At 73.2% G+C, this 56,990-nt stretch carries 53 protein-coding genes and 7 tRNA genes (2 of these 60 cut by a window edge); 42 read left to right on the top strand and 18 right to left on the bottom strand.

Annotated elements, in window-relative coordinates:
* Together V2S66_RS13340 and V2S66_RS13335 are read left to right on the top strand one after the other, a co-directional pair.
* Positions 1-437 carry the 3' portion of a phosphotransferase family protein gene (locus V2S66_RS13340; RefSeq protein WP_413966386.1) on the top strand. It extends 523 nt beyond the left edge of the window, so 437 of the gene's 960 nt are visible here — the last part of the coding sequence; the start codon falls outside the window, past its left edge; the stop codon is at positions 435-437.
* A gap of 39 nt (positions 438-476) precedes the next feature.
* The gene (locus V2S66_RS13335; protein WP_330795051.1) at positions 477-815 is read left to right on the top strand and encodes a TFIIB-type zinc ribbon-containing protein; all 339 of its coding nucleotides are present in this window, start codon (positions 477-479) and stop codon (positions 813-815) included.
* 43 nt (positions 816-858) lie between these two features.
* Here V2S66_RS13335 and V2S66_RS13330 read toward each other — a convergent pair.
* The 5 genes from V2S66_RS13330 to V2S66_RS13310 form a co-directional block, all read right to left on the bottom strand.
* Positions 859-930: transfer RNA gene (locus V2S66_RS13330), tRNA-Val, on the bottom strand.
* 24 nt (positions 931-954) lie between these two features.
* Positions 955-1,026: transfer RNA gene (locus V2S66_RS13325), tRNA-Val, on the bottom strand.
* A gap of 60 nt (positions 1,027-1,086) precedes the next feature.
* Positions 1,087-1,158: transfer RNA gene (locus tag V2S66_RS13320), tRNA-Val, on the bottom strand.
* Between the two features lies 1 nt (position 1,159).
* Positions 1,160-1,233 (bottom strand) — tRNA-Cys (locus V2S66_RS13315).
* Between the two features lie 35 nt (positions 1,234-1,268).
* Positions 1,269-1,341 (bottom strand) — tRNA-Gly (locus tag V2S66_RS13310).
* Positions 1,342-1,531: 190 nt separating this feature from the next.
* Here V2S66_RS13310 and V2S66_RS13305 point away from each other — a divergent pair.
* From V2S66_RS13305 to V2S66_RS13295, 3 genes are all read left to right on the top strand, one after another.
* Complete coding sequence (locus V2S66_RS13305; RefSeq protein ID WP_330794883.1) at positions 1,532-2,674, top strand: chorismate-binding protein; 1,143 nt, start codon at positions 1,532-1,534, stop codon at positions 2,672-2,674.
* Positions 2,671-3,492: an aminotransferase class IV gene (locus V2S66_RS13300; protein ID WP_330794882.1), complete on the top strand. Its 822-nt coding sequence runs from the start codon at positions 2,671-2,673 to the stop codon at positions 3,490-3,492. Before V2S66_RS13305 ends, V2S66_RS13300 begins: the two co-directional genes overlap by 4 nt.
* 133 nt (positions 3,493-3,625) lie before the next feature.
* Positions 3,626-4,450 (top strand): GNAT family N-acetyltransferase, encoded by an 825-nt coding sequence (locus V2S66_RS13295; RefSeq protein WP_330794881.1) that lies wholly within the window; start codon positions 3,626-3,628, stop codon positions 4,448-4,450.
* Between the two features lie 10 nt (positions 4,451-4,460).
* Here V2S66_RS13295 and V2S66_RS13290 read toward each other — a convergent pair whose 3' ends face one another.
* On the bottom strand, positions 4,461-4,979 hold the full coding sequence (locus V2S66_RS13290) for a DsbA family protein (RefSeq protein ID WP_330794879.1): 519 nt from the start codon (positions 4,977-4,979) through the stop codon (positions 4,461-4,463).
* A 242-nt stretch (positions 4,980-5,221) separates the two neighbouring features.
* Here V2S66_RS13290 and V2S66_RS13285 point away from each other — a divergent pair, with 242 nt between their 5' ends.
* Both V2S66_RS13285 and V2S66_RS13280 read left to right on the top strand, forming a co-directional pair.
* Entirely contained in the window at positions 5,222-5,689 is a 468-nt protein-coding gene (locus V2S66_RS13285) for a hypothetical protein (RefSeq protein ID WP_330794878.1), read from the top strand.
* A 261-nt stretch (positions 5,690-5,950) separates the two neighbouring features.
* On the top strand, positions 5,951-6,151 hold the full coding sequence (locus V2S66_RS13280) for a hypothetical protein (protein WP_330794877.1): 201 nt from the start codon (positions 5,951-5,953) through the stop codon (positions 6,149-6,151).
* A gap of 16 nt (positions 6,152-6,167) precedes the next feature.
* Here V2S66_RS13280 and V2S66_RS13275 read toward each other — a convergent pair whose 3' ends face one another.
* Together V2S66_RS13275 and V2S66_RS13270 are read right to left on the bottom strand one after the other, a co-directional pair.
* Positions 6,168-6,728 (bottom strand): CGNR zinc finger domain-containing protein, encoded by a 561-nt coding sequence (locus V2S66_RS13275; RefSeq protein ID WP_330794876.1) that lies wholly within the window; start codon positions 6,726-6,728, stop codon positions 6,168-6,170.
* A gap of 200 nt (positions 6,729-6,928) precedes the next feature.
* On the bottom strand, positions 6,929-7,342 hold the full coding sequence (locus V2S66_RS13270) for an SsgA family sporulation/cell division regulator (protein ID WP_003959770.1): 414 nt from the start codon (positions 7,340-7,342) through the stop codon (positions 6,929-6,931).
* Positions 7,343-7,671: 329 nt separating this feature from the next.
* On the opposite strand from V2S66_RS13270, the gene V2S66_RS13265 reads away from it, so the two are divergent.
* The 4 genes from V2S66_RS13265 to thrS all read left to right on the top strand — a co-directional run bounded on the left by V2S66_RS13265 (position 7,672) and on the right by thrS (position 10,620).
* Positions 7,672-7,743, top strand: a tRNA-Val gene (locus V2S66_RS13265).
* A gap of 76 nt (positions 7,744-7,819) precedes the next feature.
* The gene (locus V2S66_RS13260; protein ID WP_330794875.1) at positions 7,820-8,314 is read left to right on the top strand and encodes an SRPBCC family protein; all 495 of its coding nucleotides are present in this window, start codon (positions 7,820-7,822) and stop codon (positions 8,312-8,314) included.
* A 66-nt stretch (positions 8,315-8,380) separates the two neighbouring features.
* Positions 8,381-8,452, top strand: a tRNA-Val gene (locus V2S66_RS13255).
* Between the two features lie 185 nt (positions 8,453-8,637).
* Positions 8,638-10,620: a threonine--tRNA ligase gene (gene thrS, locus V2S66_RS13250; RefSeq protein WP_330794874.1), complete on the top strand. Its 1,983-nt coding sequence runs from the start codon at positions 8,638-8,640 to the stop codon at positions 10,618-10,620.
* An 18-nt stretch (positions 10,621-10,638) separates the two neighbouring features.
* On the opposite strand, the gene V2S66_RS13245 is transcribed toward thrS, so the two are convergent.
* Entirely contained in the window at positions 10,639-11,322 is a 684-nt protein-coding gene (locus V2S66_RS13245; RefSeq protein ID WP_330794873.1) for a potassium channel family protein, read from the bottom strand.
* A 66-nt stretch (positions 11,323-11,388) separates the two neighbouring features.
* Between V2S66_RS13245 and V2S66_RS13240 the strand changes: the two genes are divergently transcribed.
* The gene (locus V2S66_RS13240) at positions 11,389-11,946 is read left to right on the top strand and encodes an HIT family protein (protein WP_330794872.1); all 558 of its coding nucleotides are present in this window, start codon (positions 11,389-11,391) and stop codon (positions 11,944-11,946) included.
* A gap of 21 nt (positions 11,947-11,967) precedes the next feature.
* On the opposite strand, the gene V2S66_RS13235 is transcribed toward V2S66_RS13240, so the two are convergent.
* Positions 11,968-13,617 (bottom strand): hypothetical protein, encoded by a 1,650-nt coding sequence (locus V2S66_RS13235; RefSeq protein WP_330794871.1) that lies wholly within the window; start codon positions 13,615-13,617, stop codon positions 11,968-11,970.
* Positions 13,618-13,828: 211 nt separating this feature from the next.
* Positions 13,829-16,048 (bottom strand): elongation factor G-like protein EF-G2, encoded by a 2,220-nt coding sequence (locus V2S66_RS13230; protein ID WP_330794870.1) that lies wholly within the window; start codon positions 16,046-16,048, stop codon positions 13,829-13,831.
* Positions 16,049-16,382: 334 nt separating this feature from the next.
* Between V2S66_RS13230 and pgsA the strand changes: the two genes are divergently transcribed.
* The 15 genes from pgsA (at position 16,383) to V2S66_RS13155 (ending at position 32,197) form a co-directional block, all read left to right on the top strand.
* Positions 16,383-17,054 carry a phosphatidylinositol phosphate synthase gene (pgsA, locus tag V2S66_RS13225; RefSeq protein WP_330794869.1) on the top strand — a complete coding sequence of 224 codons (672 nt, stop codon included), beginning with the start codon at positions 16,383-16,385 and terminating at the stop codon, positions 17,052-17,054.
* Entirely contained in the window at positions 17,051-17,983 is a 933-nt protein-coding gene (locus V2S66_RS13220; RefSeq protein ID WP_330794867.1) for a phosphatidylinositol mannoside acyltransferase, read from the top strand. The genes pgsA and V2S66_RS13220 overlap by 4 nt, the downstream gene beginning before the upstream one ends.
* Positions 17,980-19,155: a glycosyltransferase family 4 protein gene (locus V2S66_RS13215; RefSeq protein WP_330794866.1), complete on the top strand. Its 1,176-nt coding sequence runs from the start codon at positions 17,980-17,982 to the stop codon at positions 19,153-19,155. Before V2S66_RS13220 ends, V2S66_RS13215 begins: the two co-directional genes overlap by 4 nt.
* 26 nt (positions 19,156-19,181) lie before the next feature.
* On the top strand, positions 19,182-19,736 hold the full coding sequence (locus V2S66_RS13210) for a LemA family protein (RefSeq protein WP_330794865.1): 555 nt from the start codon (positions 19,182-19,184) through the stop codon (positions 19,734-19,736).
* A 555-nt stretch (positions 19,737-20,291) separates the two neighbouring features.
* Positions 20,292-21,203, top strand: a complete 912-nt coding sequence (gene pdxS / locus V2S66_RS13205) for a pyridoxal 5'-phosphate synthase lyase subunit PdxS (RefSeq protein ID WP_330794864.1) — start codon at positions 20,292-20,294, stop codon at positions 21,201-21,203.
* 17 nt (positions 21,204-21,220) lie between these two features.
* A complete protein-coding gene (gene pdxT / locus V2S66_RS13200) occupies positions 21,221-21,814 on the top strand; it encodes a pyridoxal 5'-phosphate synthase glutaminase subunit PdxT (RefSeq protein WP_330794863.1) in 594 nt (197 codons plus the stop codon).
* 67 nt (positions 21,815-21,881) lie between these two features.
* Positions 21,882-22,634 carry a YebC/PmpR family DNA-binding transcriptional regulator gene (locus V2S66_RS13195; protein WP_330794861.1) on the top strand — a complete coding sequence of 251 codons (753 nt, stop codon included), beginning with the start codon at positions 21,882-21,884 and terminating at the stop codon, positions 22,632-22,634.
* A gap of 140 nt (positions 22,635-22,774) precedes the next feature.
* Positions 22,775-23,374, top strand: a complete 600-nt coding sequence (ruvC, locus tag V2S66_RS13190; RefSeq protein WP_330794860.1) for a crossover junction endodeoxyribonuclease RuvC — start codon at positions 22,775-22,777, stop codon at positions 23,372-23,374.
* Positions 23,371-23,982: a Holliday junction branch migration protein RuvA gene (gene ruvA, locus V2S66_RS13185; protein WP_330794859.1), complete on the top strand. Its 612-nt coding sequence runs from the start codon at positions 23,371-23,373 to the stop codon at positions 23,980-23,982. The genes ruvC and ruvA overlap by 4 nt, the downstream gene beginning before the upstream one ends.
* A gap of 100 nt (positions 23,983-24,082) precedes the next feature.
* Entirely contained in the window at positions 24,083-25,186 is a 1,104-nt protein-coding gene (gene ruvB / locus V2S66_RS13180) for a Holliday junction branch migration DNA helicase RuvB (protein ID WP_330794858.1), read from the top strand.
* Positions 25,187-25,352: 166 nt separating this feature from the next.
* Positions 25,353-25,847, top strand: coding sequence for a preprotein translocase subunit YajC (gene yajC / locus V2S66_RS13175; RefSeq protein WP_330794857.1), 495 nt, complete (start codon positions 25,353-25,355; stop codon positions 25,845-25,847).
* A gap of 78 nt (positions 25,848-25,925) precedes the next feature.
* On the top strand, positions 25,926-27,698 hold the full coding sequence (secD, locus tag V2S66_RS13170; RefSeq protein ID WP_330794856.1) for a protein translocase subunit SecD: 1,773 nt from the start codon (positions 25,926-25,928) through the stop codon (positions 27,696-27,698).
* The gene (secF, locus tag V2S66_RS13165) at positions 27,698-28,870 is read left to right on the top strand and encodes a protein translocase subunit SecF (protein WP_330794855.1); all 1,173 of its coding nucleotides are present in this window, start codon (positions 27,698-27,700) and stop codon (positions 28,868-28,870) included. Before secD ends, secF begins: the two co-directional genes overlap by 1 nt.
* Positions 28,871-28,998: 128 nt before the next feature.
* The gene (locus V2S66_RS13160) at positions 28,999-29,559 is read left to right on the top strand and encodes an adenine phosphoribosyltransferase (RefSeq protein WP_330794854.1); all 561 of its coding nucleotides are present in this window, start codon (positions 28,999-29,001) and stop codon (positions 29,557-29,559) included.
* 160 nt (positions 29,560-29,719) lie between these two features.
* Positions 29,720-32,197: a RelA/SpoT family protein gene (locus tag V2S66_RS13155; RefSeq protein WP_330794853.1), complete on the top strand. Its 2,478-nt coding sequence runs from the start codon at positions 29,720-29,722 to the stop codon at positions 32,195-32,197.
* A gap of 130 nt (positions 32,198-32,327) precedes the next feature.
* On the opposite strand, the gene V2S66_RS13150 is transcribed toward V2S66_RS13155, so the two are convergent.
* Together V2S66_RS13150 and V2S66_RS13145 are read right to left on the bottom strand one after the other, a co-directional pair.
* Positions 32,328-33,557: a DUF349 domain-containing protein gene (locus tag V2S66_RS13150; protein ID WP_330794852.1), complete on the bottom strand. Its 1,230-nt coding sequence runs from the start codon at positions 33,555-33,557 to the stop codon at positions 32,328-32,330.
* Positions 33,558-33,763: 206 nt separating this feature from the next.
* Complete coding sequence (locus tag V2S66_RS13145) at positions 33,764-34,615, bottom strand: peptidylprolyl isomerase (protein ID WP_330794850.1); 852 nt, start codon at positions 34,613-34,615, stop codon at positions 33,764-33,766.
* A gap of 286 nt (positions 34,616-34,901) precedes the next feature.
* Here V2S66_RS13145 and V2S66_RS13140 point away from each other — a divergent pair, with 286 nt between their 5' ends.
* From V2S66_RS13140 to V2S66_RS13130, 3 genes are all read left to right on the top strand, one after another.
* On the top strand, positions 34,902-35,612 hold the full coding sequence (locus V2S66_RS13140; protein WP_330794848.1) for an MBL fold metallo-hydrolase: 711 nt from the start codon (positions 34,902-34,904) through the stop codon (positions 35,610-35,612).
* Positions 35,613-35,623: 11 nt separating this feature from the next.
* Positions 35,624-36,886 carry a histidine--tRNA ligase gene (hisS, locus tag V2S66_RS13135; RefSeq protein ID WP_330794846.1) on the top strand — a complete coding sequence of 421 codons (1,263 nt, stop codon included), beginning with the start codon at positions 35,624-35,626 and terminating at the stop codon, positions 36,884-36,886.
* Positions 36,887-36,987: 101 nt separating this feature from the next.
* Complete coding sequence (locus tag V2S66_RS13130; RefSeq protein WP_330794845.1) at positions 36,988-37,644, top strand: vitamin K epoxide reductase family protein; 657 nt, start codon at positions 36,988-36,990, stop codon at positions 37,642-37,644.
* Here the strand turns inward: V2S66_RS13130 and V2S66_RS13125 are convergent.
* Genes V2S66_RS13125 through V2S66_RS13115 form a run of 3 tightly spaced genes read right to left on the bottom strand, consistent with a single transcriptional unit; the run spans position 37,641 to position 41,198 of the window.
* Positions 37,641-38,438 carry a 3-oxoacyl-ACP reductase gene (locus tag V2S66_RS13125; protein WP_330794844.1) on the bottom strand — a complete coding sequence of 266 codons (798 nt, stop codon included), beginning with the start codon at positions 38,436-38,438 and terminating at the stop codon, positions 37,641-37,643. The two genes, V2S66_RS13130 and V2S66_RS13125, sit on opposite strands and share 4 nt — an antisense overlap.
* A gap of 28 nt (positions 38,439-38,466) precedes the next feature.
* Positions 38,467-39,828: an aldehyde dehydrogenase family protein gene (locus V2S66_RS13120; protein WP_330794842.1), complete on the bottom strand. Its 1,362-nt coding sequence runs from the start codon at positions 39,826-39,828 to the stop codon at positions 38,467-38,469.
* Positions 39,829-39,836: 8 nt separating this feature from the next.
* Entirely contained in the window at positions 39,837-41,198 is a 1,362-nt protein-coding gene (locus tag V2S66_RS13115) for a glutamine synthetase family protein (protein WP_330794841.1), read from the bottom strand.
* A gap of 145 nt (positions 41,199-41,343) precedes the next feature.
* Between V2S66_RS13115 and V2S66_RS13110 the strand changes: the two genes are divergently transcribed.
* Positions 41,344-42,033: a gamma-glutamyl-gamma-aminobutyrate hydrolase family protein gene (locus V2S66_RS13110; protein WP_330795050.1), complete on the top strand. Its 690-nt coding sequence runs from the start codon at positions 41,344-41,346 to the stop codon at positions 42,031-42,033.
* Between the two features lie 10 nt (positions 42,034-42,043).
* Positions 42,044-43,402, top strand: a complete 1,359-nt coding sequence (locus tag V2S66_RS13105; protein WP_330794840.1) for a replication-associated recombination protein A — start codon at positions 42,044-42,046, stop codon at positions 43,400-43,402.
* 40 nt (positions 43,403-43,442) lie between these two features.
* Here the strand turns inward: V2S66_RS13105 and V2S66_RS13100 are convergent, their stop codons facing one another.
* Positions 43,443-44,237: a DUF2470 domain-containing protein gene (locus tag V2S66_RS13100; protein WP_330794839.1), complete on the bottom strand. Its 795-nt coding sequence runs from the start codon at positions 44,235-44,237 to the stop codon at positions 43,443-43,445.
* A 55-nt stretch (positions 44,238-44,292) separates the two neighbouring features.
* Here V2S66_RS13100 and rpsD point away from each other — a divergent pair, with 55 nt between their 5' ends.
* Positions 44,293-44,904, top strand: coding sequence for a 30S ribosomal protein S4 (rpsD, locus tag V2S66_RS13095; protein WP_330794837.1), 612 nt, complete (start codon positions 44,293-44,295; stop codon positions 44,902-44,904).
* 54 nt (positions 44,905-44,958) lie between these two features.
* Here rpsD and V2S66_RS13090 read toward each other — a convergent pair whose 3' ends face one another.
* Entirely contained in the window at positions 44,959-47,133 is a 2,175-nt protein-coding gene (locus V2S66_RS13090; protein WP_330794836.1) for an ATP-binding protein, read from the bottom strand.
* Positions 47,134-47,240: 107 nt separating this feature from the next.
* Here V2S66_RS13090 and V2S66_RS13085 point away from each other — a divergent pair, with 107 nt between their 5' ends.
* The 9 genes from V2S66_RS13085 to aroB form a co-directional block, all read left to right on the top strand.
* The gene (locus tag V2S66_RS13085; protein WP_330794834.1) at positions 47,241-47,678 is read left to right on the top strand and encodes a DUF948 domain-containing protein; all 438 of its coding nucleotides are present in this window, start codon (positions 47,241-47,243) and stop codon (positions 47,676-47,678) included.
* A gap of 5 nt (positions 47,679-47,683) precedes the next feature.
* Complete coding sequence (locus V2S66_RS13080) at positions 47,684-48,034, top strand: DUF6167 family protein (protein WP_330794833.1); 351 nt, start codon at positions 47,684-47,686, stop codon at positions 48,032-48,034.
* Positions 48,034-50,703, top strand: coding sequence for an alanine--tRNA ligase (gene alaS, locus V2S66_RS13075; protein WP_330794831.1), 2,670 nt, complete (start codon positions 48,034-48,036; stop codon positions 50,701-50,703). Before V2S66_RS13080 ends, alaS begins: the two co-directional genes overlap by 1 nt.
* Before the next feature lie 7 nt (positions 50,704-50,710).
* Complete coding sequence (ruvX, locus tag V2S66_RS13070; protein ID WP_330794830.1) at positions 50,711-51,175, top strand: Holliday junction resolvase RuvX; 465 nt, start codon at positions 50,711-50,713, stop codon at positions 51,173-51,175.
* Positions 51,176-51,286: 111 nt separating this feature from the next.
* Positions 51,287-53,248 carry an endolytic transglycosylase MltG gene (mltG, locus tag V2S66_RS13065; protein ID WP_330794828.1) on the top strand — a complete coding sequence of 654 codons (1,962 nt, stop codon included), beginning with the start codon at positions 51,287-51,289 and terminating at the stop codon, positions 53,246-53,248.
* A gap of 12 nt (positions 53,249-53,260) precedes the next feature.
* Positions 53,261-54,118, top strand: a complete 858-nt coding sequence (locus V2S66_RS13060) for a shikimate dehydrogenase (RefSeq protein WP_330794827.1) — start codon at positions 53,261-53,263, stop codon at positions 54,116-54,118.
* Between the two features lie 182 nt (positions 54,119-54,300).
* A complete protein-coding gene (gene aroC, locus V2S66_RS13055) occupies positions 54,301-55,485 on the top strand; it encodes a chorismate synthase (protein ID WP_330794826.1) in 1,185 nt (394 codons plus the stop codon).
* A gap of 5 nt (positions 55,486-55,490) precedes the next feature.
* Positions 55,491-56,042 (top strand): shikimate kinase, encoded by a 552-nt coding sequence (locus V2S66_RS13050; RefSeq protein ID WP_330794825.1) that lies wholly within the window; start codon positions 55,491-55,493, stop codon positions 56,040-56,042.
* Positions 56,039-56,990 carry the 5' portion of a 3-dehydroquinate synthase gene (gene aroB, locus V2S66_RS13045; protein WP_330794822.1) on the top strand. The gene runs 215 nt beyond the window's last position, so the window shows 952 of its 1,167 coding nt (coding positions 1-952); its start codon is at positions 56,039-56,041; the stop codon falls past the right edge of the window. Before V2S66_RS13050 ends, aroB begins: the two co-directional genes overlap by 4 nt.

Genomic DNA, 56,990 nt, shown 5'->3' with positions numbered 1-56,990 from the left:
CCTGGCGGCTGCTGCCCGGCTGGGCCACCGGCGCGGAGCCGTACGAGGGCCGGCGCGCGCTGTGCCACGGCGACTGGCACCTCGGCCAGCTCGTCCGGCACCCCGCGCCCGGCGGGCGCTGGCTGCTGATCGACGTCGACGACCTCGGTGCCGGCGACCCGGCCTGGGACCTCGCCCGGCCCGCGATGTGGTTCGCGGCCGGTCTGCTCGCGCCGCGCACCTGGACCCGGTTCCTCGCCGCCTACCGCGCCGCGGGCGGCACGGCGGTCCCGCCCGAGGGCGACCCGTGGGACCGGCTGGACGTGCCCGCGCGCGCCCTGGCCGTGCAGACCGCCGCGGTGGCGGTGGCGAAGGCGGCCGGGCAGGGCCGTGACCTCGACGAGGCGGAGGCCGGGGTGCTGGCCGCCTGCGCCCGGATCGCCGGACTTTCCCGTTAGGGTGAACGGACTTTCCAGCGTGAGGAGTTGAACAGACGAATGGTCTGCCCCAAGTGCCACGGCCACATGCAGACGTACCAGCGCAACGGCGTCCAGATCGAGCAGTGCGGCAACTGCCGCGGCATCTTCCTCGACTACGGCGAGCTGGAGGCACTGACCCAGCTCGAAGGGCGCTGGAACCAGCCGCCCGCGCAGCCCTATCAGGCCGCGCAGCCGTATCCGGCCGCCCCGCCGCAGGCGTACCCGGCGCCGCCCGGCTACGTCCAGCCCGCCGCGCCCGTCTGGGCCGCGCCGCAGCACGGCGACCATCACGGCGGCCACGGCCACGGGCAGCACCACGGCCACCACGGCTTCGGCCACATGCTCTTCTCGTCGTGACGTGCGAGAGGGCCGGAAGCCGATGGCTTCCGGCCCTCGCCGGTGGACGATACTGGGATTGAACCAGTGACCTCTTCCGTGTCAGGGAAGCGCTCTCCCGCTGAGCTAATCGTCCGCGGTCCCCATGGTGCTGCGTGCGTGCGCGATACTGGGATTGAACCAGTGACCTCTTCCGTGTCAGGGAAGCGCTCTCCCGCTGAGCTAATCGCGCGGGATGTCGTGCGGGGTGGTGCCGTACGGATGCCGCCGTACAAGGGCCGCGAAGGCCCCGTGGACGATACTGGGATTGAACCAGTGACCTCTTCCGTGTCAGGGAAGCGCTCTCCCGCTGAGCTAATCGTCCTTGGAGGTGGAGACGGGATTTGAACCCGTGTAGACGGCTTTGCAGGCCGTTGCCTCGCCTCTCGGCCACTCCACCAACACAGCGGGGGTTCGGGAAGATCCCCCACGTCGAGCGGACGACGAGATTCGAACTCGCGACCCTCACCTTGGCAAGGTGATGCTCTACCAACTGAGCCACGTCCGCCTGTCGGCCCGGGATCAAGGTCCTGAGCGACGAGTTGAACTCTAGCGGATTCCCGGTCCAGCTCAAAAACCGGTTTCCGCAGCGTGCCGGGACAATGACAGCCAGTTGACGGCGCGGACGCCCCCGGGCCCCCGCGGACCGGGCCGCCTAGACTCGGGGCCCGCCCACACCAGTCCCCAGGGGAAGCACCGTGCACGACCTCGCCCCGCTGGCCCGTTTCGGCGGCCTCGTCGCCTCCGACCTGCGGGATGTCACCGACGACCTCGCCGCGCTCGACGGCAGCGGCTTCTGGGCGGTCGCCGCGGACTTCGAGGGCCGTACCGTCTGCGCCCGCTTCGGCGACGTGCGGCGCGCGCCGGACGACGCGGCCGCCAGGGCCCGCCGCTGGCGCGGCCCCGACCCCGCCGCCTGGACCTCCAGCATGGACCGGGCCGGCTACACGGCAGGCGTCCGGGCGGTCCGCGAGCGGATCGCCACCGGCGAGGTCTACCAGGTCAACCTCTGCCGGGTGCTCGGCGCACCGCTCCCCGCGCCCGCCGGGACGGACGCGGCGCCGGACGTCGCACCCGGCCACGCACCCGGCCGCGCGCCGGACGACATCGACGCCCTGGCCGGCAGGCTCGCGCTCGGCAACCCGGCGCCGTACGCAGGAACGATTCGGCTGCCCGCGCACGGCGTGGAGATCGCCACCGCCTCGCCCGAGCTGTTCCTGCGCCGCGACGGCGCGGTCGTGGAGTCGGGGCCGATCAAGGGGACGGCGGCGACCGCCGACGCGATGCTGCCCAAGGACCACGCCGAGAACGTGATGATCGTCGACCTGGTGCGCAACGACCTCGGCCGGGTCTGCGCCACCGGTTCGGTCACCGTGCCCGCGCTGTGCGCGGTCGAGGCGCACCCCGGCCTGGTCCACCTGGTCTCCACCGTCCGCGGCGAACTGCGCCCCGGCGCCGGCTGGCCCGAGCTGTTCGCGGCCGCCTTCCCGCCCGGCTCGGTCACCGGCGCGCCGAAATCGAGCGCGCTGCGGGCCATCGCCGAGCTGGAGACCGCCCCGCGCGGGCCCTACTGCGGCGCCGTCGGCTGGGTCGACGCCGACCGCGGAACGGCCGAACTCGCCGTCGGCATCCGCACGTTCTGGATCGACAGGACCCTCCCTGGCGGCCCCGAGCTGCGCTTCGGCACCGGCGCCGGGATCACCTGGGGCTCCGATCCGGCCGGCGAGTGGGCCGAGACGGAGTTGAAGGCCGAGCGGCTGCTGGCGGTAGCGTCGGACGGGTACGGCACCGCCGGGCGGCACGCCGCCGGCCGGCAGACGAGCGGAGGGACCCTGCGGTGAGCATCTGGGTGGACGGCGGCCTGAAGGACACCAGGGACGCCACCGTGTCCGTCTTCGACCACGGCCTGACCGTCGGCGACGGCGTCTTCGAGACACTGAAGGCCGTCGACGGCACGGCCTTCGCGACCACCCGGCACCTGCGGCGGCTGGCCAGGTCGGCACGCGGCCTCGGCCTGCCCGAGCCCGACCTCGACGAGGTCGCCCACGCCTGCGCGGCCGTGCTGGCCGCCAACCCTGCGCCGCTCGGCCGGCTGCGGATCACCTACACCGGCGGACCCTCGCCGCTCGGTTCCGACCGCGGCGACGCCGGCCCCACCCTCGTCGTCGCCCTCGCGCCCTCCTCCCCGCGCCCCGACAGCACCGCGGCCGTCACCGTCCCCTGGACCCGCAACGAGAAGGGCGCGCTGGCCGGCCTGAAGACCACCTCCTACGGCGAGAACGTCGTCGCGCTCGCCCGCGCCCACCAGCACGGCGCCTCCGAGGCGCTGTTCGCCAACACCCGCGGGCGGCTGTGCGAGGGCACCGGCTCCAACGTCTTCGTCGTCCTCGGCGGCCGGCTGCTCACCCCGCCGCTGGAGTCCGGCTGCCTGGCCGGCATCACCCGCGCCCTGGTCGTCGAGTGGACCGGAGCCCAGGAGGCCGATCTGCCGATGGAGGCGCTGGAGGAGGCCGAGGAGGTCTTCCTGACCTCCTCGCTGCGCGACGTGCAGGCCGTGCACCGCCTCGACGACCGGCGGTTGGCGGACGCTCCGGGCCCGGTCACGGCCAAGGCGATGCGGATCTTCGCCGAGCGCGCGGCGGAGCACCCCAACCCGTAGACCGGCCCGCCCGCCTCGCGCGCCCGCGCCCGGACGTCGGCCGGCACGGTGCCCGGATGCGGCCGGGCGCGGTAGAACGGCAGCGGCGGAACGAGGCCATGCGGCGCGGCGACGACCCCCGGGAGCATCACCCATGACGACGACCCTGCGACCGGCGGGACCCGAGACGCGCGGTGCGGACGGCGCGCGGGCGCGGGCGTACACCGTGTGCGTCAACAGCCGGCCGGTGGGCAGCGTGCGGCTGCGCACCGACCGGCGCCTCGGTCCTGCCGTGGGGCGCATCGACGCCCTCGCCGTCGACGAGGGGGACCGGCGCCGCGGCCGCGGCGCGGTGGCCGCGCTGGCCGGCGAGGAGGTGCTCCGCTCCTGGGGCTGCACCCGGGCCGCGGTCTCCGTGCCGGCCGACTCGCCGTACGGGCTGCGGCTCGCCGCCTCGCTCGGCTACACCGAACGCAACCGGCACCTGGCCAAGGACCTGACCGCGGGCGACCGGCCCGCGCTGCCGCACGGGACGACCGTCCGGCCGCTCCGCGAGGGCGAACTGCGCCCCTGGCTCGACCGCGCGCGGACGACCTTCACGGCCGGCCTCGCCGAGACGGGGGTGTCGGCCGAGACGGCGCACGAGCGCGCCGCCGCCACGTTGGACGAGCTGGTGCCCGGCGGCGTCCCCGCCGCCCGCACCGCGCTGCTCGGCCTGGACCACGGCGGCGCCGCCGTGGCCTTCCTGTGGCTGCACACCGCCGAGCCCGCCTGGGTCTACTTCGTCGAGGTCGACGCGGCCCACCGCGGCCGCGGCCACGGACGAGCCGCGATGATCGCCGCGGAGAACCACTGCCGCGACGGCGGCGGCACGACCCTCGGCCTCAACGTCTTCCTGGCCAACACCACGGCCCTACGGCTCTACGAGTCCCTCGGCTACAGCGTCGTCACCCGGCACTTCGCCAAGTCCCTCGTCTGAGTCCGCGCCGCTACGCCCGCGCGGAGAGCAGCCGGTCCGCGATCGCGCCGATCCGCTCCCGCAGGCCCTCCTGGTCCTTCGAGCCGTCCAGCAACTCGCCGCCGATCACGTACGTCGGGGTGCCGGTCACGCCGATCGCCTTGCCCTCGGCCTGGTCGGAGTCGACCTGGAGCAGGTGGCGGCCGTCGACCAGCGCGGTGTCGACCTCCTCGGCGTCCAGCCCGAGGCCCGCGGCCACCTCGACGAGCAGGGCCTCGCCGCCGCGGTCCAGCTCGTCGACCCTGGCGAGCAGCGCCCGCGCGTACGGCCAGCCGCTGCCCTGGGCGTAGGCCTCCTCGTACGCCTGCGCCGCCGCGAGCGCGTGCCTGTGCTTCTCCAGCGGGAAGTGGCGCAGCTGGATGTCGAGGGCGTCGCCGTAGCGGGCGCCCAGCGCGTCGAGGTCGGCGAGGGCGGTGCGGCAGTCCGGGCACTGCAGCTCGCACCACACCTCGAGGACCAGCGGGGATGCGGCGGGGGCGGGGTCGGTCATGCGCCCAGTCTCCCACCGCCGTGCGGGGCCGACCGGCACCGGGGGAGGAGCGGATGCGGCACCCAGGGATGACGCGTCACCGCACTCAGGGAGGAGGGCGACCCGGAGATGTCCCGCAGTTCTCCACGAAGGGCGTCAGGGACCGTGGCCCGCGGCGCTTGCGGCGAGGCACGATGGGGGGACCAACCCGCGGGGCCCTCGGCCGGGCTCCGCGGCCGTCCGATCGCCGCAGGAGCCGCAGGATGCTGACCACAACCCTTTGCGCCGCCCTGTCCGCGGCGGGGCTGGCGCTCGCGTTCCTCACGGCCTACCGCCGCCGCTTTCTGCGGGCCACCCGGATCGCCGCGGCGGCGCTGCTGCCGGTCGGCCTGGCGCTGGCGGGCCTGGTGACGCTGGCGCGCCGGATCAGCACGGCGGTCGGCGACTGGGCCGCCGACCTCGTCTTCAAGCCCACGGTGTGGACCGGCTTCGTGGTGCTGGGCTGCTCGGCCGCGCTCTACGGCGTCAGCCGGCTGTTCGCCGGCCGGGGGCGCGGCCGCGCCCCCGAGGCGCGGACCGCCGGGCCGGCCGGCGTCGCGGGCACGCCGAAGGCGCAGGAGCTGTCCGGCGGGCGCGGCGCGTCCGCCGGAGGCGGGAAGCGGGGGAGCAGGGACAGCGGCCTGTCGGACTTCGCCGACGTGGAGGAGATCCTCAAGCGCCGCGGCATCTGACCGCCGCGGGCCGCCGTACGGACGGCGCGCGCGGGTGCGTGAACGGCGGTGTGTAAACGACGCACGCTATCCGAGACGCGGCGTCTCGGGATGCGGTATCCGGCATCCGAGACCCAGTTAAACGGCCTTGTAAACTCCGCGTGTTGGGCCACACGCGATCTTGCGCTGCGCGATCATCGGGCTGTGCTGACCTCCCCCGGGGACCCCCTCGCCCCGCCGCGGCCAGAGCGTGCCGAACCGCCCTTACCGCCCGTCCCGCCGGTGTCCACCGTCCTGGCCTCACCGCCCGTCCCGCCCGCCCCGCCGGTGTCCCCCGTGCCGCCGACCGTCGGCCGCGCGGCCTTCGTGGAGCCCAAGGGCTGCCTGTACGCGCTGTCGCAACCCCCGCTGATGCTCTTCCTGTGCGTCGTCGGCGGGCTGATCGGGGCCGGCGCGGCCTGGGATCTGCTCTTCGTCGGCTGACCGCGGCCGGCGGCGGTCAGCCCGCGGCCGCCTCGCGCCTGCGGGCCCGGTACGCGGCCACGTGCAGCCGGTTGCCGCAGGTCCGGCTGTCGCAGTAGCGCCGGGAACGGTTGCGGGACAGGTCCACGAAGGCCCGCCGGCAGTCCGGCGCGTCGCAGCGCCGCAGCCGCTCGCGCTCGCCCGCCACGATGAGGAACGCCAGCGCCATGCCGCAGTCCGCGGACAGGTGGTCGGCGAGCGAGGCGCCGGGGGCGAAGTAGTGCACGTGCCAGTCGTAGCCGTCGTGGTCGGTCAGCCGCGGCGTGGTGCCCGCGGCGGCGACCATCTCGTTGAGGAGGGTCGCCGCGGCGGTGTCGTCGGGCGCGCAGAAGACCTCGCTGAACCGGCTGCGCACCGCGTGCACCGCCGCCACGTCGTGCTGGTCGAGCCGGCCCACCTCGCTGACCCGGTTGCGCTCCACGAAGCCGCGCAGGGCCGCCGCGTCGCCGAGGGACTCCCGGCCTTCGATCTGCGGCTGGGTGTTGACCAGGTCCACGACGCTGTCGAGGGCGCACCTGGTGTCATGGTTGATCAGCACGGAATCGCTCCCTGCCGGGGGATCTGGGGGCTGCGGTTCCGGTGACTCTAGCGCGCGGGAGCCGCCGCCGTGGGGGCGTGGACCTCCACGGCGGCGGCTCCTGTGGGTGCGGCGACGGATGCCGGCCGGGGTGTCCGGCAGGCGGTCGCGTTCCGGGCTGTCCCCCCGAGTAGGACGGCCCGGGTGTCGGGAACCGGGGCTCAGCTCTCCGCGAGGATGTGCGAGAGCTCCGTGTCCAGATCGAAATGGCGGTGCTCCGTGCCCGGCGGCACCGCGGCGTCCGTCCGCTTCAGGAAGGACTCCAGGGCCCGCGCCGGGGCTTCGAGCAGGGCTTCGCCCTCGGGGGAGCTGAGGGCGATGCACACGACGCCCTGACCGTGGCTGCGGGACGGCCAGACTCGGACGTCGCCGGTGCCGGTGGGGCGGTGCAGCCCCTCGGCGAGCAGGTCGCGGGCGAACACCCATTCGACCGTTTCCTCGGCTCCGGTGTGGAAGGTGGCGTGCACGGCATACGGATCGGCCGTGTCGTACCGCAAGCCCGCGGGTACAGGCAGTGAGGATTCGCTCGACACGACGAGGCGCAGGTGCAGCTCGCAGCTGACCGTGGTGTTCATAAGCGCCATGGCCTTTCGCTCAGTGTGCGCTCGGGGATTCGCACGTCGGCGAAATCGACATGCCACCTGCGAGGACGTTGTAAACCCCTCTGCGAGGTTTGTGCGGCTTCTGGTACCTCGTCCGGTCTAGCGTCCGGACCTGCGCGGCGGCCATTTCGGTGAGGGCGTCCCGTTCGGATTCCCGGTGTGTTCGGATGCGGAGAGTGACGATCCGCGGGGGGTCGTGGCCACCGGATCACGCAGCGGGAGGCCGCCGTGCGGCGGGGCGGCGGCGGTCGCCCGCCGTGGTCGAAACGGCCGTCGCGGGTGCGGTAAAGTTAACCGCGCCGGGGCGATTAGCTCAGCGGGAGAGCACTTCGTTCACACCGAAGGGGTCACTGGTTCGATCCCAGTATCGCCCACCCGGAGCACGGAGCCCGGGGCCGAAAATCGACTTTCGGCCCCGGGCTCCGTCGCGTTCCCCGGCACACTGTGCGGATGGACTGGAGTCACTACCGATTCCGCAGCGCCTGGCACCTCGACGCGCCGCCCGAGGCCGTGTACGGGGTGCTGGAGCGGCCCGACCGCTATCCCGAGTGGTGGCCGCAGGTGCGCGAGGTCCGGCAGACCGACGGGACCTCCGGCGTGCTGCGCTTCCGCTCCCTGCTCCCGTACGACCTGACGGTCACCGCCCGCTCCGTCCGCCACGACCCGCGGCTGCGCGTCCTGGAGGTCGCGATGACCGGCGACCTCGAGGGCTGGGTGCGCTGGACCGTCCTGGCCGCCGAGCCCGCGGCCGCCGGCTCCCCGCCCGCGACCGCCCGCACCCGGCTGCTGTACGAGCAGGAGGTCGTCGTCCGCAAGCTGCTGATGCGGCTGCTCGCGGTGCCGTGCCGACCGCTCTTCCTGGCCAATCACGCGCTGATGATGCGCGGCGGCCGCGCCGGCCTGCTGGCCCGGCTCGCCGCCTGTGCCCCCGGCCCTCTCGTATGACCGTCCACTGACCGTCCCTCTCGTTTGAACGCCCCCGCCTCCGGCCTGTATGGTTCGACGCGTCCCGGGCGATTAGCTCAGCGGGAGAGCACTTCGTTCACACCGAAGGGGTCACTGGTTCGATCCCAGTATCGCCCACCGGGAAGAAGGCCGGACGGTCCGAAAGGACCGTCCGGCCTTCGCTGTTGCGGCCCTTCCCGGGGTCCCGCGCGGGCGCGGGCGGCGCCTGGGGATTGTCGGTCGCGCCGCCCGGCTCGGTACGATTCCGGGTGCGGCGGCCGCTGCCGCCGCCCGACCGTACGACCCACGTCAGGAGCAGACCGGTGTCAGACCTCCGAGTGATCATCAAACGCGATTCCGCCGAACCGGAGGAGCGGGCGGTCACGACGGGCACGACGGCCGCCGAACTGTTCCCCGGGGAGCGCAGCGTGGTCGCCGCCCGGGTGGCCGGCGAGCTGAAGGACCTGGCGTACGCGCTCGCGGACGGCGACGAGGTCGAGCCGGTCGACATCACCAGCCCGGACGGCCTGGCCATCCTGCGGCACTCCACCGCGCACGTCATGGCGCAGGCCGTGCAGGAGCTGCACCCGCAGGCCCGGCTGGGCATCGGCCCGCCCATCAAGGACGGCTTCTACTACGACTTCGACGTCGCCGAGCCCTTCACGCCCGATGACCTGAAGGCCATCGAGAAGAAGATGCAGGAGATCCAGAAGCGCGGCCAGCGCTTCTCGCGCCGCGCCGTCACCGACGAGGCGGCCCGCGAGGAGCTGGCGGACGAGCCGTACAAGCTGGAGCTGATCGGTCTGAAGGGCTCCTCCGCGGGCTCCGAGGACGGCGCCGACGTCGAGGTCGGCGGCGGCGAGCTGACCATCTACGACAACCTCGACGCGAAGACCGGCGAGCTGTGCTGGAAGGACCTGTGCCGCGGCCCGCATCTGCCCACCACCCGGCACATCCCGGCGTTCAAGCTGATGCGCAACGCCGCCGCGTACTGGCGCGGCAGCGAGAAGAACCGGCAGCTGCAGCGGATCTACGGCACCGCGTGGCCCACGAAGGAGGAGCTCAAGGCGCACCTGGAGTTCCTGGAGGAGGCCGCCAAGCGCGACCACCGCAAGCTCGGCGCGGAGCTCGACCTGTTCTCCTTCCCCGACGAGCTGGGCTCCGGCCTCGCGGTCTTCCACCCCAAGGGCGGCACCATCCGCAAGGAGATGGAGTCCTACTCGCGCCGCCGCCACGAGGAGTCGGGCTACGAGTTCGTCAACACCCCGCACATCAGCAAGGCCAAGCTCTTCGAGACCTCGGGCCACCTGCCGCACTACGCCGAGGGCATGTTCCCCCCCATGGAGTTCGAGGGGCAGGACTACTACCTCAAGGCCATGAACTGCCCGATGCACAACCTGATCTTCAAGGCGCGCGGCCGCTCCTACCGTGAACTGCCGCTGCGGCTCTTCGAGTTCGGCACGGTGTACCGCTTCGAGAAGTCCGGCGTGGTGCACGGCCTGACCCGCGCCCGCGGCTTCACGCAGGACGACTCGCACATCTACTGCACCAAGGAGCAGGTCCCCGACGAGCTGGACTCGCTGCTCACCTTCGTGCTCAACCTGCTGCGCGACTACGGCCTCAGCGACTTCTACCTGGAGCTGTCCACCCGCGGCGACTCGGACAAGTTCATCGGCTCCGACGCGGACTGGGACGAGGCCACCGAGCAGCTGCGCCAGGCGGCCGGCAAGCAGGGCCTCGACCTGGTCATGGACCCGGGCGGCGCGGCCTTCTACGGGCCGAAGATCTCGGTGCAGGCCAAGGACGCGATCGGCCGGACCTGGCAGATGTCCACGATCCAGGTCGACTTCCAGCAGCCGGCCCGCTTCGGCCTGGAGTACACGGCCGCGGACGGCACCCGGCAGCAGCCGGTGATGATCCACCGGGCGCTCTTCGGCTCCATCGAGCGGTTCTTCGCGGTGCTCCTGGAGCACTACGCGGGCGCCTTCCCGGCCTGGCTCGCGCCGGTGCAGGCGGTCGGCATCCCGGTCGGCGACGCGCACGTGCGGTACCTGCAGGAGTTCGCCGAGGAGGCCGGCCGCAAGGGCCTGCGCGTCGAGGTCGACGGCTCCTCCGACCGCATGCAGAAGAAGATCAGGACCCACCAGAAGCTCAAGGTCCCCTTCATGATCATCGTCGGCGACGAGGACATGACGAACGGCACGGTCTCCTTCCGCTACCGCGACGGCTCGCAGGAGAACGGCGTGCCGCGCGACCAGGCGCTGGCCAAGCTGGCCGACGTGGTGGAGCGCCGGGTCCAGGTCTGAGCGCGCCGAAGGACCGGTTCAGGCCCCGGGGCGCCCGCCCGGGGGCCGGAACTGGTCCTTCTCGTCCTCCCGGGTGAAGGTCTGGATCAGCCAGGAGGAGAAGGAACCGGTGACCGCCCCGAGCAGCGCCAGGCCGAGGAACATCAGGAACGCGGCGATGGTGCGGCCGCCCGCGGTCACCGGCGTGACGTCGCCGTAGCCGACGGTGGTGAGCGTGGAGCACGCCCACCACACCGCGTCGCCGAAGGTGCGGATGGTCGCCCCCGGCGCGTTCCGCTCCTGCTGGTAGACCGCGAGCGAGCCCGCGAACCCGAGCAGCAGCGCGGTCATGCTGCCGTAGGCGATCACCCGCGCGTACAGGTTCAGCCGCGGCTGGTCGTTGCGGCGCTGCACCACCTCGTAGAGGCGGACCACCCGCAGCGGGCGCAGCAGCGGCAGCAGGGTCGCGATCGTGTCCAGCAGGTGGCGGCGGACGTACCCCGCGCCGAAGCGGGCCCCGCTGATCCGCCAGCGCACCAGGTAGTCCGCGACGAAGAGCGCCCAGGTGAAGGCGATGACCGCCAGCAGCAGCGCGTGCGCCCACGACGGCAGGGACGTCCACAGGACGTGGACGGCGTAGGCCCCGAGGAACGCCAGCGACGCGACGAACAGGGGGGCCTCGCTGCGGTTCTCCCACTCGATCAGGCGGTTGTCGGCGTCCATCGGGCCAGGATCGCGGGCGCCCCCCGGGGCCGGGCCCGGCGACACGCGGGGCGGGGGCTTGGCCATATGCTGATCGTCATGACGAGTGAGCCGGAGCAGCAGATCGGGGCGGGGGTGCCGGACGCTTTCCAGCGGCTGTGGACACCGCACCGCATGGCGTACATCCAGGGGGAGAACAAGCCCACCGGCCCCGGCGCCGGGGACGGGTGCCCCTTCTGCTCGCTGCCCTCGCAGCACGACGAGGACGCGCTGATCGTGCGGCGCGGCGAGCACGTGTACGCGGTGCTCAACCTCTACCCGTACAACAGCGGGCACCTGATGGTGGTGCCGTACCGGCACGTCGCCGACTACACCGAGCTGGACCAGGCGGAGACGGTGGAGCTGGCCGCGCTCACCCAGCAGGCGATGACCGCGCTGCGCGCCGCGTCCGGCGCCCAGGGCTTCAACATCGGCATGAACCAGGGCGACGTGGCCGGCGCCGGCATCGCCGCGCACCTGCACCAGCACGTGGTGCCGCGCTGGGGCGGCGACATGAACTTCATGCCGGTCGTCGGCCACACCAAGGTGCTGCCGCAACTCCTCGCCGACACCCGCAAGATGCTCGCCGACGCCTGGACGGGGTGACGCGCACGCCCGGCCGCGGCGCTACGCGTCGTAGGCGTCGGCCTTCCTGGGCTCCACGCCCTGCACCAGGCCGCTCAGCACGAGCGAGCGGTTGGTGAAGTGCGAGACGTCGACGCCGTTCTCCCGCATGACCTGGATGGCGGCGGCGTGCACGGCGCGCAGCACCGGGGTCGCGGCGCGCAGCGCGTCGTCCGCCATGAAGCGGTGCTTCCACGGCTTGTCCGCCCAGGTGTGGCGCAGCCCGAACGGCTCGGGGAGCTTGAGCGAGCCGCCCAGGTAGTCCAGCACCGGCGGGAACCAGGTCAGCGGCGCGCGGGCGGCCAGCCGCACCACCTCGTTGGTGTCGATCAGCGGCAGCGAGACGGTCTTGGTCTCCCAGAACCTCACCGGCTTGGAGACGGTCTTCTCCTTGGCCGCCGGCGCGGTGGTGAACAGGCCGTCCACCGGGCCGAGCGCGTGCCCGGTCACCTCGACGCGCAGCGTCTGCGCCAGCACGGTCACCGTCACCATCAGCGTGATGACCAGGTTGCCGTCCCACAGCACGAACTGGATGCCCAGGTAGTGCCGGTTGCCCTTGCCGAACTGCTGGTCGTTGCACATCCGCTGGATCTCGAAGTCCTTGACGGAGTACGTCTCGACCTCGGGACCGGTCGGCCGGACGATCTTCGAGACGCCCTCGCCGGTCGGCACCACCACCCAGTGCCGTATCGACGGCTTCGGGAACCCGCCGGTGTGCAGCGGTCCGCGCTCGATCATCCGCAGCTTGTCGTGGATCGCCCGGACCACGTCCCAGCTGCGGAACGGGTTGATCTCGGCGAGGCCCTCGCGCGGCGTCAGCTCCTCGGCCATGTGCCAGCTGCCCCAGCGGCTGCCCATGCCCAGTATCCCGCGCGGGCCCGCGTAGAAGACGACGTTGCTGTTCTGCTCCGCGGACAGCTTGACCAGGCTCTTGCGGAGGTTCTCGGCGCGGGTCTCGTTGGGGTTGCGCGGCACCGCCTCGGGGATCTTGGCGCCGACCCCGGTGCCGGCCACCAGGCCGGCCCAGCGGGCCCGCAGGTCCTTGGCGCTGGCCTCGCAGATCCGCTTCGCCCAGTACCAGCCGATGATCGGAGCGATCATCAGAACCCTGAAGTACAGGCTCCAGAAGCCGTGGAACGGCGGCCGGACGGCGAGCAGCACGGTGAAGGCGACGGCGACAGCGAGCACGATCGCGCCCAGCCCGCCCGCCTTGTTGCCGCGGCTCTTCAGGGTGGCCAGCGACGAGCGCAGCTGGAACGCGCCGAGCCACACCAGCACCCCGGGCAGGAACAGCAGCCCGAAGCCGGCCATCAGCCCGGTGAGCCGCGCGTCGCGCTCCTGGCGCAGCCGGTTAGCCGCCAGGCAGTGCTCGACGACCGTCTGCGGCTCGACCCCGAAGGACTGCACCAGCTCCTTGCGGGCGGCGCCCAGCATGCGCACCTGCACCGAGCGGGAGAACGCCTCGCCCAGGTTCGGGCGGAACAGCGACAGCCGCGGGGCGGTCACCTTCGCCGCGTCGTTGACGCCCACCAGCGCGGTCAGCTCGCTGTCGCGGTACGCCGCGGAGGCCAGCGCCTGCGTGGCGCCCGTCTCGCCGTCGGCGCCCGTGAGCGGGATCTGCGCCCCGGGCCTGAAGTCGAACCCGTCCGTCACCGCAGCCCCCAGTCGGCCGTCGCGCCCGCCACCTCACCGGCTCCGATGGGTGCGTAACGGCCCATTCCCCGCACCCGGGCACATCACACGTTCGGAGCAGCCACCAGATTAGCCGCGCGGCGGCCCGCGCGGGGGCCGCGTGCCGCCGATTGGCCTTTGTCATATGCCTGGTTGGCGGATTCGGGCGGCCGGCTCCGCCCGCCGCGGCCGCTCAGCGGGCCGCGTACTCCTCCTGCTCGCGCAGCTTCGCGGCGAGCGCGGCCGGCATCGGCTCGTGCCGGGCGTAGTGCCGGTGGAAGCGGCCGGTGCCGTGCGCCAGCGACCGCAGGTCCACCGCGTACCGGCCGATCTCGATCTCCGGCACCTCGGCGCGGACCAACGAGCGCCCGGGACCGGCCGGTTCGGTGCCCAGCACCCGGCCGCGCCGCGCCGACAGGTCGCTCATCACCGGCCCCACGTACGCGTCGGGGACCAGCACGCCGACCTCGGAGACCGGCTCCAGCAGGTGGATGCGGCAGCCCGAGGCGGCCTCCCGCAGCGCCAGCGCGCCGGCGGTCTGGAACGCCGCGTCGGAGGAGTCCACCGAGTGCGCCTTGCCGTCGGAGAGCGTGACGCGGATGTCCACCACCGGGTAGCCGAGCCCCACGCCGCGCGCGGCCTGGGCGCGTACGCCCTTCTCCACCGACGGGATGAACTGCCGGGGCACCGCGCCGCCGACGACCCTGTCCACGAACTCGATGCCGGAGCCCACCGGCAGCGGCTCCACCTCGATGTCGCAGATCGCGAACTGCCCGTGCCCACCCGACTGCTTGACGTGCCGGCCGCGCGCGGTCGCGCTCTCGCCGAAGGTCTCGCGCAGCGCGACCCGGTGCGGCACCGCGTCGACCTGCACCCCGTAGCGGCTGCGCAGCCGCTCCAGCGCCACGTCGGCGTGCGCCTCGCCCAGGCACCACAGGACCACCTGGCGGGTGTCGGGGTTCTGCTCCAGGCGCATCGTCGGGTCCTCGGCGACCAGCCGCGACAGGCCCAGCGACAGCTTGTCCTCGTCGGCCTTGCCGTGCGCCTCGATCGCCACCGGCAGCAGCGGGTCGGGCATCCGCCACGGCTCCATCAGCAGCGGCCGCTCCTTGCCGGAGAGGGTGTCGCCGGTCTCCGCCCGGGTCAGCCTGGCGACGCAGACCAGGTCGCCGGCGCTCGCCGCGGGCACCGGCCGCTGCTGCCTGCCGAACGGCGAGGACAGCGCGCCGACCCGCTCGTCGACGTCGTGGTCCTCGTGCCCGCGGTCCTCCATGCCGTGCCCCGACACGTGCACCGTCTCGTCGGGCCGCAGCGTGCCGGAGAACACCCGCACCAGGCTGATCCGCCCCACGTACGGGTCGGAGGACGTCTTGACCACCTCGGCGGCCAGCGGCCCCCGCGGATCGCAGCTCAGCGGGGGCAGCGGGTCGCCGTCCGGCGACGTCACCGGCGGGGCGCCGCGCTCCAGCGGGGTCGGGAAGCCGCCGGTGATCAGCTCCAGCAGCTCCAGGGTGCCGAGGCCGTGCCGGGCGCCCTCGGCGGCGGGCGCGGCGGCCAGCACCGGATGGAAGGTGCCGCGGGCCACCGCCCGCTCCAGGTCGGTGACCAGCGTCCCCAGGTCGATCTCCGCGCCGCCGAGGTAGCGGTCCATCAGGGTCTCGTCCTCGCTCTCGGCGATGATCCCCTCGATCAGCCGGTTGCGGGCCCGCGCCAGCGCCGGCGCCAGCTCGGGGCCCGGCTCGGCCTCGGCGCGCTCGCCCGAGGAGTAGTCGTGGACCCGCTGGGAGAGCAGCCCGGCCAGCCCGGTCACCGGCGCGTGGCCGTCCGGGGCCCGTGGGCCGTGCACCGGCAGGTAGAGCGGCAGCACCGCGTCGGGGTCGTCGCCCCCCAGCTCAGCCGCGCACCGCGCGGCCGTCTCCTCGAAGCCGGCCCGCGCCGACTCCAGGTGGGTGACCACCACCGCCCGGGGCATCCCGACCGCCGCGCACTCCTCCCACACCAGCCGGGTGGCGCCGCCGATGCCCTCGCCGTCCTGCGCCGCGGAGACGACGAAGAGGGCCGCGTCCGCAGCCCGCAGACCGGCCCTCAGCTCCCCGACGAAGTCCGCGTAGCCGGGGGTGTCCAGCAGGTTGATCTTGATGCCGTCCCATTCGACGGGCACCAGCGACAGCTGCACCGAGCGCTGCTGCCGCTGCTCGATCTCGTCGTGGTCGGAGACCGAGCCGCCGTCCTCGACCCGGCCCGCCCGGTTCACCGCACCGGTGGCCAGCGCGAGCGCCTCCACCAGGGTCGTCTTGCCTGATCCGCTGTGGCCGACCAGCACCACGTTGCGCACGTTCTCGGGGCGGCCGGCCGCCGGCGCCCCTCCGGCGGCCTCTGGCTGTCCTTCCCGCCTGTCCGACGCACCACCCATGTCGTCTCGCCTCCCGGTCGTCACCGCATGGGGGACCGCGCCCGCGAGGCGGGCGCGCACTGGGAGCGTCAGGGGACCGCGGAGAACTCGGGGCGGCCTCGACGACGCCCTCGGTCATTCGACCTTCCCACGGCCTTCACGGTCCGTCCATATGTGGTCCGCTCCCGTGTGGTCCGCACCGCCCTGCTCACGGCGGCTCGCGAGGACTCCGTACGGGTGCCGGGCGCCGCCGGGAGGTGCCACACGCGTCCGGCGCCGCACGGCTGGCTACGATGGGCCATCCGGTGGCCGCCCGGCCGTCGACTCCGATCCGAACCGACCCGTCGGGAAGGCCATGCTGAACAAGTACGCGCGTGCGTTCTTCACGCGTGTTCTCACGCCGTTCGCCGCATTTCTCCTGCGCAGGGGCGTCTCGCCCGATGCGGTGACCCTGATCGGCACCGCCGGCGTCGTCGCCGGCGCCCTGGTCTTCTACCCCAGGGGGCAGTTCTTCTGGGGGACCGTGGTCATCACCTGCTTCGTCTTCTCCGACCTGGTCGACGGCAACATGGCCCGGCAGATGGGCCGCTCCAGCCGCTGGGGCGCCTTCCTGGACTCCACCTTGGACCGGGTCGCCGACGGTGCCCTCTTCGGCGGCCTCGCCATGTGGTACGCGGGCTCAGGCGACGACCTCACGCTCTGCGCGGTGACGATCTTCTGCCTGGCCAGCGGCCAGGTGGTGTCGTACACCAAGGCCCGCGGCGAGGCGATCGGCCTGCCGGTGAACGTCAACGGCCTGGTGGAGCGCTCCGAGCGGCTCGTCATCACGCTGGTGCTGTGCGGCCTGGCCGGCTTCCACCGCACCTTCGGCGTGCCCGGCATCCAGTGGCTGCTGCCGATCGCCCTGTGGGTGGTCGCCGTGGGCAGCCTGATCACGCTGATCCAGCGGGTGGTCACGGTCCGCCGGGAGTCCGCGGAGGCCGACGCCGCCGCGCTCGAACAGGCCGGCCAGGGGAGCGGCGCGTGAAGGAGCGCCTGACCGACGGGCTGTACGGGCTGGGCTGGAGCGCGGTCAAGACGCTGCCGGAACCCGCCGCGCGGGCGCTGGGCCGCACCATCGCCGACGCCGCCTGGCGGCAGCGCGGCAAGGGCGTGCGGCGGCTGGAGGCCAACCTCCGGCGGGTCGTGCCGGACGCGGACGAGGAGCGGCTGCGCGAGCTGTCGAAGGCCGGCATGCGCTCCTACCTGCGCTACTGGATGGAGTCCTTCCGCCTCCCGGCCTGGAGCAGGGACCGCATCCGCGGCGGCTTCGACCCGGTCGACGTCCACTACCTCACCGGCGGTCTCGCCGCGGGCGCCGGCGTCATCCTCGCGCTGCCGCACATGGGCAACTACGACCTGGCCGGCGCCTGGGTCACCACCAAGCTGGAGACCCCGTTCACCACGGTCGCGGAGCGGCTCGACCCCGAGACGCTCTACGACCGCTTCGTCGCCTACCGCGAGGGCCTGGGCATGGAGGTGCTGCCGCACACCGGCGGCGCCGCCTTCGGCACCCTGGCCAGGCGGCTGCGGGCCGGCGGCCTGGTCTGCCTGGTCGCCGACCGCGACCTGTCCGCGAGCGGCGTCGAGGTCGAGTTCTTCGGCGAGAGGACGCGGATGCCCGCAGGACCGGCGATGCTCGCCCAGCAGACCGGCGCCCTGCTGCTGCCGGTCACCCTCTGGTACGACGAGTCGCCCGTCATGCGGGGCCGCGTGCACCCGCCGGTCCCGGTGCCCGCCGACGGCGACCGCGCCTCCCGCACCTCGGTCATGACGCAGGCGCTCGCCGACGCGTACGCCTCGGGGATCGCCGAGCACCCGCAGGACTGGCACATGCTCCAGCGACTCTGGCTCGCCGACCTGCCGCCCCGCCCGCTGCCACCGGTCGCCGAGAGCGCCGGAACGGAGAACGCGTGAGGATCGGGATCGTCTGCCCGTACTCCTGGGACGTCCCCGGCGGCGTCCAGTTCCACATCCGCGACCTCGCCGAGCACCTCGTCGCACTCGGCCACGAGGTGTCCGTGCTCGCCCCCGCCGACGACGAGACGCCGCTGCCGCCGTACGTGGTCTCCGCCGGACGGGCGGTGCCCGTGCCCTACAACGGCTCGGTGGCCCGGCTCAACTTCGGCTTCCTGTCCGCCGCGCGGGTGCGGCGCTGGCTGCACGACGGCCACTTCGACGTCATCCACATCCACGAGCCCGCCTCGCCCTCGCTCGGGCTGCTGTCGTGCTGGGCCGCCCAGGGACCGATCGTGGCGACCTTCCACACCTCCAACCCGCGCTCGCGCGCGATGATCGCGGCCTACCCGATCCTGCAGCCCGCGCTGGAGAAGATCAGGGCGCGGATCGCGGTCAGCGAGTACGCCCGGCGCACCCTGGTCGAGCACCTCGGCGGCGACGCGGTGGTCATCCCCAACGGCGTCGACGTCGGCTTCTTCGAACGGGCCGAGCCCCGCGAGGAGTGGCAGGGCAGCACCATCGGCTTCATCGGGCGGATCGACGAGCCGCGCAAGGGCCTGCCGGTGCTGATGCGGGCGCTGCCCGGCATCCTCGCCCGGCGGCCCGGCACCCGGCTGCTGGTGGCCGGCCGCGGCGACGCCGACGAGGCCGTGGAGTCGCTGCCGCGCGAGATGCGCGACCAGGTGGAGTTCCTCGGCATGGTCACCGACGAGGACAAGGCGCGGCTGCTGCGCAGCGTCGACGTCTATGTGGCGCCGAACACCGGCGGCGAGTCCTTCGGCATCATCCTCGTCGAGGCGATGTCCGCGGGCGCGCCGGTGCTCGCCAGCGACCTCGACGCCTTCGCCCAGGTCCTCGACCAGGGCCGGGCCGGCGAGCTGTTCGCCAACGAGGACGCCGACGCGCTCGCCGACGCCGCGGTGCGGCTGCTCGGCGACCCCGGCCGCCGGGCCGAACTGCGCGCCCGCGGCAGCGCCCACGTCCGCCGCTTCGACTGGTCGGTCGTCGGCAGCGACATCCTCGCGGTCTACGAGACCGTCGCGGACGGCGCCGCCTCCGTCGCCGCCGACGACCGCCCCTCGCTGCGCACCCGCTTCGGGCTGACCCGCGACACCACTCCGCCGCTCTGACCGCGCTCCGCGTAGGGTGACCTCCCGTGACGACCATCATCTGGATCGCGGTGGCCATCGTGGCCGTGGGCCTCTACCTCAGCTGGACGGCCGGCCGCCTCGACCGGCTGCACGCCAGAATCGACGCCGCCCGCGCCGCCCTGGACGCGCAACTCCTGCGCCGCGCCTCGGTCGCCCAGGAGCTGGCCACCGCGGGCGTCCTCGACCCGGCCGCCTCCATCGTGCTCTACGAGGCGGCGCACGCCGCCCGGCAGGCCGAGGACGACCAACGCGAGGTCGCCGAGAGCGAGTTGAGCCAGGCGCTGCGTGCGGTCCTCGCCGACTCCGAGACCGTCGCCGCGGTCGGCGAGGCCCCCGGCGGCACCGCCGCGATCGGCGAACTCACCCAGTCCGTACGGCGCGTGCCGATGGCGCGCCGCTTCCACAACGACGCGGTGCGCGCTGCGCGCGCGGTGCGCGACCACCGCGTCGTCCGCTGGCTCCGCCTCGCCGGGCACGCCCCCTTCCCGCTCGCCTTCGAGATGGACGACGAGCCCCCCGCCCACCTCACCAACGAGGGCGGCGCCTCCCTCATCCGCTGAGCCCCCCTCGGGGGCGGCGCGCGGGGTGCCCCTGCCGGTGCCCCTGCCGGTGGCGCCGGTCCGGGAGGTCTCCTCGGACTGCGAACGTGCACCTTTCGCCTTCGGCTCTCCGCCCGGTGCCGCGTTGGCAGTCCCGCGAGGACACCCCCGCCCCCGGCCCGCCGGTACGCGTGCACCCGGGTCCGACCGGAGGGGACGGGGAGGGAGTGTCCCCGCAGGACTGCGAACGCACCACCGGCGGAGAGCCGGGAACGAATCGGGTACGTTCGCAGTCCGAGGAGTCGCTCCCGGACCGGCACCGACCCGGCCCACCGGCAGAAACCTCCACCACCGGTCCAGGCCCGGACGAGGCCCGGACGAGGCCCGGTCCAGGCCCGGACCCGGACCCGGACCCACCGGCCGAGGCCGGCACCAGCAGCGCGCGCCCGCGGCGAAAGGCCACCTCCGCGAAATTGGCCCTTTTCCGCCACCCGCGCGCCGCCGCAACATAGGCACAGACCGTGACACAACCACGGTCCCCGCCGCTCACCACGTTCCGTCAGGAGTGAGGTCACCGTGTCCACCACACCGTCCACCGCCACCACCGCCGAAACCGGCACCGCGCGCGTCAAGCGCGGGATGGCCGAGCAGCTCAAGGGCGGCGTGATCATGGACGTCGTCACCCCCGAGCAGGCGAAGATCGCCGAGGACGCGGGCGCCGTCGCGGTCATGGCGCTGGAGCGGGTGCCCGCCGACATCCGCAAGGACGGCGGTGTGGCCCGCATGTCCGACCCCGACATGATCGACGGCATCATCGGCGCCGTGTCGATCCCGGTGATGGCCAAGTCCCGGATCGGCCACTTCGTCGAGGCGCAGGTCCTGCAGGCGCTCGGCGTCGACTACATCGACGAGTCCGAGGTGCTCACCCCGGCCGACGAGGTCAACCACTCCGACAAGTGGGCGTTCACCACGCCGTTCGTCTGCGGCGCCACCAACCTCGGAGAGGCCCTGCGCCGGATCGCCGAGGGCGCGGCGATGATCCGCTCCAAGGGCGAGGCCGGCACCGGCAACGTCGTGGAGGCGGTCCGCCACCTGCGCCAGATCAAGAACGAGATCTCCCGGCTGCGCGGCCTGGACAACAACGAGCTGTACGCCGCGGCCAAGGAGCTGCGCGCGCCGTACGAGCTGGTCAAGGAGGTCGCGGGGCTGGGCAGGCTGCCGGTCGTGCTGTTCTCCGCCGGCGGTGTGGCCACCCCGGCCGACGCCGCGCTGATGCGCCAGCTCGGCGCGGAGGGCGTGTTCGTCGGCTCGGGCATCTTCAAGTCCGGCGACCCGGCCAAGCGCGCCGCGGCCATCGTCCGCGCCACCACCTTCTTCGACGACCCGAAGGTGATCGCGGACGCGTCGCGCGACCTCGGCGAGGCGATGGTCGGCATCAACTGCGACACGCTGCCCGAGTCCGAGCGCTACGCCAACCGCGGCTGGTAAGGCGGCGGACGACACCGATGAGCAGCACTCCCACGATCGGCGTCCTGGCGCTGCAGGGTGACGTACGGGAGCACCTGACGGCACTGGCCGCGGCGGACGCCGCGGCCGTGTCCGTCCGGCGCCCCGCCGAACTGGCGGCCGTCGACGGCCTGGTCATACCCGGCGGCGAGTCCACCACCATCTCCAAACTGGCCGCGCTCTTCGGGCTGACGGAGCCGCTGCGCGAGGCGATCCGCGGCGGCCTGCCGGTGTACGGCAGCTGCGCCGGCCTGATCATGCTCGCCGACAAGATCCTGGACCCCAGGTCCGGCCAGGAGACCTTCGGCGGCATCGACATGATCGTGCGCCGCAACGCCTTCGGGCGGCAGAACGAGTCCTTCGAGGCGTCGGTGGACGTCCGCGGCGTCCAGGGCGGCCCGGTGGAGGGCGTCTTCATCCGCGCGCCCTGGGTGGAGTCGGTCGGCGCCGGCGTCGAGGTCCTCGCCGAGCACGGCGGCCACATCGTCGCGGTGCGCCAGGGCAACGCGCTGGCGACGTCCTTCCACCCCGAGCTGACCGGCGACCACCGGGTGCACGAACTCTTCGTGGCCGCCGTGCGCACCGGCAGCTGACGCTTCACCGGTAGGATCGACGGCGCGACGAAGAACAGTGATTTGGTGACGCGAAGGAGACTGTCGGATGTCCGGCCACTCTAAATGGGCTACGACGAAGCACAAGAAGGCCGTGATCGATGCCAAGCGCGGCAAGCTCTTCGCGAAGCTGATCAAGAACATCGAGGTGGCGGCCCGTACCGGCGGCGCCGACCCGGACGGCAACCCGACCCTCTTCGACGCCATCCAGAAGGCCAAGAAGAGCTCGGTGCCGAACAAGAACATCGACAGTGCGGTCAAGCGCGGCTCCGGCCAGGAGGCCGGCGGCGCCGACTACCAGACGATCATGTACGAGGGCTACGGGCCGAACGGCGTCGCGGTGCTCATCGAGTGCCTCACCGACAACCGGAACCGGGCCGCCTCCGACGTGCGCGTCGCCATGACCCGCAACGGCGGCTCGATGGCCGACCCCGGCTCGGTGTCGTACCTGTTCAACCGCAAGGGCGTGGTGATCGTCCCCAAGGGCGAGCTGGGCGAGGACGACGTGCTCGGCGCGGTCCTGGACGCCGGCGCCGAGGAGGTCAACGACCTCGGCGAGTCCTACGAGGTGATCAGCGAGGCCACCGACCTGGTGCCGGTCCGCAAGGCGCTCCAGGAGGCCGGTATCGACTACGACTCCGCCGACGCCAACTTCCTGCCGACCATGCAGGTGGAGCTGGACGAGGACGGCGCGCGCAGGATCTTCAAGCTGATCGACGCGCTGGAGGACAGCGACGACGTGCAGAACGTCTTCGCGAACTTCGACGTCTCCGACGAGGTCATGGAGAAGGTCGACGCCTGACCGGGCGATCGGGACCCCGGAGGGGCCGGCGGGACACACCCTGCCGGCCCCTCCGCCGTTTGTCAGTGCGAACCGATAGCCTGCGGGAACAGGCCGTCGGGCGGCGAACAGGCCCTGCGGCGGCGGGGAGAGGGGGCGGCATGCGGGTGCTGGGTGTGGACCCGGGCCTGACCCGGTGCGGCGTCGGCGTGGTCGACGGCTCACCCGGTCGACGGCTCGCGATGGTCGGCGTCGGTGTGGTGCGCACCTCCGCCGACGCCCCGATCGGCGAGCGGCTGGTGCTGATCGAGCGCGGCCTCGAAGCGTGGCTGGACGAGCACCGCCCGCAGGCGGTGGCCGTCGAGCGCGTCTTCGCCCAGCACAACGTGCGCACCGTGATGGGCACCGCCCAGGCCAGCGCCGTCGCGATCCTGTGCGCCGCCCGCCGCGGCCTGCCGGTCCACCTGCACACCCCCAGCGAGGTCAAGGCCGCCGTCACCGGAAACGGCCGCGCCGACAAGGCGCAGGTCGGCGCGATGGTCACCCGGCTGCTGCGGCTGGACGCGCCGCCCAGGCCGGCCGACGCCGCGGACGCCCTCGCGCTGGCCATCTGCCACATCTGGCGGGGCGGCGGCACCGACCGCCTCGAACAGGCCGTCGCCGCGGCCCGGGCCGCGAGGACTGCTCAGCCCGCCAGGACCGTTCAGCCCGCAGCCCGCAGCGCCGAAAAGGCCGTACGCCCCCAGGAGCCCGCCCCGTGATCGCCTTCGTCAGCGGCCAGGTCGCCGCACTCGCCCCGGACACCGCGGTCATCGAGGTGGGCGGCGTCGGCATGGCGGTGCAGTGCGCGCCGGGCACCCTGGCGGCGCTGCGCGTCGGCCAGCCCGCCCGGCTGGCCACCTCCCTGGTCGTGCGGGAGGACTCGCTGACCCTCTACGGCTTCGCCGACGACGACGAGCGGCAGGTCTTCGAGATGCTCCAGACGGTCAGCGGCGTCGGGCCGCGGCTGGCCCAGACGATGCTCGGCGTGCACAGCCCGGACGCGCTGCGCGCCGCGGTCGCCGGCGGCGACGAGAAGGCGCTCACCGCCGTGCCCGGGATCGGGAAGAAGGGCGCCCAGCGGCTGCTGCTGGAGCTGAAGGACCGGCTCGGCGCCCCGCTCGGCGCGGGCGCGGCCCAGGGCGTCGGCGCCCCGGTCTCCGCCTCCTGGCGTGACCAGCTGCACGCCGCGCTGCTCGGCCTCGGCTACGCCGTGCGCGAGGCCGACGAGGCGGTGGCCGCCGTCACCCCGCAGGCGGAGGCGGCCGCGGAGCCGAATGTCGGCGCGCTGCTGCGGGCCGCGCTGCAGAGCCTGAACCGCACCCGCTGACCGCGCCCGAGATGACCGCGCCCGCGCATCCGTACCCCGACGCCGCTTCCGACCCCGTACCGCCGCCGTCCGCACCGCCGATCCGACCCGAGAGACCTCGATGAACTGGGACGACCCCGCCGAGACGCCGGAGCGACTGGTCGGCGGCGCAGCCGACCGCGAGGACCAGGCGGTCGAGGCGGCGCTGCGCCCCAAGGACCTGACCGAGTTCATCGGGCAGGAGCGGGTCCGCCAGCAGCTCGACCTGGTGCTCAGGGCGGCGCGGCAGCGCGGCGCCACCGCCGACCACGTGCTGCTCTCCGGCGCCCCCGGCCTCGGCAAGACCACCCTGTCGATGATCATCGCGGCCGAGATGGGCGCTCCGATCCGGATCACCTCGGGTCCGGCCATCCAGCACGCGGGCGATCTCGCCGCGATCCTGTCCTCGCTCCAGGAGGGCGAGGTGCTCTTCCTCGACGAGATCCACCGGATGTCCCGGCCGGCCGAGGAGATGCTCTACATGGCGATGGAGGACTTCCGGGTCGACGTGATCGTCGGCAAGGGCCCGGGCGCCACCGCCATCCCGCTGGAGCTGCCGCCGTTCACGCTGGTCGGCGCCACCACCCGGGCCGGCCTGCTGCCGCCGCCGCTGCGCGACCGCTTCGGCTTCACCGCCCACATGGAGTTCTACGCCCCCGCCGAGCTGGAGCGGGTGATCCACCGCTCGGCCGGGCTGCTGGACGTCGAGGTGGCCGCCGAGGGCGCCGCGGAGATCGCCGGGCGCTCCCGCGGCACCCCCAGGATCGCCAACCGGCTGCTGCGCCGGGTGCGGGACTACGCCCAGGTCAGGGCGGACGGCGTGATCACCCGGGAGATCGCCGCGCAGGCCCTGGAGGTCTACGAGGTGGACGGCCGCGGCCTCGACCGGCTGGACCTCGCTGTGCTGCGGGCGCTGCTGACGCTCTTCGGCGGCGGCCCGGTCGGCCTGTCCACGCTCGCCGTCGCGGTCGGCGAGGAGCGGGAGACCGTCGAGGAGGTCGCCGAGCCCTTCCTCGTGCGCGAGGGGCTGCTGGCCCGTACGCCCAGGGGCCGGGTGGCGACCCCGGCGGCGTGGGCCCACCTCGGCCTCGTGGCTCCGCAGACGCCTCCGCAGCCCCAGGGGTTCGGCGCGGGCGGGGGGACGGGAGCGCCCGGAACGGGACAGACCGGTCTTTTCGGTTCCTGACCTCGGCTAGACTCACACGTTCAGGAACTGCTGTGCCACGCTGGGCGTTGTTACCACGGCGAGCCAGCGCTTAGACTCCGCCGACGCGCCCTTCCTCTGGATCGGCACACACATCCCGAAACCCAGGCCGACCCCCACACCGGCCGTGCGAAGGAACGTCCTCACCGTGAACCCCGTGATCCTCATCTTCGTCGTCATGATCGGCGCCATGGTCCTCATGACCCGCTCGGCGAAGAACAAACAGCGCCAGGCCACGCAGATGCGCAGCCAGATGGAGCCCGGTACGGGCGTCCGTACCATCGGCGGCATGTACGCCGTGGTCAAGGAGGTCAACGAGGAGACCGTCCTCCTGGAGCTCACGGACGGCGTGCACGTCCACTTCGCCAAGAACGCCATCGGGGCGGTGCTGGGCGAGGACGAGTTCAACCGGATCGTGCACGGCATCGAGCCGGAGGAGCCCGAGGACGCCGAGGACGACGCCGCGGACGGGGCCGTCGACGCCGCCGCCGCGGAGGACGCCCGGGACGACCGGGAGGTCGCGCAGGACGGCGCGGCCCCGGTGACCCTGAGCAAGTCCGACGAGGCGCCGGCGCAGGACGGCGACCACGTCGCCGGCGCCGTGCAGGCCGGCGACGTCACCAAGGGCAGCGACGCCAAGTAAGGGTCCGGCTTCACAACACTCGTGGCCACCCTTCGAGCGCGCAGGCTCGGGGGCGGTAGGACAGGGAGAAACAAGAAGGTGGCAGCAGCCAAGAAGGGCCGCAGGTCCTCGGGGAGCCAGGGATACCCCGGGCGCGCTCTGGCCGTGATCCTCATCGCCCTGGTGGCGCTGACCGGCGGGATCTTCCTCGCCCATCAGACCACGCCCCGACTGGGCATCGACCTCGCGGGCGGCGTGAGCATCACGCTGGAGGCGAAGTCGACCGGCCAGGAGAACGCGGTCAACAAGACCAACATGAACATCGCCAGGGACATCATCTCCCAGCGCGTCAACGGCATGGGCGTGTCCGAGGCGGAGACCCAGATCCAGGGCAGCCGCGACATCATCGTCAACATCCCCAAGGGTGTGAACGCCGACGAGGCGGAGAAGCAGGTCGGCACCACCGCCCTGCTCTACTTCCGCCAGGTGCTCACGTATGCCGCAGGCACCCCGGCGCCCGCGACGCCCACCCCCACCCCCTCGGCGTCCGGGTCGGCGAAGCCCACCCCGTCCGGCAGCGCGACGCCGAAGGCGGGCTCCACGGCCACGCCGACCACGACTCCCTCGTCCACGGCGAGCAAGCAGGGCCGCGCGGTCACCGACGCCCTGACGGGCACCACCGGCAAGGCGCCGACGCCGACGCCCACCGCGACGCCCTCCGCCCCGGCGACCGGCACGACGCCGACCACCACGGACACCAGCATCCCGGCGGACCTGCAGGCCGCGTTCGCCAAGCTCGACTGCAGCGACGTCAAGCAGGCCCAGAAGATCAGCGAGGGCACCAAGTCCACGGACAAGGTCCTCGGCTGTGAGAACCCGGGCAAGAAGAACTCGATCAAGTACGTCCTCGGCCCGTCGCTGATCGCGGGCAAGAACGTCAACAGCGCGAACGCCGCCTTCGACAACACGCAGGGCAACGGCTGGGTGGTGAACCTCGGTTTCAACTCCAAGGGCGCCAGCCAGTTCACCAAGGTCACCGGCGATCTCGCCAAGGCGACCGCGCCGAACAACCAGTTCGCCATCGACCTGGACGGCACCGTCGTGTCGGCTCCCTCGGTCTCCTACGCCCTGACCGGCGGCAGCGCCCAGATCTCCGGCAGCTTCACCCAGAGCTCCGCCGAGGACCTGGCGAACACCCTGAAGTACGGCTCGCTGCCGCTGAGCTTCCAGACCCTGGACAAGACCACCGTCTCCGCCTCCCTCGGCGGCGAGCAGCTGCGCGGCGGCATGATCGCCGGCGCCGTCGGCCTCGCGCTCGTGGTGATCTACCTGCTGGCGTACTACCGCGGCCTGAGCTTCGTCGCGGTGCTGTCGCTGGCGGTCTCCGCCGCGCTGACCTACACGATCATGTGCCTGCTCGGCACCGCGATCGGGTTCGCGCTGAACCTGCCGGCGGTCTGCGGCGCCATCGTCGCCATCGGTATCACCGCCGACTCGTTCATCGTCTTCTTCGAGAGAATCAGGGACGAGCTGCGCGAGGGCAGGTCCCTGCAGCCCGCGGTGGCCCGCGGCTGGCCGCGCGCCCGGCGCACCATCCTGGTGTCCGACTTCGTGTCGTTCCTCGCCGCGGCGGTGCTGTACATCGTGACCGTCGGCAAGGTCCAGGGCTTCGCCTTCACGCTGGGTCTGACCACCCTGCTCGACGTCGCGGTGGTCTTCCTCTTCACCAAGCCGCTGATGACGATCCTCGCCCGCAAGCCGTTCTACGCCAAGGGCCACAAGTGGTCCGGCCTGAACCCCGACTCGCTCGGCACCAAGGGCCCGCTGCGCAGCGTCCGCCGCCCGATCACCAACGAGACCACGGAGGCCTGATGTCGAAGCTCAGCGAACTCGGGCACCGGCTGCACCGCGGTGAGGTCTCGTACGACTTCGTCGGCAAGCGCAGGATCTGGTACGGGTTCTCGATCCTGGTCACGATCGTCGCGGTCGTCGGCCTGGTGGTGAACGGCCTCCACCTGGGCATCGACTTCTCCGGCGGCGCCGTCTTCAACACCCCGAAGCACACCTCGATCTCGGTGGCCGACGCGCAGACCCGGATCAAGGGCGACACCGGCGGCAACGACGCGACCGTGCAGAAGCTCGGCAACGGCAGCCTGCGCATCCAGATCGCCGACCTGTCCACCGACGAGTCCAAGCAGCTTCAGCCGAAGATCGCCGCCGACCTGGGGCTCAAGCCCAACCAGATCGACGCCGAGATCATCGGCCCGAGCTGGGGCAAGCAGATCTCCAACAAGGCCCTGGAAGGCCTGATCATCTTCCTGGTCCTGGTGGTGATCTACCTCGCCATCGCCTTCGAGTGGCGGATGGCGGTCGCCGCCCTGATCGCCCTGCTGCACGACCTCACGATCACCACCGGCGTCTACGCGCTGGTCGGCTTCGAGGTCTCGCCGGGCACGGTGATCGGTCTGCTGACGATCCTCGGTTACTCCCTCTACGACACCGTCGTCGTCTTCGACGGTCTGAAGGAAGCCAGCAAGGACATCACCAAGCAGAGCCGCTTCACCTACAGCGACATCGCCAACCGCAGCCTCAACAGCACGCTGGTGCGGTCGATCAACACCACGGTCGTCGCGCTGCTGCCGGTCGCCGCACTGCTCTTCATCGGCGGCGGCATCCTCGGCGCGGGTGTCCTCAACGACATCGCGCTGGCGCTGTTCATCGGCCTCACCGCCGGTGCGTACTCCTCGATCTTCATCGCGACCCCGCTGGTCGCGGAGTTCAAGGAGCGTGAGCCGCAGATGAAGGCGCTGCGCAAGCGGGTGCTGGCCAAGCGTGCCGCCGAGGTCGCGAAGGGCCCGCGGCCGGCCGACGAGGGCGAGGCGGTCGACGCCGAGGACGGCGACGACGACCTCGAGGACGCGGCGCCCGCCGGCGCCGGCGTGGTCGGCCCGCGCGCCCAGGGCGCCGGCTCCAGCCGCACGCCGCGCAGCCAGCCCAACCGGGGCAGCCGCGGCCGCGGCCGCCCCTCGGGCAAGCGCCGCTGAGTACGCGCCCGCCGCCGCCCGGTCCTGTGTGCCGGGCGGCGGCGGGCTTTCCCGTTCCCGCCGCCCTACCGTTGCGGCATCGGCGCACACCCGTGCCGCACCTCCGCACCCGTACCGAAAGAAGCACCATGACCTCGTCGGAAGCCGTCTCCGCTGAGCTGCGCGCACTGCTCGTCTCGCGCATCCGGGACGTGCCGGACTATCCGATGCCGGGCGTGACGTTCAAGGACATCACCCCGCTGCTGGCCGACCCCGTCGCCTTCAACGCCCTGGTGGACGCCCTCGCCCGGCTGTGCACCCGGCACGCCGCGACCAAGGTGGTCGGCCTGGAGGCGCGCGGCTTCATCCTGGCCGCGCCCGCCGCCGCCCGCGCCCACCTGGGGTTCGTGCCGGTCCGCAAGGCGGGCAAGCTGCCCGGCGACACCCTCGGCCAGAGCTACCAGCTGGAGTACGGCACCGCGGAGATCGAGATCCACGCCGACGCCTTCTCGCCGGACGACCGGGTGCTGGTGATCGACGACGTGCTGGCCACCGGCGGCACCGCGGAGGCCTCGCTCGACCTGATCCGCCGCGCCGGGGCGACCGTCGTCGGCGTGGCCGTGCTGCTGGAGCTGGGCTTCCTCGGCGGCCGCGAGCGGCTGTCCGCCGTGCTGGACGGCGCGCCGCTGGAGGCGCTCGTCGCGGTCTGAGGCGCCCCGCGGCCGCCGGTGTCCGCGTGCGGACCGCCCGCCGGCGCCGGCGCCCCGGCGGCCCCGTACCACCCGGTACGGGGCCGCCTTGCCCCTCCGGACCTCCGTGTCCTGCCGCGGGTCGATACCATGGGACTTCCACCCCGCGCGAGGAGTGCACTTGCCAGACCAGGCCCAGCCACTGGACGCCGCAGGCAGGCCGGAACCGGCCGCAGGCGGGACGGACGCGGCCGCGCCTGCCCCGGCCGCAGGCGCCACCGAGAGCACCGCGGCCGCGGACCGTCCGGCCTCGCCCGCGGTCCGGCCGGTGCGCACCCCTGGCAGCGTCGCGCCGACCCGGCCGGGCGCCTCCTCCAGCCGGGTGCGCGCCCGGCTGGCACGCCTCGGCGTGCAGCGCTCCAGCCCGTACAACCCGGTGCTCGAACCGCTGCTGCGGGTGGTGCGGGGCAACGACCCGAAGGGCGACAGCGCCCAGCTGCGGCAGATCGAGCGGGCCTACCAGGTCGCCGAGCGCTGGCACCGCGGGCAGAAGCGCAAGAGCGGCGACCCGTACATCACGCACCCGCTGGCCGTCACCACCATCCTGGCCGAGCTGGGCATGGACCCGGCCACGCTGATGGCCGGGCTGCTGCACGACACCGTCGAGGACACCGAGTACGGCCTCGAACAGCTGCGCCGCGACTTCGGCGACCAGGTCGCCCTGCTGGTGGACGGCGTCACCAAGCTGGACAAGGTCAAGTTCGGCGAGGCCGCGCAGGCCGAGACGGTGCGCAAGATGGTCGTGGCGATGGCCAAGGACCCCCGGGTGCTGGTGATCAAGCTCGCCGACCGGCTGCACAACATGCGCACGATGCGCTACCTCAAGCGCGAGAAGCAGGAGAAGAAGGCCCGCGAGACCCTGGAGATCTACGCCCCGCTGGCCCACCGGCTGGGCATGAACACCATCAAGTGGGAGCTGGAGGACCTCGCTTTCGCGATCCTCTACCCGAAGATGTACGACGAGATCGTCCGCCTGGTCGCCGAGCGCGCCCCCAAGCGCGACGAGTACCTCGCGGTGGTCACCGACCAGGTCCAGCAGGACCTGCGGGCGGCCCGGATCAAGGCGACCGTCACCGGCCGCCCCAAGCACTACTACAGCGTCTACCAGAAGATGATCGTCCGCGGCCGGGACTTCGCGGAGATCTACGACCTGGTCGGCATCAGGGTGCTCGTCGACAGCGTCCGCGACTGCTACGCGGCGCTCGGCACCATCCACGCGCGGTGGAATCCGGTCCCCGGCCGGTTCAAGGACTACATCGCGATGCCGAAGTTCAACATGTACCAGTCGCTGCACACCACGGTGATCGGTCCCAGCGGCAAGCCCGTCGAGCTGCAGATCCGCACCTTCGACATGCACCGCCGCGCCGAGTACGGCATCGCCGCGCACTGGAAGTACAAGCAGGAGGCGGTGGCCGGCGCCTCCAAGGTGCGCACCGACAGCCCGCGTTCCGACAAGAAGGACGACGCGGTCAACGACATGGCCTGGCTGCGCCAGCTGCTGGACTGGCAGAAGGAGACGGAGGACCCGGGGGAGTTCCTGGAGTCCCTGCGCTTCGACCTGTCGCAGAGCGAGGTCTTCGTCTTCACGCCCAAGGGCGACGTGATAGCGCTGCCGGCCGGCGCCACCCCGGTCGACTTCGCCTACGCGGTGCACACCGAGGTCGGGCACCGCACGATAGGCGCCCGGGTCAACGGCCGCCTGGTGCCGCTGGAGTCCACCCTCGACAACGGCGACACCGTCGAGGTCTTCACCTCCAAGGCGGCCGGCGCCGGGCCTTCCCAGGACTGGCTGGGCTTCGTCAAGTCGCCCCGGGCCCGCAACAAGATCCGCGCCTGGTTCTCCAAGGAGCGCCGTGAGGAGGCGGTGGAGCAGGGCAAGGAGGCCATCGCCCGCGCGATGCGCAAGCAGAACCTGCCCATCCAGCGGGTGCTGACCGGGGACTCCCTGGTGACCCTCGCGCACGAGATGCGCTACCCCGACATCTCCGCGCTCTACGCGGCGATCGGCGAGGGCCACATCACCGCGCAGTCCGTGGTGCAGAAGCTGGTCGACGCGCTCGGCGGCGAGGAGGGCGCCACCGAGGACATCGCCGAGATCACCACGCCCACCCAGGGCCGTACCAAGCGGCGGGCCAACGCCGACCCGGGCGTCGTGGTCAAGGGCACCAGCGACGTCTGGGTGAAGCTCTCCCGCTGCTGCACCCCGGTGCCCGGCGATCCGATCATCGGCTTCGTCACGCGCGGCAACGGCGTCTCGGTGCACCGCGCGGACTGCGTCAACGTGGACTCGCTGTCCCAGCAGCCCGAGCGGATCATCGATGTCGAGTGGGCGCCCACCCAGTCCTCGGTCTTCCTGGTCGCCATCCAGGTCGAGGCGCTGGACCGGGCCCGGCTGCTCTCCGACGTCACCCGGGTCCTCTCCGACCAGCACGTCAACATCCTGTCCGCGGCCGTGCAGACCTCACGCGACCGGGTCGCCACCTCGCGCTTCACCTTCGAGATGGGGGACCCCAAGCACCTCGGGCACGTCCTGAAGGCGGTACGCGGCGTCGAGGGCGTCTACGACGTCTACCGGGTCACCTCGGGCCGCCAGCGCTGACCGAGGCGCGAGGAGCGCCCGCCGCACCTGCGAGGGTGCGCGCGTCGTGGGAGGCACGGCGGAACGCCTGAGGGGCCGGTGGATACCGGCCCCTCAGGCGTTCCTGGTGCGCGTCAGGCGGTCGGCCGGCTCAGCCGCCGAACTCGCCCATGCCCTTGAGCGCCGCGTCCAGCAGCGCCTGCCGGCCGTCCAGCTCGGCCTGGAGCTTGTCGGCCTTCGAGTGGTTCCCCGCCGCGCGGGCCGTCTCGATCTGCCGGCTCAGCTTGTCGACCGCCGCCTGCAACTGCCCGGTCAGACCCGCCGCGCGGGCCCTGACCTCGGGGTTGGTGCGGCGCCACTCGGCCTCCTCGGAGTCCTGGAGCGCCCGCTCCACCGTGTGCATCCGCGCCTCGATCCGCGGCCGCGCGTCGCGCGGCACGTGGCCGATGGCCTCCCAGCGCTCGTTGATGCCGCGGAAGGTCGCCCGCGCCGCCTTCAGGTCGCCCACCGGCAGCAGCTTCTCCGCCTCGGTGACCAACTCCTCCTTGCGGGCCAGGTTGTCGCGCTGCTCGGTGTCCCGCTCGGCGAAGACGTCCGCGCGGGCGGCGAAGAACACGTCCTGGGCGCCGCGGAAACGGTTCCACAGGTCGTCCTCGGCCTCGCGCTGGGCGCGCCCCGCCGCCTTCCAGTCCGCCATCAGCTCGCGGTAGCGGGCCGCCGTGGGCCCCCAGTCGGTCGACCCGGACAGCGACTGCGCCTCGGTGACCAGCTTCTCCTTGGTCCGCCTGGCCTCCTCGCGCTGCGCGTCCAGCGACGCGAAGTGCGCCTTGCGCCGCTTGGAGAAGACCGACCTGGCGTGGCTGAAGCGGTGCCACAGCTCGTCGTCGGCCTTGCGGTCCAGCCGGGGCAGGCCCTTCCAGGTGTCGACCAGCGCGCGCAGCCGCTCGCCCGCGGTGCGCCACTGCTCGCTCTCCGCCAGCTGCTCGGCCTCGGTGACCAGTTGCTCCTTGGCGGTCCTGGCCTCCTCGCTCTGCTTGGCCCTGGCCGCCTTGCGTTCCTCACGCCGGGAGTCCACCAGCGCGACCAGCGCCTCCAGCCGCGCGGCCAGCGCCTCCAGGTCGCCCACCGCGTGCCCCTCGGCCACCGCCGCCTTCAGGTGGTCGATCGCCGCCAGCGCGTCCTTGGGCGCGAGGTCGGTGGTCCGTACGCGTCGTTCGAGGAGGCCGATCTCCACGACGAGCCCCTCGTACTTGCGCTCGAAGTAGGCCAGGGCCTCCGCCGGGGAGCCCGCCTGCCACGAACCGACCTCCTTCTCCCCGTCGGCCGTACGCACGTACACGGTCCCCGTCTCATCGACGCGGCCCCACGGGTCGCTGCTCACAGCGCCTCCCTCACGTGATGCCCGGCCGAATCTCGCCCGGCTGGCATCGTCCACAGTTTCACTCCGGTCGGGCCGCACGCCCTGACCGGTCCAACGCCAACATAGGCGACCGGCGGCCCGGCTGTCCGCATCCGATGCGGGCCCAATCGGGATTCAGATACCGATCAGGTCTCGGCCGGGCCGCCCGGTCGCCGGCCCCTCGTCGCTCAGGACTTGGTGACCCTCGCCTTGTTGATCACGACGGTCGCCCTCGGCGCGCCGTCGCCCTGACCGGTGCTCTCTCCCGCGCTGGCGATCTTGGACAGCACCTTCATGCCGTCCGCGGTGATCGTGCCGAAGGGGGTGTAGCTCGGCGGCAGCGGGCTGTCCTTGTAGACGAGGAAGAACTGGCTGCCGCCGGTGTGCTTCTGCCCGGTGTTGGCCATCGCCACGGTGCCGGCCTTGTACGTGACCGAGCCGCTGGCGCCCGCCTTGCCGAAGGCGGTCAGGTTCTCGTCGCCGATGGTGTAGCCGGGGCCGCCGCTGCCGCTGCCGGTCGGGTCGCCGCACTGGAGCACGTAGATGCCCGACGTGGTCAGCCGGTGGCACTTGGTGTGGTCGAAGAACCCCTTGCCGGCGAGGAAGTCGAAGGAGTTGACCGTCTCCGGGGCCTTCGCCGCCTCCAGCGCGATCGGGATGGCGCCGCACGTCGTGGTCAGGGTGAAGGTGTACTGGGCGCTCTTGTCGATGGTCTGCGCCGGCTCCTTCTTCCACTGCTGGGTGCCCGGCTTGCCGGCGGCGGGCTTGGCGCACGGGTCCTTCACGGCGGCCGCCGACGGCGACGCCGACGCCGACACGGACGGGGAGGCGTTGGCCGCGTCGCTCTTCTTCTTGCCGCTGTCGCTGTCGAACGCGCCGCCCGCGTAGGCGCCGACGAGGCCGATGGCGACCACCGCGACCACACCGCCGATCACCGCGTTGCGCACCGTCGACCGCTTGCGCTGCTGAACCCTGCGCTGCTGCTGCCGCTCGAACTTCTCCCGGGCGAGCTGCCGCCGCCGCTGATCCTTGGTGACCACTTCGCCGTCTCCGTCGTCTGTGTCCGTTGTTGCCCTACGTACAGTGGGGGGTACGCTGTGCGTTCGCTGTGTGTCGGCTGTCTCCGGTGGGGACGGCCGTTGTCTCTTGTGTCGAACGCGAATGCGCTGTCGCAGATCTTCGCGTCCTGCGGGCCCGCAGTCCAGTCCACGGGCACCGCCATGGGGGCACGATACGAGTTCGCGACCGCCGCACGGTCGCCGGTAGGCTCGTGAACCACCGCCGCCGCCACCCGCGAAGCGATCCGCGGACGACTGAAGGACGAACGTGCTCATTGCCGGGTTCCCCGCCGGGGCCTGGGGGACCAACTGCTACGTGGTCGCCCCCGCCGCCGGTGAGGAGTGCGTGATCGTCGACCCGGGTCACCTCGCGACCCAGGGCGTCGAGGACACGCTCGCCAAGCACCGACTCAAGCCCGTGGCCGTCGTCCTCACCCACGGGCACATCGACCATGTCGCCTCCGTGGTCCCGGTCTGCGGCGCGCGCGGCGTCCCCGCGTGGATCCACCCCGAGGACCGCTACATGCTCTCCGACCCGGAGCGGGCGCTGGGCCGCGCGTTCGGCGCGCAGCTGCTCGGCGAGCTGACCGTCGGCGAGCCCGACGACCTGAGGGAGCTGTCCGACGGCGCGGCGCTGAGCCTGGCGGGGCTGGAGCTCTCCGTCGCGCACGCGCCCGGCCATACCAGGGGGTCGGTGACGTTCAGGGTGCCCGAGACCGCCGAGATCCCCTCGGTGCTCTTCTCCGGGGACCTGCTCTTCGCCGGCTCCGTCGGACGCACCGACCTGCCCGGAGGATCGACGGCCGAGCTGTACGAGTCGCTGGCCCGCGTGTGCCTGCCGCTCGACGACTCGACCGTGGTGCTCTCGGGGCACGGCCCCCAGACGACCATCGGCCGCGAGCGCGCCGCCAACCCCCATCTGGGCGAGGCGGCCCGCGGCCACGGAGCCGGCGACCCGGCTCCACGACGAGGATTGTGACGACTGCTGCTGTGAGCGCGTTCCAGGCCCCCAAGGGCACCTACGACCTGCTGCCGCCGGACTCCGCGACGTATCTCGCGGTGCGCGAGGCCATCGCGGCGCCGGTCCGCCGCGCCGGGTACGGCTACGTCGAGACCCCCGGATTCGAGAACGTCGAGCTGTTCTCCCGGGGCGTCGGCGAGTCCACCGACATCGTGACCAAGGAGATGTTCACCCTCACCACCAAGGGCGGCACCGAGCTGGCGCTGCGCCCCGAGGGCACCGCCTCGGTGCTGCGCGCGGCCCTCCAGGCGAACCTGCACAAGGCCGGCAACCTGCCCGTCAAGCTCTGGTACTCCGGCTCGTACTACCGCTACGAGCGCCCGCAGGCCGGCCGCTACCGGCACTTCTCGCAGGTGGGCGCCGAGGCGATCGGCGCCGAGGACCCGCTGCTCGACGCCGAGCTGATCATCCTGGCGTCGGACGCCTACCGCGCGCTGGGCCTGCGCGACTTCCGGCTGCTGCTGAACTCGCTCGGCGACCGGGAGTGCCGCCCGGCGTACCGCACCGCGCTGCAGGACTTCCTGCGCGGCCTGGACCTGGACGAGGACACCCGCCGGCGGATCGACATCAACCCGCTGCGGGTGCTGGACGACAAGCGCGAGTCGGTGCAGTCCCAGCTGGCCGGTGCGCCGCTGATCGCCGACCACCTGTGCGAGGCGTGCAAGGCGTACCACGAGCAGGTCCGCGAGCTGCTGACGGCGGCCGGGGTGGCGTACGAGGACGACCCGAAGCTGGTCCGCGGCCTGGACTACTACACCCGGACCACCTTCGAGTTCGTCCACGACGGTCTCGGCTCGCAGTCCGCGGTGGGCGGCGGCGGCCGCTACGACGGCCTGTCCGAGATGATCGGCGGCCCCTCGCTGCCGTCGGTGGGCTGGGCGCTGGGCGTGGACCGCACCGTGCTGGCGCTCCAGGCCGAGGGCGTGGAGCTGGCGCTGCCCGCGGCCACCGACGTCTACGCGGTGCCGCTCGGCGAGGAGGCCAGGCGGGCGCTGTTCACCGCGGTCACCGCGCTGCGCAGGGCCGGGGTCGCCGCGGACTTCGCCTTCGGCGGCAAGGGCATGAAGAACGCCATGAAGTCCGCCAACCGCTCCGGGGCGCGCTTCGCGCTCGTCGCGGGGGAGCGGGACCTCGCCGAGGGCGTCGCCCAGCTCAAGGACCTCGCGACCGGCGAGCAGGGACCGGTGCCGCTGGAGGAGATCGTGACGACCGTCAAGGAGCGGCTGGCCTGAACCCTCGTCCGAGTGGAGACCCGTCAGCGCTTACCTCCAGCTGACGGGTCTCATGCACAATGAATGGTGCCCGCCCCCCACGCACCAGAGAAACGGCGACCATGACTGCATCCGCTCTTGACGAGCCGCGAACGGACGGCGACCGCGATCCGCAGGCTCCCGGCGGACTCGCGGCGGGCAAGGCGTTCACCTGGCTCCTGCTGATCTGCGGAGCGCTCGGCCTGGTCGCCTCGTTCGTGATCACCGACGACAAGTTCAAGCTGCTGCAGGCCAAGGTCGAGGGCAGGACGTACACCCCGGCGTGCAGCCTGAACCCGGTCATCTCCTGCGGCAACGTGATGGAGAGCTCCCAGGCGCACGTCTTCGGCTTCCAGAACCCGATCATCGGCCTGGTCGCCTACGCCGTGGTGATCTGCCTGGCCGTGGGCATGCTGGCGGGCGCCCGCTACGAGCGCTGGTTCTGGTACGGCCTGCAGGCCGGCGGCCTGTTCGGCGTGGTCTTCATCACCTGGCTCCAGTACCAGACGATCTACCACATCCACGCGATCTGCCTGTGGTGCTCGCTGGCCTGGGTCGTCACCATCCTGATCTTCTGGTACACCGCCGTCCACAACATCAAGCACCGCCTGATCAAGGTCCCCGAGGGCGCCCGCTCGCTGGTGCTGGAGTTCCACTGGGTGGTCCCGGTGCTGTGGTACGGCGTGATCGCCACCGCGATCCTGGTGAAGTTCTGGTACTACTGGAAGACGCTGATCTAGAGCGGCGTCACGTACGCCCCGCCGATGCCGCCGTCCACCAGGAACTCGCTCGCGGTCACGAAGGACGCGTCGTCGCTGGCCAGGAAGGCCACCGCGGCGGCGATCTCGGTGGCCTCCGCGAACCGCCCGAGCGGGATGTGCACCAGCCGCCGGGCGGCCCGCTCCGGGTCCTTGGCGAACAGCTCGCGCAGCAGCGGCGTGTCGACCGGGCCCGGGCACAGCGCGTTCACCCTGATCCCCTCGCGGGCGAACTGCACACCCAGCTCCCGGCTCATCGCCAGCACCCCGCCCTTGGACGCGGTGTAGGAGATCTGCGAGGTGGCCGCGCCCATCACCGCGACGAAGGACGCCGTGTTGATGATCGAGCCCTTGCCCTGCCGGCGCATGTACGGCAGCGCCGCCTTGCAGCACAGGTACACCGAGGTCAGGTTCACCTCCTGCACGCGGCGCCAGGCGTCGAGGCCGGTGGTGAGGATCGAGTCGTCGTCCGGCGGGGAGATCCCGGCGTTGTTGAAGGCGACGTCCACCGAGCCGTAGGTGTCGTGGGCGGCCCGGAACAGCGCCTCGACCTGGTCCGGATCGGTCACGTCGGTCGGCACGAAGACGCCGCCGGTCTCCGCGGCGGCGGCCGCGCCCGACACCGGGTCGATGTCCGCGGCGACGATCCGCGCCCCCTCGGAGGCCAGCCGGCGGGCGGTGGCCAGGCCGATGCCGCTGCCCGCGCCGGTCACCACGGCGGTACGGCCGACGAGGCGGCGGCAGACGGGCGTTGCGTCCTGCGGGCGGTCCGGCATGGGCGTCGCTCCTGTGTCGGGTGCGGGGTCAGTCGGTGGCGAGGAAGACGTTCTTGGTCTCGGTGAACGCCGCGAGCGCGTCCGGGCCCAGCTCCCGGCCGAGGCCGGACTGCTTGAACCCGCCGAACGGCGTCCAGTAGCGCACGCTGCTGTGGGAGTTGACCGACAGGTTGCCGGCCGCGACGCCGCGCGCCACCCGGACCGCGCGGCCCAGGTCGCGGGTCCACAGCGAGCCCGCCAGACCGTACGCGGTGGCGTTCGCCAGCCGCAGCGCCTCCTCCTCGTCCTCGAAGGGGAGCACCACCGCGACCGGTCCGAACACCTCCTCGACGGCGACCGGCGCTGCCGGGTCCTGCGGCGCCAGCACGGTCGGCGGGTACCAGAACCCGGGACCTCGCGGGGCCCCGCCGCGGGCGACCACCGGCAGGTCGGCGGTCACGAAGCCCTGGACGCGGCGCAGTTGCGCCGCCGAGATCAGCGGGCCCATCTGGGTGGCCGGGTCGGCCGGATCGCCGGTGACCACCGACTCCACGGCGGGGACCAGGAGTTCGAGGAAGCGGTCGTACACCGCGCGCTGCACCAGGATGCGGGTGCGGGCGCAGCAGTCCTGGCCGGCGTTGTCCAGGAACGCCATCGGGTCGGCGGCACGCTCCAGATCGGCGTCGGCGAAGACGATGTTCGGGCTCTTGCCGCCGAGTTCGAGGGTCAGCCGCTTCACCCCGTCCGCGCACCGGGCCATGATGCCCCTGCCGACCGCGGTGGAGCCGGTGAAGACGATCTTGCGGACGTCGGGGTGCTCGACCAGCCGGGCGCCGGCCACCGGGCCCGCGCCCGGCAGCACCTGGAACAGGTCCTGCGGAAGGCCCGCCTCCAGCGCCAGCGCCGCCAGCCGCAGCGCGGTCAGCGGAGTGGCCTCCGCGGGCTTGAGCAGCACCGCGTTGCCCGCCGCGAGCGCCGGGGCGAAGCCCCACCCGGCGATCGGCATCGGGAAGTTCCACGGCACGATCACGCCCACCACGCCCAGCGGTTCGTGGAAGGTCAGGTCGAGGCCGCCCGCCACCGGGATCTGACGGCCCGCCAACCGCTCGACACCGCCCGCCGCGTACTCCAGCAGGTCCCGTACGTTGCCCGCCTCCCAGCGGGCGGCCGCCAGGGTGTGCCCGGCCTCGCGCACCTCGAGCGCGGCCAGCTCCTCCAGGTGCGCGTCCACCTCGGCGGCGAACCGCCGCAGCAGCCGGGCCCGTTCGCCCGGCGCCAGCGCCGCCCAGCGCGGCTGCGCCCGCACCGCCGCCGCCACCGCGCGGTCCACGCCCGCGGCCGACGTGGCCTCGACGGTCGCGATCACCTGCTCCGTCGCGGGGTTGAGCACCTCGTGTGCGTCGGCCGTCACCGCGCCCCCTACATCCGTTCGAAGGATCGGAACCGCTCCCAGTCGGTGACCGCGGCGTCGAACTGCCGCTGCTCCACCGCGGCCATGTTCGCGTAGTGCGCGACGACCTCGGCGCCGAAGGCATCCTGCGCGAGGGCGCTGTCCCGCCACAGCGCGGCGGCTTCCCGCAGCGAGCCCGGCACTCTCGGGTAGTCGGCGGTGTAGGCGTTGCCGGTGCACGGCTCGGGCAGCTCCAGGCCGCGCTCGACCCCGTGCAGCCCGGCCGCGATCATCGCGGCCAGCGCCAGGTACGGGTTCACGTCGCCGCCGGGCACCCGGTTCTCCAGCCGCAGCGACGCGCCGTGCCCCACCACCCGCAGCGCGCAGGTCCTGTTGTCGTGCCCCCAGGCCACCGCGGTGGGCGCGAACGAACCCTCCCGGTAGCGCTTGTAGGAGTTGATGTTCGGCGCGAGGAACAGCGTCAACTCCCGCAGCGCGGCGAGCTGTCCGGCCAGGAAGGCGCGCATGGTCGCCGACATGCCGCCCGCCGCGTCGGCGAAGGCGGGGCGGCCCTCGGTGTCGCGCAGCGACAGGTGGACGTGGCAGGAGTTGCCCTCCCGCTCGTCGTACTTCGCCATGAAGGTGAGCGCCATGCCCTCCTGCGCGGCGATCTCCTTCGCGCCGGTCTTGTACACGCTGTGCTGGTCGCAGGTGGTGAGCGCCTCGTCGTAGCGGAACACCACCTCGTGCTGGCCGAGGTTGCACTCGCCCTTGGCCGACTCCGGGGTGAGCCCCGCGCCGGCCATGTCGTTGCGCAGCCGGCGCAGCAGCGGCTCGACCCGGGCGGTGGCCAGCACGGAGTAGTCCGCGTTGTACTGGTTGGCCGGCGTCAGGCCGCGGTAGCCCGCGTCCCAGGCGTGCTCGTAGGTGTTCCGGAACAGCAGGAACTCCAGCTCGGTGCCGGCGTGCGCGCTCAGGCCCCGCTCGGCCAGCCGCTCCAGCTGGCGGCGCAGGATCTGCCGCGGCGAGGCGGTGACGGGCGTGCCGTCCTGCCAGGCGAGGTCGGCCAGCAGCAGGACGGTGCCGTCCTGCCAGGGGATGCGGCGCAGCGTGGCGGGGTCGGGGCGCATCACGAAGTCGCCGTAGCCGCGGTCCCAGGAGGACATGGCGTAGCCGTCCACCGTCGTCTGGTCGACGTCCACCGCGAGGAGGTAGTCGCAGCCCTCGGAGCCGTGCGGGAGCACCTCGTCGAGGAAGAAGGGCGCGGCGAAGCGTTTGCCCTGCAGGCGGCCCTGCATGTCGGTGAACGCCAGCACCACGGTGTGCACGGTGCCGGCGGCCGTCAGGCCCCGTAACGCCTCCACGCTCAGCGGAGCGGTGCGCTCGCCCACGTCGTGACCTCCGGTCTCGGTTCGCCCCCACCGTAGGGGCTGCGCCCGGCGGGGGAAACAACCCCGGCCCGCACGTCGCCGTACGACGGGCCCCGCCGCCGGGCAGGGCGTAGCGTCGCGGGGGAGCGAAGCGGAGGCGGGCGTGCTGGTCGGGGTGACGACGTATCGGGAGCGGGCGCGGTGGGGGGTGTGGGAGCTGGACGCGGCGCTGCTGCCGCAGGCGTACGTGCGGCTGGTGACGGACGCGGGCGCCGCGGCGGTCCTGCTGCCGCCGCAGCCGGGGGCCGCCGCGGACGAGGTGGTGCGGCGGCTCGACGCGGTGATCGTGGCCGGCGGCCCCGACGTCGCCCCGGGGCTCTACGGCGCGGCGCGCGACCCGAGGACCGGCCCCGAGGCCCCCGCGCGGGACGCCTGGGAGAGCGCGCTGCTGACCGCGGCGCTGCGGGCCGACCGCCCGCTGCTGGGCGTGTGCCGCGGCATGCAGCTGCTCAACGTGGTGCGCGGCGGCACCCTGGCCCAGCACATCGAGGGCCACCTCGACGCGCCGGGCGTCTTCGGCACGCACGAGATCGCCGCCACCCCCGGCACCCTGCTCGCCTCGCTGCTGCCGGACCCGGTCGCCGTGCCGACCCACCACCACCAGGCCGTCGACCGCCTCGGCGGCGGCCTGACCGTGTCGGCGCGCGCCGCCGACGGCACCGTCGAGGCGGTGGAGGCGCCGGGCGTCCGCTTCGCGCTGGGCGTGCAGTGGCATCCCGAGCAGGACACCGACCTGCGGCTGGTGCGCGGTCTGCTGGCGGCCGCCGGGGACGGCGCTGTCGGCGGCGTGACCTAGGCTCGGTGGCGTGGAGCCAGACCTGTTCACCGCCGCGGCGGAAGACCGCCAGGAGCGCGACCCCAGCAGCAGCCCGCTCGCCGTGCGGATGCGTCCGCGCGTCCTGGAGGAGGTGGTCGGCCAGCAGCACCTGCTGCGCCCCGGCTCACCGCTGCGCCGCCTGGTGGGGGAGAGCGGCGGCGGCCCCGCCGGCCCTTCCTCGGTGATCCTGTGGGGTCCGCCCGGCACCGGCAAGACCACCCTGGCGTACGTGGTGAGCAAGGCGACGAACAAGCGGTTCGTGGAGCTGTCGGCGATCACCGCGGGCGTCAAGGAGGTCCGCGCGGTCATCGAGAGCGCGAAGCGCCAGGCGGGCGGCTACCAGCGCGAGACGGTGCTGTTCCTCGACGAGATCCACCGGTTCAGCAAGGCCCAGCAGGACTCCCTGCTGCCCGCGGTCGAGAACCGCTGGGTCACGCTGATCGCCGCCACCACCGAGAACCCGTACTTCTCGGTGATCTCCCCGCTGCTGTCGCGCTCGCTCCTGCTGACCCTGGAGCCGCTCACCGACGACGACGTGCGCGGCGTCGTGCGCCGCGCCCTCGGCGACGAGCGGGGCCTGGGCGGCGCGGTCACGCTGGCCGAGGACGCCGAGGCGCACCTGCTGCGGATCGCCGGCGGCGACGCCCGCCGCGCCCTGACCGCCCTGGAGGCGGGCGCCGGCTCGGCGCTCGCCAAGGGCGAGGACGCGATCACGCTGGCCACGCTGGAGGCGGCGGTGGACCGGGCCGCGGTGACGTACGACCGCGACGGCGACCAGCACTACGACGTGGCGAGCGCGCTGATCAAGTCGATCCGCGGCTCGGACGTCGACGCGGCGCTGCACTACCTGGCCCGGATGATCGAGGCGGGCGAGGACCCGCGCTTCATCGCGCGGCGGCTGATGATCTCGGCGAGCGAGGACATCGGCCTGGCCGACCCCACCGCGCTGCCGACGGCGGTCGCCGCCGCGCAGGCGGTCGCCATGATCGGCTTCCCCGAGGCGTCGCTGATCCTCAGCCACGCCACCATCGCCCTCGCGCTGGCCGCCAAGTCCAACTCCGCGACCGTGGCGATCGGCGCGGCGCTCGCCGACGTCCGCGAGGGCAAGGCGGGCCCGGTGCCGCGCCACCTGCGCGACGGCCACTACAAGGGCGCGGCCAAGCTCGGCCACGCCCAGGGCTACGTCTATCCGCACGACGTGCCGGGCGCGGTCGCCGCCCAGCAGTACGCCCCGGACGAGCTGCACGGCCGCCGGTACTACGAGCCGACCCGCTACGGCGCGGAGGCGCGGTACGCGGACGTCCTGGAGTGGGTGCGCGAGCGGCTGGCGGGCGGCCAGGGCGAGTAGCCGCCCGGCAGCACCGGCCGGGCGGCGGCGCGGCGCGCGCTCACCGCGCGCGGGCGGCGGCGAACAGCTCCCGCAGCGCCCGCTGCGCGGCGCCGACGCCGTCGACCGGCGCGGGGAAGTCGAAGCGGGCGTCGAAGCTTCCGCCCGCGGTGCGGAAGCGCACCCGCAGCCCGAAGCGGTCGAGCGCGACCGGGACCGCGCCGCTGGTGCAGCGGCCCGCGCCGGACACCAGCGAGCACAGCGCCCCGACCTCGTCCGGGTGGGAGGCCGCCAGGTGCTGGAGGACCGCCGTCTCCTCGGTCGCCAGCGGATCGGCCTCGGCGTCCGCGAAGTCGTCCGGCTCGACCAGCGCGGCGCCCCACAGGTCGTCCAGCGCGATCTCGCCGACCTCCAGCCGCAGCAGCTGCGCGCCGGCCTCGAAGGAGCCGCCGGGCACCAGGGTCAGCCACCCCGCGACCTGGGCCCTGCCGCGGATGCGGTGCGGGACCGCGACGGGTGCGACGTCCGTGACCTCCAGCACAGCGCTCGCCTCGTCGTCGGCGGCGGCGCGGACCGCGCGCACGGCCGGCGAATCGTCCGCGAACAGCAGGAAGACGTCGCCGGCCGGTCCCACCGAGCACCGCAGCGGCACCAGCGCGGCGGCCGGCGCCGGGATCAGCCCCGGAATGGCCAGGGCGAGCGACGAGTTACCCTCGACGAGAGTGCGCGCGCGTTCGGCGGCCGAGGGCTGCCGGGGCGCTTCCTCGTTTTCGGGACGCGGCTGACCGTGCCGGGACCCGTCCGACTGAGGTGAACCGTCGGACAGATCGGGCACGGGGTTCCCGGGTCGAATCATGCGCACTCCTCAGTTAAGGTAAGCCTTACCTAATTTACACGGAGGTTCGACGCACGTGAATCAGTCGCGTCCCAAGGTCAAGAAGTCCCGGGCGCTGGGCATCGCGCTCACCCCCAAGGCGGTCAAGTACTTCGAGGCACGCCCCTACCCGCCGGGTGAGCACGGCCGTGGCCGCAAGCAGAACAGCGACTACAAGACCCGGCTGCTGGAGAAGCAGCGGCTGCGTGCCCAGTACGACATCAGCGAGCGCCAGATGCAGCGCGCCTACGACCGTGCCAAGAAGGTCGACGGCAAGACCGGCGAGGCGCTGATCGTCGAGCTGGAGCGCCGGCTGGACGCCCTGGTGCTCCGCTCCGGCCTGGCCCGCACCATCTACCAGTCCCGCCAGATGGTCGTGCACGGCCACATCGAGGTGAACGGCCGCAAGGTCGACAAGCCCTCCTTCCGGGTCCGCCCCGAGGACGTCGTCCAGGTCCGCGAGCGGTCCCGCGACAAGACGCCCTTCGTCGTCGCCCGCGAGGGCGGCTGGGCCGGCGAGGGCGAGGGCCCCCGCTACCTCCAGGTCAACCTGCAGGCGCTCGCCTTCCGGCTGGACCGCGACCCCAACCGCAGCGAGATCCCGGTGATCTGCGACGAGCAGCTCGTCGTCGAGTACTACGCCCGCTGACCGGTCCCGCCCGCACCTCCCCGCGGGACCGGCGCGCCGGTCCCGCGCAGCGGCTCAGCCCGCCGCCTCACCCGAGGCGGCGGGCTCCTGCGTCTTCCTGGCCTCCCCGGGCCCGCCGGCCCGCCGCACCTGGCGCGGCCCCGGCCGCCGCGGCGGCTCCAGCGCCCTGACCACCGCCTCGTCCAGGCCCAGCGCGGCGCCCTCCAGCAGCGCGGCCGCGTAGGCCGACTCGCCCAGCTCGTGGCGCACCCGCTGCTCGCACACCCGGTGCGGCGCGTTGAAGTGCCGCGAGCCGAACAGCCGCAGGCCCACCGACCCCCACAGCCGGCCCGCCGCGCCCTGGAGCACCGCCGCCTCGTGCGGCGCGCCCTCGTCCTGCGTGATCAGCGCCAGCAGTTCGAGCGCCAGCACCGAGCCCACCAGGTCCTGGAAGGCGTGGTCGATGGCGAGCGACTCCTCGGCCAGCCGCCGCGCCCGCCCCTGCTCGCCGGCCATCCAGGCCGCGTAGGCCAGCACGTACAGGGCGTACGCCAGGGTCCACCGCTCGCCGTGGTCGCGGCAGATCTCCCTGACCTCCTCGGCCAGCCGCACCGCCTGCTCCACGTCGCCCTGGAAGGCCACCGCCATCGCCAGCTCGACCTGGCCCATCAGCACGTTGCTGTTCAGCTCGCCGATGCTGCGGTAGCGCACCAGCGCGTCGCCGATGAAGCGCTCGGCGCGCGGCATGTCGTCGGAGACCAGGGCCAGGCAGCCGAGCCGGTGCACCGCGTACGCCTCGGCGCTGGCGTTGCCGTTCGCCGCGGCCTCCTGCCGGCACTCCTGGAGCACCGCGAGCGCCGCCGGCGAGTCGCCCTGCAGCAGCGCCACATAGCCGTACACCCACATCGCCTTCGCGCGCGCGTCGGTCGGCGCGTCCGAGGCGTCCAGCGCCCGCTCCAGCCAGTGCCGGCCCTCGGTGATCCGCCCGCAGCCGACCCAGCAGAACCACAGCGTCGCCGCCAGGTACTGCCCGACCGCCGGATCATCCGCCGGGTCGCCCTCGCTGCCGTCGAGGCTGAACTCCAGCGCCAGCCGCAGGTTCGGCAGGTCGGCCGCGACCCGCGCGGCGACCTCGGCCTGCCGCGGGCTGAACCAGTCCAGCTCGCACCAGGTGGCCAGGCCCAGGTACCAGTCGCGGTGCCGCCGCCGCATCCGCGCCTCGTCGCCGAGTGCGGCCAGCCACACCGCGCCGTACTCGCGCACCGTCTCCAGCATCCGGTAGCGGACCTGGCCCCGCGGGTCCTCCTCGCGGGAGAGCACGGACTGCGCGACCAGCTCCGCAATCGTTTCCGCCACGCCGTCCTGGGCCAATTCGGGGCCGGCGCAGACGTACTCCACCGCGTCCAGGTCGAAGGCGCTCGCGAAGACCGACAGCCGCGCCCACAGCAACCGCTGCGCGGGCGTGCACAGTTCGTGGCTCCAGCCGATCGCGGTGCGCAGCGCCCGGTGCCGGGCCGGAGCGCTCGGGTCGCCGCCGGTCAGCAGCCGGAACCGGTCGTCGAGCCGGTCGAGCACCTGCTCCACCGACAGCGCCCGCAGCCGGACCGCGGCCAGCTCCAGCGCCAGCGGCAGCCCGTCCAGCCGCGACACCAGGTCGCCCACCGCCTGCGCGTTCGCCTCGGTCACCGCGAAGCCGGGCACCACCGCGGCGGCCCGCTCGGCGAAGAGCGCGGCGGCCTGCGCGGGGTCCGGCGGCGCGAGCGGCAGCAGCCGCTCCCCGGTCACGCCCAGCTGGCGCCGTCCCGCGGCCAGCACCCGCAGGCCGGGCGCCCGCGCCAGCAGCTCGGCGACCAGCCGCGCGCAGCGGTCCCGCCACCGGTCGAAGCCGTCCAGCACCAGCAGCAGTTCCCGGTCGGCGAGGTGGTCGGCGAGCGCCTCCCCGGGCGACCTGGTGGTGTGGTCGGGCAGCCGCAGCGCGTCGGCGACGGCCTGCTCCACCAGCAGCTCGTCGCGCAGCCCGGACAGCTCCACCGCCCAGACGCCGTCGCGGAAACGGTCCTGCAGCTGCCGGGCCGCGCGCAGCGCCAGCCGGCTCTTCCCCACCCCGCCGGGCCCGGTGACCGTGGTCAGCCGGGAGCGGCCCAACAGCTCCGACAGATCGGTGAGTTCGACGCTACGGCCGACGAAGCCGGCCAGCTCGGCCGGAAGGTTGCCCGCGGTACCCATGATGCACGGAGCGTACTGGGGCATGCGCGGAACGTACAACCGGCATGGCATGGGCGGTGCCCCGCCGTCGAGCCGCGGCGCGATAGGGTCTGAGCGAACGAAATGCAGTGACAAAGAAGGAGAGCGGCAGCGTGTCCGGTGGAGAGCTGGCCGGCCTGATCGTGGCGGTGTTCTGGGCGATCCTGGTGTCCTTCCTTGCCGTCGCGCTGGCCAGGCTCGCCCAGACGCTCCGGCGCACCTCCGAACTGGTGGCCGGCATCACCGAGCAGGCGGTGCCGCTGCTCGGCGAGGCGTCCGACGCGCTGCGCAGCGCGCACACCCAGCTCGACCGCGTCGACACCATCACCGCCGACGTCGCCGAGGTGACCGCCAACGCCTCCGCACTGTCCTCGACCGTCGCCTCCGCCTTCGGCGGCCCGCTGGTGAAGGTCGCCGCCTTCTCCTACGGGGTGCGGCGCGCGGTCGGACTGCAGACCGGCGACGCCGGCCGCAGCCGCGCCAGGACCCTCACCGGCAAGGTGCTGCCGTCCGCCCGGCGGGCCGGCCGCCGCAACCGATCCAAGGACTGAGGCCCATGTTCCGCCGCCTGTTCTGGTTCCTCACCGGCGCCGCCACCGGCGTCTGGGCCACCGTCAAGGTCAACCGGGCGGTCCGCAGGATGAGCCCCGAGGGCCTCGCTGCGACCGCCGCACAGCGCGCCCTCGAGACGGGCGCGCGGATGCGGCTGTTCGCCCGGGACGTACGCGCCGGCATGGCGCAGCGCGAGGGCGAACTGCACGACGCGCTGGGCCTGACCGCCCGGGGCGAGGAGCCGGCGCCCGCCGACCGCGAGGACCTGCCGGGCCGGCCGGCCCGCAACCGCGACCTCCCGGCGGCCCGCCGGGGCATCACGTACGACGCGTACGACCGGAAGGACGAACACTGATGGAGTCGGCAGAAATCCGCCGCCGCTGGCTGCGCTTCTTCGAGGAGCGCGGGCACACCGTCGTGCCGTCGGCGTCCCTCATCGCCGACGACCCGACGCTGCTGCTGGTCCCGGCCGGCATGGTGCCCTTCAAGCCGTACTTCCTCGGCGAGGTCAAGCCGCCCTTCGCGCGGGCCACCAGCGTCCAGAAGTGCGTCCGCACACCGGACATCGAAGAGGTCGGCAAGACCACCCGGCACGGCACGTTCTTCCAGATGTGCGGCAACTTCTCCTTCGGCGACTACTTCAAGGAAGGCGCCATCAAGTACGCCTGGGAGCTGCTCACCGCGCCCCAGGACAAGGGCGGTTACGGCCTGGAGCCGGACCGGCTGTGGATCACCGTCTACCAGGACGACGACGAGGCCGAGCAGATCTGGCGGGACGTCGTGGGCGTCCCCGCCGAGCGCATCCAGCGGCTGGGCAAGAAGGACAACTTCTGGTCGATGGGCGTGCCCGGCCCCTGCGGCCCCTGCTCGGAGATCAACTACGACCGCGGCCCCGAGTTCGGCGCCGAGGGCGGCCCCGCGGTCAACGACGAGCGGTACGTGGAGATCTGGAACCTGGTCTTCATGCAGTACGAGCGCGGCGCCGGCGAGGGCAAGGACGACTTCCCGATCCTCGGCGACCTGCCCGCCAAGAACATCGACACCGGCCTCGGCCTCGAACGCCTCGCGATGATCCTGCAGAACGTGCAGAACATGTACGAGACCGACACCCTGCGCGTGGTCATCGACAAGGCCACCGAGCTGACCGGCGTCCGCTACGGCCAGAGCCACGACACCGACGTGGCGCTGCGGGTCGTCGCCGACCACATGCGCACCTCCATGATGCTCATCGGCGACGGCGTCACCCCCGGCAACGAGGGCCGCGGCTACGTGCTGCGCCGGATCATGCGCCGCGCCATCCGCAACATGCGGCTGCTCGGCGCCCACGACCCGGTCGCCGCCGAGCTGATCGACGTGGTGCTCAAGACCATGGGCGAGCAGTACCCGGAGCTGATGACCGACCGCAAGCGGATCGAGACGGTCGCGCTCGCCGAGGAGGCCGCCTTCCTCAAGACCCTCAAGGCCGGCACCAACATCCTCGACACCGCCGTCACCGAGACCAAGGCCGGCGGCGGCTCGGTGCTCTCCGGCGACCAGGCGTTCCTGCTCCACGACACCTGGGGCTTCCCGATCGACCTCACCCTGGAGATGGCCTCCGAGCAGGGCCTGAGCGTCGACGAGGACGGCTTCCGGCGGCTGATGAAGGAGCAGCGGGACCGCGCCAAGGCCGACGCCCGCGCCAAGAAGACCGGCCACGCCGACCTCTCCGCCTACCGCGAGGTCGCCGACCGCTCCGGCGCCACCGTCTTCACCGGCTACACCGAGGACAGCAACGAGTCCACCGTCGTCGGCCTGCTCGTCGACGGCGTGCCCTCGCCCGCCGCCACCGAGGGCGACGAGGTCGAAGTGGTCCTGGACCGCACCCCCTTCTACGCCGAGGGCGGCGGCCAGCTCGCCGACACCGGCCGGATCCGGCTGGACAACGGCGCGGTGGTGGAGATCCGCGACGTGCAGCAGCCGGTGCCGGGCGTCTCCGTGCACAAGGGCGTCGTCCAGGTCGGCGAGATCGCGCTCGGCTCCGCCGCGCACGCCCAGATCGACCTGGTGCGCCGCCGGGCCATCGCCCGCGCGCACAGCGCCACCCACCTGACCCACCAGGCGCTGCGCGACGCGCTCGGCCCCACCGCCGCCCAGGCCGGCTCGGAGAACTCGCCCGGCCGCTTCCGCTTCGACTTCGGCTCGCCCGCCGCCGTCCCCGGCACCGTCCTCACCGACGTCGAGCAGAAGATCAACGAGGTCCTCGCCCGCGAACTCGACGTCCGGGCCGAGGTGATGCCGATCGCCGAGGCCAGGAAGCAGGGCGCCATCGCGGAGTTCGGCGAGAAGTACGGCGAGCAGGTCCGCGTCGTCACCATCGGCGACTTCTCCAAGGAGCTGTGCGGCGGCACCCACGTGCGCAACACCTCGCAGCTCGGCCTGGTCAAGCTGCTCGGCGAGTCCTCCATCGGCTCCGGCGTCCGCCGGGTCGAGGCGCTGGTCGGCGTGGACGCGTACCACTTCCTGGCCCGCGAGCACACCGTCGTCGCGCAGCTCACCGAGCTGGTCAAGGGCCGGCCCGAGGAGCTGCCCGAGAAGATCTCCGGGATGCTCGCCAAGCTGAAGGACGCCGAGAAGGAGATCGAGCGGTTCCGCGCCGAGAAGGTGCTTCAGGCCGCCGCCGGGCTCGCCGCCGGCGCCGCCGACGTCAAGGGCGTCGCCCTGGTCACCGGCACCGTGCCCGAGGGCACCGGCGCCGACGACCTGCGCCGGCTGGTGCTCGACGTCCGCCAGCGGATCACCGGCGGCCGGCCCGCCGTCGTCGCCCTGTTCACCGTCGCGGGCGGCCGCCCGCTGACCGTCGTCGCCACCAACGAGGCCGCGCGCGAGCGCGGCATCAAGGCCGGCGAGCTGGTCCGCACCGCGGCCAAGACGCTCGGCGGCGGAGGCGGCGGCAAGGACGACGTGGCGCAGGGCGGCGGCCAGAACGCCGCGGCCGTGCCCGAGGCCGTCCAGGCCGTCCAGCGCCTGGTCGCCGAGAAGGCGTGAGCAAGGCATGAGAAGGGGCGTGCGGATCGCGCTGGACGTCGGGGACGCCCGGATCGGGGTCGCCTCCTGCGACCCGGACGGCATCCTCGCCACCCCGGTCGAGACGGTGCCGGGGCGGGACGTGCCGGCCGCGCTGCGCAGGATCGCCGCGATCGTGGCGGAGTACGAGCCGATCGAGGTCGTCGTCGGGCTGCCGAGGTCCCTCAACGGGACCGAGGGCCCGGCGGCGGCCAAGGTCCGCGTCTTCACCCTGAATGTGGCGAAACTCATCGCACCGGTCGCGGTACGCCTGGTGGACGAGCGGATGACCACCGTCACCGCCACCCACGGGCTGCGCGCGTCCGGCGTGAAGGCGAAGAAGGGACGCTCCGTAGTCGATCAGGCGGCGGCCGTCGTCATCCTGCAGAGCGCGCTCGAGACCGAACGGGTGTCGGGCACAGCGCCCGGCAAGAGCGTCGAATCGGTCACCTGATCGCGGTACGGTAACGTTCCGCGCGATACGGCGGCGCCCCGGGGGCGCCGCCCGTTTCGCAGGGTCGGCAGGCCCGATACCGACCGCGTCGACCGCGTACCAAGGGGACCGATGACTGACTATGGCCGGGGCTCCGGCTCCGAACCGTGGCACCCCGAGGACCCGCTCTTCGGCGATGTCTACGAGCAGGGGTACCAGGCTCAGGGACACCCGGGTCAGGGACACCCGGGTGAGGGATACCAGGACCAGGGGTACCCGCAGCAGTCGCAGGCGCAGCAGCCCGCGCAGCAGCAGGGCGGCTGGCAGGACCCGTACGCGACCGGCCAGCACCAGCAGCAGTACCCCCAGCAGGGCCAGCACCCGCAGGGCCAGGGCGGCTACCCGCAGCCCCCCCAGCAGCAGTACCCGCAGCAGGGCCAGCACCCGCAGGCCCAGCAGCAGTACCCGCAGCACCCCCAGCACCCGCAGCAGGGCCAGCAGCAGTACCCGCAGGCCGGTTACGAGGGGTACGACACCGGCTCGTACGCCACCGGCGGCTACGGCCACCAGGACCCGTACGGCGGTCACCAGCCGCAGGACCCCTACGGCTCCCAGCAGGACTTCTACGGGCAGAACGGCTACCCGCCGCCGCAGCAGCCGCAGCAGCCGCAGTACCGGCAGCAGCCGCAGCAACCCCAGCAGCCCCAGCAGGGGATGCCGCAGGGCGGGATGCCGCCGCAGCAGCAGGGCATGCCCGGCCAGCCCGGCCCGATGCAGCCCGGCGGACCCCAGCAGGCCGGCGTGCAGGGCAGGACGGCGGCGCCCGGTCAGGGCGGCCGCCCGCAGGAGCCCGCAGCCCGCCCGCTGCGCACCGCCCCCGAGGAGACCGGCGACTGGAACGCGGGCGAGGACGCGGACCCCCGCGAGCACGCCTTCTTCGCGAGCCGCGACGACGAGGACGACGAGGACGACGCCCCCGCGGGCCAGGGCGGCCGCAGGGCGGGCAAGTCGGGCCCCAAGGGCGGCAAGAAGCGCCGCAGCGGCTGCGCCTGCCTGGTCGTCGCGGCCGTGCTGGTGGGCGGCGTCGGCGGCGCCGGCTACTTCGGCTACTCCTTCTACGAGAGCCACTTCGGCCCGGCCCCCGACTTCTCCGGCGACGGCAGCGGCGACGTGCAGGTCGAGGTCCCGCAGGGCGCCTCGCTCAACACCATCGGCAACATCCTGAAGAAGGCCGGCGTGGTGAAGAGCGTCGACGCCTTCGCCTCCGCGGCCGGCAAGAACCCCAAGGGCCGGTCGATCCAGCCCGGCATCTACGTGCTGAAGCGGCAGATGGCGTCGGCCGCCGCGGTGACGCTGATGCTCGACCCGAAGTCGCAGAGCGCGATGATCGTCCGTGAGGGCGAGCGCGACAAGGACGTCTACAAGGACATCGACCAGCACCTCGGCATCACCCCCGGCACCACCGAGCGGGTCGCCAAGGCGCAGTGGAGGACCTTCGGGCTGCCGGCCTGGGCGAACTCCGCGCCGCACATAAAGGACCCGCTGGAGGGCTTCCTCTTCCCGTCCCGGTACAGCGCCGCCAAGGGCGTGAAGCCCGAGGCCGTGCTCAAGCAGATGGTCGGCCAGGCGAAGGAGCAGTACGCGCAGTTCGACCTGGCCGCCGAGGCGAAGAAGCAGGGCCTGGCCACGCCGCTGCAGCTGCTCACCGTCGCCAGCCTCGCGCAGGCCGAGGGCAAGAGCAGCGACGACTTCGCCAAGATGGCCAAGGTGGTCTACAACCGCAGGGACCCGTCGAACCCGCAGACCTACGGTTTCCTGCAGTTCGACTCGACGTACAACTACGCCAGGAACATCAGCGCCACGAACATCAGCCTGGCCAAGATCAGGTCGTACGACGACCCCTACAACACGTACAAGTACAAGGGCCTGCCGCCCGGTCCGATCGGCAACCCGGGGCTGGTGGCGCTGAAGGCCGCGATGAACCCCGACCCGGGCAACTGGTACTACTTCATCTCGCTGGACAACGACGCCACCAAGTTCACCGAGACGAAGGCCGAGTTCGACAAGCTCTACAACCAGTACAACAGGCAGTAGGGGAGCGGTTCCGTGCACACGAGCAGCGGCGCGCCCGCCCCGGCCGGGCACCGCGCCGCGGTGCTCGGCTCGCCGATCGCCCACTCGCTCTCGCCGGTGCTGCACCGCGCCGCCTACAGCGCGCTCGGGCTCGACGGGCGGCGCTACGACCGGTTCGAGGTCGACGAGGCCGCGCTGCCCGGCTTCGTCGCGGAGCTGGCGCCGGGGGAGTGGTCGGGGCTGTCGCTGACCATGCCGCTCAAGCGCGCGGTCATCCCGCTGCTGGACGAGGTCACCGAGACCGCCGCCGCGGTGGAGGCGGTCAACACCGTGGTGTTCGGCGCCGACGGCGGCCGGTACGGCGACAACACCGACGTGCCGGGGATGCTCGCGGCGCTGGCCGAACGCGGCATCACCTCGGTGGAGTCGGCGGCGGTCCTCGGCGCCGGCGCCACCGCCTCCTCCGCGCTGGCCGCGCTCGCCCGGATCTGCGCCGGCCCGGTCACCGCCTACGTGCGCGGGCCCGAGCGGGCCGCGCAGATGCGGCAGTGGGGCGAGCGGCTCGGCGTCACCGTGCGCACCGCGGACTGGGCGGACGCCGCCGAGGCGCTGCGTGAGCCGCTGGTCGTCGCCACCACGCCGGCCGGCGCCGCCGACCACCTCGCCGACGCGGTCCCGGCCGCCCCGGCCGCGCTCTTCGACGTGCTCTACGACCCGTGGCCGACCCGGCTCGCGGCCGCCTGGTCCGCCCACCTGGGCGCCGTCGTCAGCGGCCTCGACCTGCTCGTGCACCAGGCGGTCCTCCAGGTCGAGCAGCACACCGGGCAGGGGCCGGCCCCGCTCGCCGCCATGCGCGCCGCGGGCGAGGCCGCGCTGGCCGCCGCGCACTGACACCGGCCACCGGCCCGCGCCGCGCTCAGCCTCTCCCTCCCCCCGGGGGATTTCGCCCCGATCCCGTCCGCACGCTGGACTACGTCAGGTCGTGACGCCCGGTCGTGGGAGGATCGAGGGACAGCACGGGACGCCGCCGATCGGGGGCGGACGCCCCGGGACGGCACGTCGAGGGAGCACCGTTGAGCAGGTTGCGCTGGCTGACCGCGGGGGAGTCGCACGGACCCGCGCTCGTCGCGACGCTGGAAGGACTGCCCGCCGGAGTGCCCGTCACCACGGACCTGGTGGCGGACGCGCTCGCGCGGCGACGGCTCGGCTACGGTCGCGGCGCCCGGATGAAGTTCGAGCGCGACGAGGTGACCTTCCTCGGCGGCGTCCGGCACGGACTGACCATGGGCAGCCCGGTCGCGATCATGGTCGGCAACACCGAGTGGCCCAAGTGGGAGCAGGTCATGGCGGCCGACCCGGTCGACCCCGGGATCCTCGCGGGACTGGCCCGCAACGCCCCGCTGACCCGGCCCCGCCCTGGCCACGCGGACCTCGCGGGCATGCAGAAGTACGACCTGGACGAGGCCCGCCCGGTGCTGGAGCGGGCCAGCGCCCGCGAGACCGCCGCCCGCGTCGCGCTCGGCGCCGTCGCCCGCTCCTACCTCAAGGAGACCGCGGGCATCGAGATCGTCTCCCACGTGGTGGAGCTGGCCGCGGCCAAGGCGCCGTACGGTGTCGTCCCGGTGCCCGGCGACGAGGCCAGGCTCGACGCCGACCCGGTGCGCTGCCTCGACGCCGACGCGAGCAAGGCGATGGTCGCCGAGATCGACCAGGCCCACCAGGACGGCGACACCCTCGGCGGCGTCGTCGAGGTGCTGGCCTACGGGGCGCCGGTCGGCCTCGGCTCGCACGTCCACTGGGACCGCAGGCTCGACGCGCGGCTGGCCGCCGCCCTGATGGGCATCCAGGCGATCAAGGGCGTCGAGGTCGGCGACGGCTTCGAGCTGGCCCGGGTGCCGGGCTCGCAGGCGCACGACGAGATCCTGCCGGGAGCCGACGGGGTGCGGCGCTCCTCCGGCCGCTCCGGCGGCACCGAGGGCGGCATGAGCACCGGCGAGGCCCTGCGGGTGCGCGCCGCGATGAAGCCCATCGCGACGGTGCCGCGCGCGCTGCGCACCATCGACACCACCACCGGCGAGGCCGCCCAGGCCCACCACCAGCGCTCCGACGTGTGCGCGGTGCCCGCCGCCGGCATCGTCGCCGAGGCGATGGTGGCGCTGGTGCTGGCCGACGCGGTCGCCGAGAAGTTCGGCGGCGACTCGGTCATCCAGACCCGCCGCAACGTGCGCGGCTACCTCGACCACCTGGTCGTCAGGTGACCGCCGTGGACGCGCCGGAGCCCACCGGGCGGCGCGCGCACGGCGGACCGCCGGCCGTGGTGCTGGTCGGGCCGCCCGGCGCGGGCAAGACCACGGTCGGCCGGGTGCTCGCCGACCGGCTCGGCCTCGCCTACCGGGACACCGACGCGGACATCGAGCTGGCCGCGGGCAAGCCGATCGCGGAGATCTTCATCGACGAGGGCGAACCGCACTTCCGCGACCTGGAGCGTGCCGCGGTGCGCGCCGCGCTCGAAGGCCACGGCGGGGTGCTGTCACTCGGCGGCGGCGCCGTGATGGACGACGGCGTCCGCGCCCTGCTGGCCGGCCTGCCGGTGGCCTTCCTCGACGTCGGCCTGCACGACGCGGTGCGCCGCGTCGGCCTCGACGCCCCGCGCCCGCTGCTGGCGGTCAACCCCCGGCAGCGCTGGCGCGAGCTGATGGACGTCCGCCGCCCGCTGTACACCGAGGTCGCGCGCGCCGTGGTCGCCACCGACGACCGGACACCGCAGGACGTGGCCGCCGCCGTACTCGACGCACTCCAACTGAAGGACGCATGAGCGACAACCCCACCGGCCGGGACCCGGGCACGGACACCGACCCGCGCACGGACCCGGCCGCGGACCGCGGCCAGGTCGCGCCGCCCACCCGCATCCGGGTCGGCGGCACCGCGGGCACCGACCCGTACGAGGTGCTCGTCGGCCACCAGCTGCTCGGCGAGCTGCCGGGGCTGATCGGCCCCAAGGCGCTGCGGGTGGCCGTGCTGCACCCCGAGGCGCTGGCCGGGACCGGCGAGGCGATCCGCGAGGACCTGGCGGAGCAGGGCTACCAGGCGATCGCGATCCAGCTGCCCAACGCCGAGGAGGCCAAGACCGCCGAGGTCGCCGCCTACTGCTGGAAGGCGCTCGGCCAGACCGGCTTCACCCGCACCGACGTCGTGATCGGCGTCGGCGGCGGCGCCACCACCGACCTGGCCGGGTTCGTCGCCGCGACCTGGCTGCGCGGCGTGCGGTGGATCGCGGTGCCCACCACGGTGCTCGGCATGGTGGACGCGGCCGTCGGCGGCAAGACCGGGATCAACACCGCCGAGGGCAAGAACCTGGTCGGCGCCTTCCACCCGCCCGCCGGAGTGCTCTGCGACCTCGCGGCCCTCGACTCGCTGGCCCCCCACGACTACGTCAGCGGCCTCGCCGAGGTGATCAAGGCCGGGTTCATCGCCGACCCGGCCATCCTGGAGCTGGTCGAGGCCGACCCGGCCGCCGCCCGCACCCCGCGCGGGCCGCACACCGCGGAGCTGATCGAGCGGGCCATCCGGGTCAAGGCCGACGTGGTCTCGGCGGACCTCAAGGAGTCCGGGCTGCGCGAGATCCTCAACTACGGGCACACCCTCGCGCACGCCATCGAGAAGAACGAGCGCTACAACTGGCGGCACGGCGCCGCGGTCTCGGTCGGCATGGTCTTCGCCGCCGAGCTCGGCCGTCTCGCCGGGCGGCTGGACGACGCGACGG

Source organism: Actinacidiphila polyblastidii (genome assembly GCF_036353415.1).
Lineage (GTDB): Bacteria > Actinomycetota > Actinomycetes > Streptomycetales > Streptomycetaceae > Actinacidiphila > Actinacidiphila polyblastidii.
This window is presented reverse-complemented; position numbering and strand designations above follow the sequence as displayed.

Bases quoted from the DNA above. Each gene is read 5' to 3' on its own strand.
- V2S66_RS13335 (WP_330795051.1), top strand. From the start codon at position 477: ATGGTCTGCCCCAAGTGCCACGGCCACATGCAGACGTACCAGCGCAAC.
- V2S66_RS13295 (WP_330794881.1), top strand. From the start codon at position 3,626: ATGACGACGACCCTGCGACCGGCGGGACCCGAGACGCGCGGTGCGGAC.
- V2S66_RS13290 (WP_330794879.1), bottom strand. From the start codon at position 4,979: ATGACCGACCCCGCCCCCGCCGCATCCCCGCTGGTCCTCGAGGTGTGG.
- V2S66_RS13285 (WP_330794878.1), top strand. From the start codon at position 5,222: ATGCTGACCACAACCCTTTGCGCCGCCCTGTCCGCGGCGGGGCTGGCG.
- V2S66_RS13270 (WP_003959770.1), bottom strand. From the start codon at position 7,342: ATGAACACCACGGTCAGCTGCGAGCTGCACCTGCGCCTCGTCGTGTCG.
- V2S66_RS13260 (WP_330794875.1), top strand. From the start codon at position 7,820: ATGGACTGGAGTCACTACCGATTCCGCAGCGCCTGGCACCTCGACGCG.
- V2S66_RS13245 (WP_330794873.1), bottom strand. From the start codon at position 11,322: ATGGACGCCGACAACCGCCTGATCGAGTGGGAGAACCGCAGCGAGGCC.
- V2S66_RS13240 (WP_330794872.1), top strand. From the start codon at position 11,389: ATGCTGATCGTCATGACGAGTGAGCCGGAGCAGCAGATCGGGGCGGGG.
- V2S66_RS13230 (WP_330794870.1), bottom strand. From the start codon at position 16,048: ATGGGTGGTGCGTCGGACAGGCGGGAAGGACAGCCAGAGGCCGCCGGA.
- pgsA (WP_330794869.1), top strand. From the start codon at position 16,383: ATGCTGAACAAGTACGCGCGTGCGTTCTTCACGCGTGTTCTCACGCCG.
- pdxT (WP_330794863.1), top strand. From the start codon at position 21,221: ATGAGCAGCACTCCCACGATCGGCGTCCTGGCGCTGCAGGGTGACGTA.
- V2S66_RS13195 (WP_330794861.1), top strand. From the start codon at position 21,882: ATGTCCGGCCACTCTAAATGGGCTACGACGAAGCACAAGAAGGCCGTG.
- ruvC (WP_330794860.1), top strand. From the start codon at position 22,775: ATGCGGGTGCTGGGTGTGGACCCGGGCCTGACCCGGTGCGGCGTCGGC.
- ruvB (WP_330794858.1), top strand. From the start codon at position 24,083: ATGAACTGGGACGACCCCGCCGAGACGCCGGAGCGACTGGTCGGCGGC.
- secF (WP_330794855.1), top strand. From the start codon at position 27,698: ATGTCGAAGCTCAGCGAACTCGGGCACCGGCTGCACCGCGGTGAGGTC.
- V2S66_RS13160 (WP_330794854.1), top strand. From the start codon at position 28,999: ATGACCTCGTCGGAAGCCGTCTCCGCTGAGCTGCGCGCACTGCTCGTC.
- V2S66_RS13130 (WP_330794845.1), top strand. From the start codon at position 36,988: ATGACTGCATCCGCTCTTGACGAGCCGCGAACGGACGGCGACCGCGAT.
- V2S66_RS13125 (WP_330794844.1), bottom strand. From the start codon at position 38,438: ATGCCGGACCGCCCGCAGGACGCAACGCCCGTCTGCCGCCGCCTCGTC.
- V2S66_RS13100 (WP_330794839.1), bottom strand. From the start codon at position 44,237: ATGATTCGACCCGGGAACCCCGTGCCCGATCTGTCCGACGGTTCACCT.
- V2S66_RS13090 (WP_330794836.1), bottom strand. From the start codon at position 47,133: ATGCCCCAGTACGCTCCGTGCATCATGGGTACCGCGGGCAACCTTCCG.
- V2S66_RS13080 (WP_330794833.1), top strand. From the start codon at position 47,684: ATGTTCCGCCGCCTGTTCTGGTTCCTCACCGGCGCCGCCACCGGCGTC.
- alaS (WP_330794831.1), top strand. From the start codon at position 48,034: ATGGAGTCGGCAGAAATCCGCCGCCGCTGGCTGCGCTTCTTCGAGGAG.
- ruvX (WP_330794830.1), top strand. From the start codon at position 50,711: ATGAGAAGGGGCGTGCGGATCGCGCTGGACGTCGGGGACGCCCGGATC.
- mltG (WP_330794828.1), top strand. From the start codon at position 51,287: ATGACTGACTATGGCCGGGGCTCCGGCTCCGAACCGTGGCACCCCGAG.